Below are 47,866 nucleotides of genomic sequence, written 5' to 3'. Positions count from 1 at the left end.
TATTATTTCAATTTTGTTTTAGGACTCGAACTTTTGTCCGCCTCAGGCGGATATGAGCCCGACGAGCTACCAACTGCTCCATCCCGCGATATGTTTTTAGTACTATTATTTCAAATTTGTTTTAGGACTCGAACCTTTGTCCGCCTCAGGCGGATATGAGCCCGACGCGCTAGAAACTGATTCATCCCGCGGTATGTTTTCGGTACAGATCCAAAACTGATTTTTGTTTGGGGTGCGTGTCACTCCCTTATTGTGATACAAAAGTAGAGGTTATTATTTAAAAAACCAATTGTTCAAGGAAAAAACTTTAAAGATTGAGGTCTTCACGGCTGATTTTCTCTTTAAAACGATCGATTTTTCTTGACAAAGTACTTTAAAATGAATGTCTTAGCAAGAAAACCATGTTGGCTACTTTTTTTTCCGGTTTTGACTTTTCATCTGGTTGCGGTTACGCTTGGCCTTGGAGTTCTTATTCCCCCGCTTTGGTTTAGGGGCTGTATAATTTGAGGAAGGTCGGGCTTTTTTCTCATGAAAGCCCCCCTTGAAATCAGGGTCCTCCTTACGCTTCTGGCTGTCAATTTCACGTGCATACTGCTGCTTTTCTTCGAAAGGTGTCTCAGGAACCGAGACCTCCGTTGGAAGGTGCACAAGTGGGACTGGCCGACGTATAATCTCCTCGATTTTTTCCATATGGTACACCTCCGCAGGGTTTACCATCGTTAGCGCGTGACCACTTTGTTCTGCACGGCCTGTTCGGCCAATGCGATGGACATAGTCCTCATAAATCAGCGGCACATCGAAATTAACCACATGACTTACCATGCTGATATCGAGCCCCCGCGCAGCCACATCTGTAGCTACTAAAACACGCACCTCGCCCGCCTTAAAAGCTTCCATGGCATTAATACGTGTGTTTTGGCCCTTATTTGCATGGATGACACGTACTTCACCCTCGACCTTACGCTCCACAAAACTGTAGACTGCTTCAGCATTTTTTCGGGATTTCGTAAACACGATGACCCGCTGAAATTCACTTTGCATCAGCAAATACGCCAGAAGATTAATCTTCGTCTTAATGTTCGGTACCTCATATTTGACCTGCGTGATCGTTTCGGCTGTCGTCGCTTGAGGAGTTAGCTCTACCCGCTCTGGAAAAGCTAAAAATTCATGCGAGAGCTGCTCTACTTTCCCGCTAAAGGTAGCCGAAAATAAAAGGTTCTGCCGTTTTCGTGGGATGACCTCTAAAATCGAGCGAATCTGCGGCATGAAACCCATATCCAGCATTTTGTCGGCCTCATCGAGTACCATCGTTTTTAACTCCCTAGGGAAAAGCACCCCCTTGCGGTAGAGCTCCATAAAGCGGCCCGGAGTACTTATCAAGAGATCCACCCCCGCCTCTAAGGCCTCTATCTGGGTCTTTGGGCCGAGGCCCCCATAAAGCGCTAGCATCCGGATATCCGTGTAGGCCGCAAATTTCTTCGCCTCCGCCTCGATCTGCATCACCAGCTCCCGAGTAGGTGCCAGAATCAAAGCTCGAGGGTACATGCCCTGAGCATACTTTACTTTATATAATATGGGGAGCAAGTAAGCGGCCGTCTTTCCCGTCCCCGTCTGGGCGATGCCCAAAACATCATGGCCAGCTAGTGTCAGTGGAATGGTTTTTTCCTGCACCGGAGTGGGCTTCTGATAACCTGCTTCGCGCACAGCCTCTTGGAGCTGCTTGTTCAATTTAAAATCATCGAAAGATAATGGAGTTGCTGACATGATGTTGTATTTTTGGATGCAAAGCCCCGGTTTTTCGCTTGGCTGTGCCTACTGTACGGGCTGCGATCGGGTCGTATTTATAAACCAAAACCCTATTCAAAAATGAAAAGTATCTTAATTTCAGGTGCAAATATAGTAAATGAGGGGGAGATATCGCGAAAAGATGTGCTCGTGAAGGAGGGAAGGATTTTTAGCGTGGCACCAGACCTCTCCGAATGGCGCGCTCAGGTAGATACAGTTATCGAGGCGGAGGGCTTACACCTCCTTCCCGGCATCATCGATGATCAAGTGCATTTTCGGGAGCCCGGCCTGACGCATAAAGCGGAAATTTATACCGAGGCGAAGGCTGCAGTAGCAGGAGGAATCACTTCCTACATGGAGATGCCGAATACCGTGCCGCAGGCGACCACATTAGCGCTTTTAGAAGAGAAATATGCTACCGCGGCGGCGCGTTCGCTGGCCAACTACTCCTTTTATATAGGGGCCACAAATGATAATGTCGAGGAGCTACTGCGTGTGGATCCCGCGCGCGTTTGTGGAATTAAAGTATTTCAGGGCTCTTCCACCGGAAATATGCTTGTGGATAATGCAGAGACTTTGGAAAAGATTTTTGCGCAGTGCCGCATCCTCATCGCCACGCACAGTGAAAACGACCACATCATAAAGGACAATTTCGAACGCTACCACCAGGAATATGGGGATGCGATTCCCATGCACCTTCATCCGAAAATCAGATCGGAGGAGGCCTGCTACGATGCTTCCAAGCGGGTGGTGGATCTGGCTCGAAAGTATGGTGCCAAGCTGCACGTGCTGCATATCAGTACTGGTAAGGAGGTGGACCTTTTCGATGCGGGCATCCCTCTAGAAGAAAAGCGTATCACAGCAGAGGCCTGCGTGCATCATCTGTGGTTTAGCGATGCCGATTATGCAGAAAAAGGGAGCTTGATCAAGTGGAACCCAGCGGTAAAGACAGCTGCAGACCGAGAGCGTATTCTGGAGGGCGTTTTAAAGGGGCACATCGATGTCATCGCCACCGATCATGCGCCGCACACCCGCGAGGAAAAAGCTCAGCCTTACACGAAGGCGCCTTCGGGCGGACCGCTCGTGCAGCACAGCCTGGTCGCGATGCTGGACCTCTACCATGCAGGAAAAATTACACTAGAGCAGATTGTAGAGAAAATGTGTCATCACGTGGCTATTCTTTTTGAAATCAAGGAGCGTGGCTACATTCGTCCGGGCTACTGGGCTGACCTGGTGCTGGTAGACCTGAATCGTCCCTGGACGGTGACCGCCGAAAATGTGCTTTCTAAGTGTGGTTGGTCGCCTTTTGAGGGGCATACCTTTAAAAGCCAAGTGACACATACACTTGTTTCGGGACATTTGGCGTACGCCAATGGACACTTCGATGAAAGTCAAAAAGGACAGCGACTGGCCTTCGAGCGTAAACCTTTCTAAAGAGGGGAGAGCAGGCGAGGAAAACGTAAAAGCTCCCTTGCCCGCTTTCATTTTGCTGGCGCAAAAAAAAATAGCTGATTATCAATTGCTTTCCGAAAGGGTCAGTATTTTTCTAGTATTTTCGATTAGAAGTTTTTGGAAAATGAAAAATGCGTATTACTTTTGCATTCCAATCGGAGACGATTGAAAATGGTGATTGTAGCTCAGTTGGTTAGAGCGCTGGTTTGTGGCACCAGAGGTCGCCGGTTCGAGTCCGGTCTTTCACCCGAGAAAACCCCGCTGCTGCGGGGTTTTCTGTTTTATGAGGGGATGGTTTTTTGGTTTCTTGATTTTTAAACCAAATGAACTTATTACGTGGAGTTGGCATTTAAATTGATGAGGCTAAAGCATAAACAGTGAACACATGGCATTTCTATTATTACAAACCCAGTCTTTCGCGCCAAAAGTACGCCCAGTGAATCTAAAATGTGTACAAGCTTATCAGGCGAAGTTCGAAGAGTCTTTACGGAATTTGGAGAAACTCCAACAAGAATCGTAAAATATTATGAGAAGTGGTATAAGATGTTAAAGGTTGCCCAGTGGCAGCCTTTATTTTTTAGATAAAAGTTTGCGGTTCGGATTCAAAAAACTATTTTTATACGAATCTCCAAACGTTAAACTTATGAGCTACATTCATTTTGATAAAACTCAATTGATAAACCTAAATTACTCCTTATCAAGAGAGACTATCAGAACAAATCGAGGTGGCTGTTACACGAGTACAACTATAATCGGGTGCAATACTCGAAAGTATCATGGACTTTTAGTGGCACCACAACCTCAAATCGACGAGCAGCTACATGTACTGCTCGCCACCGTACATGAAACGGTTATTCAGCGTGGGGCGAGTTTTAATTTAGGGATCGCGAAATTTCCCGGAAATTACTCTCCGCGAGGGCATAAATACCTCGAAGATTTTACGACCGAGCCGATTCCCAAGCTTACCTACCGCGTGGGGGGTGTCCTCCTCCAGAAAGAGCTGATCTTAGACACGAAGCGAGACCGTGTCATGATTCGCTATACCTTGTTAGAGGCTCATTCTCCCACTAAGATTCAGATCAAGCCTTTTTTAGCTTTCCGGGGGTACCATACGCTCGTCCGCGAAAATGAGCAAGCAGACTTTAGCTTTAAGGAGGTCAAGCAGGGCATCTCCATGTGTCCCTATCCTGTATATCAGCCGCTATTTATGCAGGTGAATAAGGATATGCAGTATGTGCATGCTCCGAACTGGTACCATAATGTGGAATATATTCAAGAAAGAGAGCGGGGCTATGATTATCAGGAAGACCTAATTCAGCCAGGGTATTTTGAATTTGAGATCGCAAAAGGGGAGTCTGTCATTTTTTCTGCCGGTCTACAGGAGGCAGACCCCGACACCAGGCAGCAGTCCTTCGAAAAAGAGCTTTCCCGAAGAGTGCCGAGAAATAATTTTGAAAATTGTTTAAAAAACTCTGCCGTACAATTCATACAGCGGCGGAATCATAAGACACATATTATCGCCGGTTATCCGTGGTTTGGTTGGTGGGGGAGGGATTCATTTATTGCCGCGCCCGGCTTGACGCTCGCCTTGGACGATGAGCGCACCTTTTTAGAGGTGGTGGACACCTTAGTAGCAGACATGCAGGGCCCTTTTTTTCCGAATGTCGGAAGTGGTGTGATGCGTAATATGCGCTCTATCGATGCGCCGCTTTGGTTTTTCTGGTCCTTACAGCAGTATATCCGCTACACAGGGGATAAAGAAACTGTGCGTGAGCGCTACGCTGAGGCCATGCTGACGATTATCGAAGGATTTATTTCGGGTACTGAATTCTCGATTAAGGTGCAGGTTAATGGACTGCTCTACGGTGGAGAAGAAGGCGTGGCACTCACCTGGATGGATGCAGTCAACTCCGATGGGCCCGTTACGCCGCGAATCGGCTGTCCAGTGGAAGTGAATGCTCTCTGGTATAATGCGCTTTGCTTTTATGACGAGGTCATGGGTGAGGAGCGTTTCAAGGAGCGCGCCGCACTGACGAAGGAAAGTTTTCTCCAGTTTTTTTGGGACGAAAAGCGTGGTTTCTTAGCAGACCTAGTGACGGAATCAGGCGCCGACTGGGTGATTCGTCCGAACATGATCTTTGCAGCTTCGCTGCCCCATAGTATGCTGACAGAGGAGCAAATGAATCGTGTCGTGGAAACTATACGCTCTAAGTTGCTCACTCCTAGGGGACTGCGTACGCTTTCTCCAGATGATCCCGGCTACAGAGGCTACTACCAAGGCAATCAGTACACGCGCGACCTCGCCTACCACTGCGGAACGGTATGGCCCTGGCTGCTGGGAGCTTTTGTGGATGCTTATCTGCGTTTGCATGGTAAAGCAGGAAAGCATTTCGTGGAGAAAATCATCGCATCTTTCGATGAGGTGATGAGTCAGTATGGTGTGGGCACTGTGGCAGAGATTTATGATGGAGATCCGCCACACCGTCCGAAAGGCGCTATTAGTCAGGCCTGGTCTGTGGCAGAATTGTTACGCATAATGCGAGAAATTAAGAACCTATAAATCGAGGATTGCATGAAAGTTTTAATGTTTGGGTGGGAGTTTCCTCCACACATATCTGGAGGCCTAGGTACGGCCTGTTATGGTTTAGTAAAAGGCCTCGTGCACCATAAGCAAGATATTATTTTTGTTGTACCGAAATTATGGGGGGATGAAGAGCCCCTAGCGGATTTCGTGAATGCCAGTGGGATTACCATCGATTATAGGGAACGTCGTTTTAAAGAAATCTGGAAAAGTCTCACCTACCTAGAAGTGAGCAGTTTTTTAGTGCCTTATTTAGGTCCTGAAGAGTTTAGCCGCTACACGGAACATGCGATGTCAGAAGGCGCTGAGGTGGATGAAAGTGTTTTTTCCTCGAAGTTTGAGTTTAGTGGTAAGTACGGGAAGGACCTGATGAAGGAGGTGTCGCGTTATGCCCTAGTCGCTGCACAAATCGCGAAAGACAAGGAGCATGATGTGATTCATGCACATGACTGGCTGGCTTATCCTGCAGGCGTGGCGGCGAAGCGAATCAGTGGGAAGCCACTGGTGGCGCATATTCATGCTACCGAATACGATCGCTCGGGGGAGTCCGTAAACCGTGCGGTTTTCGATATCGAGCGTGAGGGCATGATGGCAGCAGACCATGTGGTGGCCGTCAGTCACTTGACACGAAAAGTAGTTATCGAAAAGTACGGAATTCCTGCAGACAAAGTCAGCGTGCTGCATAATGCCGTACTGGATGCCAGCATTATCGAATCTAGCGTAAAAAAGAAGGTGCCCGAAAAAATCGTCACCTTCCTCGGAAGAATTACTTTCCAGAAAGGTCCCGAATACTTCGTGGAAGCAGCGAAAAAAGTGCTGGACCGCGATCCGAATGTCCGCTTTGTGATGGCGGGCAGCGGGGATCTTCTTAACAGGATGATAGAACGCGTAGCAGAACTCGGCATGGGCACGCGCTTCCACTTCACAGGCTTCTTAAAAGGCCAGGACGTGGACGATATGTACGCCATGTCCGATGTTTATGTGATGCCCTCCGTTTCAGAGCCTTTCGGCATCGCTCCCCTTGAGGCCGTGCGGCATAATACGCCTGTAATCATTTCGAAGCAGTCCGGTGTGGCCGAGGTGCTTCAGAATGCGATAAAAGTTGATTTTTGGGATGTGGACGCCATGGCCGATGCCATGTTCGGGCTGCTGCACTATGAAAGCATCTCGAAAATGTTTAAAGAACTCGGCAGCGAAGAGTTAAAGAAGCTCAAATGGGAGCATGTGGCCGAGAAATTAGTTAAAGTTTACGATACCCTACACCAGAACCATACTGCATCATGAGAACCATTTGTTTTTACTTTCAAGTACACCAGCCGTATCGGATAAAGCCGTATCGGTTTTTTGATATAGGAGAAGATCATTATTACTGGGACGATTACAGTAATCGCTCTATTATGCGCAAGGTAGCCCAAAAATGTTATCTGCCCATGAATAAACTGCTTCTTGAACTGATTCGGGAGCATGAAGGACGCTTTAAGGTGGCCTTCAGCATCTCTGGGGTCTGCCTCGATCAGTTCGAAGCGTATGCCCCCGATGTCTTGGATTCATTTCGCGAGCTGGTAGCTACCGGCCATGTAGAACTACTAGCAGAAACTGACGGCCACGCCCTTTCTGCCTTAAAAAGCAAGGTGGAATTTTCTCGTATGGTGGAGCGACATAGTGCGAAAATCGCCAAGCACTTCCATGGATATACCCCGAAAACTTTCCGAAATACAGAGCTAATCTACTCAGATAAAATCGGAGAAATGGTTTACGACATGGGCTATTCCACCATTCTAACAGAAGGTGCCAAGCATATCCTCGGTTGGAAATCCCCGAATTTCGTCTACACAGCAGCTTCACAGCCGAAGCTAAAAGTCCTACTGAAAAATTTTCAGTTGAGTGATGACATCGCCTTCCGTTTTAGCAATAAAACTTGGCCAGATTACCCGCTTACGGTGGATAAATTCGTCAACTGGATCCGTGAAATTCCCGCTGAACAGGAGACCCTTAACCTATTCATGGACTATGAAACCTTCGGAGAGCATCAGTGGGCAGACTCGGGAATTTTCGAATTTATGCGCGCACTGCCTGCCGCGATTATGCGGGATACCTCCTTTACCTTCTCCACTCCAGCAGAGGTAGCTGAACATGGGAAGCCAATCGCGCCGATTCAGGTCCCTGTACCGATTTCCTGGGCTGACGAAGAGCGCGACCTCACCGCTTGGCTCGGTAATGACCTCCAAAATGAGGCCTTCACCAAGTTATACGAGCTGGAAGAAGATGTGAAACTGCTGGCTGATGATTACGATATACAGCGCGACTGGACCTACCTGCAGACCTCGGATCACTTTTACTATATGTGTACCAAGTTCTTTTCGGATGGGGACATCCATGCTTACTTCAGCCCTTATGACACACCCTATGATGCGTTTATCAACTATATGAATGCGCTGAGTGATTTTATTTTGCGCGTGAAGCGGGCGAAAAAAGCTTTAGCGAAGGCCAAAGCCGAAACCGATCTTTAAGACCTGTGTCCGTTTATCCAGAATTAAGAGGGAGTCTTCGGACTCCTTTTTATCTTTATCACCTGTAGCCGTTCCTTTTCATACCCGAACCCCATTCGTCATGATCCTAAACCGAATTGTGTACCGCTCCCTTGCCCTTGTCTGCTTCGCACTTTTGGGCTATGCCTGCCAGCCTGCTACTTCCATAGAAGAAGCCGGTGAAATCACGCGCTTAGACCGTCCAGATGCCAGTATTCTCCGTGGGGTACATGTGCCTGCCGGCAAAAGCTATTTCTATACCTCCGGCTTAGTGGCTCCAGTGTTAAATGCAGAAGCTGAGCCGGGTTCTCCCGAGCGCTATGGCGATACCTATACCCAAAGCATCGGCATCCTGAAGCGTATTCAGGAGACTCTCGCCGAGGAAGACTATAGCCTAGAAGATGTAATTTTCCTGCGCGTGTACATGGCTCCTGACGCGGATGGAGAAATCGACTGGCAAGCCTGGTTTAAGGCGTACGGAGAGTTTTTTAACAACACAGAAAATCCCAATAAGGTCGCTCGCTCCACGGTAGGCGTGTATGCGCTAGCCAACCCTGACCTGCGCATCGAAATCGAAGCGGTGGCAGCCAAATAAGCTGTTCCGCCGCCCTTGAGCCTGCGCCTTTTCAATGCTCTTTACATCTTTATTCCTTACCATGCGACGAATTCGCGCCATCTGTACCGATATCGACGGGACACTCCTAAATGCTGATCGCCAGCTTTCTGATCGCCTTTTGCGCATCATGCGCAAAATTCCAAAAGAGGTTCCCTTCATCCTCGCTTCTTCCCGCATGCCAGATGCCATGCGCCATCTATTACGTACCTTAGAGCGTCCGCACGAAGCACTGATCTGTTATAATGGTGCCTATGTCTTGCTGCCCGATGCGCGGCAGCAGGCCGCTTCCTCTCCGCAGCAAAAGGTGCTGGCAGATGTGCCGATTCCGGTGGAGGTCTGTGCCCAGCTGCTCGCACTCCCAGAAAGTAGGCACATTCACCTCTCCCTCTACCAAGGGGAGCACTGGTACGAGCCGACGAAGGATCAGTGGACGCTGCGGGAAATCCGAAATACCCAGGTGGAGCCCGACTTCCGCGCGGCAGAAGAGGTTCTGCAGTACTGGCAGCAGCGGGGTTTAGGGGCGCATAAGGTCATGTGTATGGGGGAAGCTGCTGCCGTAGAGGCATTTACCGAGGCGGCACGTGCTCTGGTAAACCAGCAGATTCACCTCTACCGCTCGAAAGATACCTACCTGGAAATGGCACCGAAGGCCATCTCTAAGGCCCATGGTTTACGTCAGCTTTTAGGAGCAGCTTATACTTTCGGACTGGAGGATGTCGTCGCTTTTGGGGATAATTATAACGACACGGAGCTCCTGCGCGCCGTAGGCCTAGGGGTGGCTGTGGCCAATGCCCAAGAAGAGGTGCTACAAGTGGCCGATGCGCATACCGCCACTAACAAAGAAGATGGGGTGGCACTCTTTTTAGAAAAATTATATGCCGACGGAGCTTTTTAGTACGTTCCGTCCAGGCCTGCCCGCGCCTCTTCTTCATGACACTTTAAAGAATAGGAAGCAGACCGTCTCCGCCTTCGCTCTCTTCGCTGGCGCGCAAAATAAAATCATGAAAAGGCTTGCCGACCTCCCAAGCAGCCAATGCCTCCGCCACGAAGCGCCCACTCTGCACGCTGGCATCTGAAATGGGCCGGCTGATGATAAAACTTTTATAGCGTAAAAGTGCGATATGGGGATGATCTGCCGCATAGCCCTTGGGACTGGTTTTCAACTGCTCCCCGCTCATTTCCCTAAAGGTGCTGCGGACATTCGGGCTGTCTAGGATACCCTGTAGTTCCTCCCCATTGTAATCGATCTCCTGACGAATCTGCTTGAGGATAGGCGCAGGCGGCATCCAGACGCCCACCGCTAAAAAAGAGGCCCCTGGCTCGAGATGGATGTAGTAGCCCGGACCCTCCGATTTTTTGCCCCCGAGGGCCAAGTAAGCGGCTAAATTTGTCTTGTATGGGTTTTTATTAGCCGAAAAACGGATATCTCGGTTTTGGCGGAACACGCAGTCTTTCGGTTGCAAGTGCGCCAGTCCCGGCTCGAACTGCATGGCTCCCGCCAAAAGCTGGCCGACATCCGCCAAAAATGCTTTGCGCACCGCCTGATAATCATCGCGGTGGGCATCCATCCATTCCTTTGTATTATGTTCGCGCAGTACGCTGAGAAATTCCAAGTAAGCTGTAGCCATGATCGTTTTGTTTCGTGCATCTATGCCCCCGAAGAGAGAACTTTCTGAATCAAATAAAGTCTACCAATCCCTCTAATTTCATGCCTCGGCTGCCTTTGATCAGGATCAAATGCTCCTCCAGCGCGGAATCTGCGAGCCAGTTGCGGAAGGAAAAAGGATCAGGAAAATAAAGCGCGCGCATAGGGGCACGGCTCAGCGCTGCCTGCACATGGCGACCCGTGAAACAGATCACTTCGAATGGAAAGCGGCTCACCAGCTCCCCAAGGCGTGCATGTTCCTCTTCCGTTTCCTCTCCCAGCTCGTACATATCTCCGAGGATGAGCATTTTTTTCTTCGGACTTTCCATTTGGCCGAAGGCCAAAATAGCCGCTTCCATGCTCGAGGGATTCGCATTATAGGCATCTAAGAGAATAGTGTTGGTTCGCTTTTCAAGCACCTGGCTGCGCATATTTTCGGGAGTGTAGGCAGCGATGGCGGCGATGGCTTCCTGTTCCGGCACCTCGAAAAATGCAGCTACAGCCAAGGCGGCGGCGATATTTCCGAAATTATAGGCTCCCAGCAGGCGGGAAGGATGAATCGTTTCCGAACCTTCCACCGTGAAGCGCACGAAAGGAGCGGCGTCCACCAGCTGCGCGGAAAAGTGATTTCCCGGAAGCGGATAGGTGAACACCTGCTGAAAGCGCTTTTCCATGTGCACCAATTTCGGGTCCAGGGTATTTAAAAACACCATGCCCCCTGTGCTGCGCAGGTGCTGAAAAAGCTCAGTTTTCGTCTTGAGGACCCCCTCAGCGCCCCCCATGCCCTCGAGGTGGGCCTTTCCGATGTTCGTAATAAGGCCATGTGTCGGCAGGGCGATGGCACAAAGCTCCTGAATGTCGCCCTGTTTATTCGCCCCCATCTCGATGATCGCCAGCTCGGTATCCTTAGGCAGACGCAGCAGGGTGAGCGGCACCCCGATATGGTTATTGAGATTCCCATACGTCGCCCCCACGCGGAATTTGCGCGCCAGCGCGGCATGCAGGAGCTCCTTGGTGGTTGTTTTGCCATTACTTCCCGTCAGGGCGAGCACCGGAATCTGCAGCTGCTCCCGATGATGGCGCGCGAGGGCTTGCAGGCTGCTCAGCACATCCTCCACCCACAGGTACCGGGCATCATTTCCGAGGGCCGGCAGCTTCGGGTCATCGACCACCACGGCGAGGGCGCCCTTTTCGAGGGCCTCCGCGGCATGGGTATTGCCATCGAAGTTCGGCCCTTTCAGGGCAAAAAACAGTTCTCCGGCCTTCAGGCTCCGCGTGTCCGTGCTGACACCCTCGGCACTCAGATAGTGGGCATAAAGATGCGCGATTTCCATCCTAGTTTCGTATTTTTAGGTGCCCAAAGATAACAAAATATAGCGTTATCCGCATTCCTCACGTTATAGTAGCCGTATGAGCGATTCTTTACTCCGCCTGAGCAGCCTTCTCCTGATGGCCTGCTGGGTGCTTTCCTTTGGGGCTGCCGCCCAAAACCCCCTGCTTCGTGCTGAAAGAGGCCCGGACTGGGTGCGGGGTGGGCAGGTTTTTCCCGCTGCCTTTAGCGGTGGATTTAATGCCGCACAGTTTCAGTTTATGGACGTCGATGCCGATGGGCAAGAGGAAGTGGTGCTTTGGGACATCAACAGCCGGCAGGTGCAGGTGTATAAAGAAACACCGGAGGGCTTTCGCTTCATGCCTGAATATGCCTACTATTTCCCCGCCTCCATTAATGGTTTTTTAGTCCTGGCGGATTATGACGGGGATGGCCGCCCAGACGTCTTTACGAGCTCTCCTTTCGGGATACGCGCCTACCGAAATGTAACACCCGAGGGGCAAGCTTTTCCGGTTTTTGAGCTGGCAGAGAATTTTTTACGCCTCGAAAATGGCTCGAACGTGCAGGCGAATAACCTCGATATTCCTTTGCTAGCGGATATCGATGGGGATGGGGACCTCGACGTCATTACCTTTAATTTTGCGGCAGGAGATTTCTTAGAATTGTACTTAAACACCAGCGTGGAGCGAACGGGTAGCCCAGGGATCGACGGCTTTGCTTTTCCTGTACGCCGCTGGGGTCGCTTTGAATTTTGTGATTGCAGCAGACTAGCTTTCGGGGAAACCTGTAATGGGTTGCCCATCGCCCGCATGCAGCTGCCCGAGGCGCTGGAACAGGCACGCCGAGAAGGGGAAGCGGAAAGGGCTCAGTCGGGGGCGGTAGATGCTGCAGGCGCTCGCATCGAGCATGCGGGAGGGCATTCCCTCTTGTATGCGGATTTTAACGGTGATGGGCAGGCAGACCTTTTGATCGGGCAGGATGAGTGTAGCCGATTATATTTTTTACCCAATTCAGGTACACAAGCCGATCCTGATTTCCGCTCCTTTAGTCACGAGCTGCCAGGCTTTGGGCCTTTGCCCGAATTTCCGATCTTTCATGCCGCACAGCTTTTTCGGGGTGATCTGCTCATTAGCTCGAACGCGAATGATCTTGCCGGTATCTTTCGGGCGGACTATCGTCAAAACACCTTTCGTCTCCTTGCCGACGGGGGAGGCTTGACAGTGCCTTTCTTGCAGTCCGAGCAAATGGATTTTGGGGAGAATCTACGTCCTGCTTGGCTGCCCATGCTGCCCGGGGAGGAGGGACTGCTCACAGCCAATACCCTGCTGGGGAACCGCGTAGTCGGTCAGGCGATCCGGGTCCGGCAGCGAGAGGAAGGGAGCTGGGAATTACTGGAAGAGGATGCTTTCGGGCTGGCAGCACTACAGTTTACGGATCTGCAGCTGCAGCGCTTAATACTTCCAGATGGAGGGGAGCGCTTCTTTTTGGCTGGGACGGATACGGTGGGTTTTGCGCTGGAAAAGCGCCTATTTATGGCCTCGGACGCCCGTTTTTCAGCGCTCGAAGAGCTAATCGTTCCAGCGCCTGGAGGCTTTTCTCAGCCGCTAGATCATTATGAGTTTTTCGTATTTGAGGGGGAAATTCACTTGCTTTTAGCCCGCCAAAACGGGGAGCTCATCCTCATGCGTTTACGAGAAGCGGACGGGGGCGCGCAGCTGGAAGTCCTCGAACGTGAGTTCCTGGGCATTCGCGATAATCCAGCAGCTCGGAACCTGAATGTCCATGTCCTACCGGGCGAAAGGCCTCATTTACTGACCTCTGATCAGCGAGGGGGCATCTTTTTTTATCCTAGTTTTATGGACAAGACAGGACTACGAGAGCTGCTGCCTCTGGAGCTGACTTCGGCGGGCAGGGTGGAGGAGCGTACGCGGCTGGCGCGCAATTCCTTCTTGCAGGCTTATGCTTTAGCGGAAGATAGGTGGCGGTTATTTGTGGGGACGACAGGTGGCGGGATGCTGGCGTTTACGCTAAGTGGGGTGCCGAATGTGCCGCTGCGCCCAGAGCGCCCTCAGCTGCGGCTGTTTCCGAACCCCCTTGCTTTGCGGCAGGGACAGGAGCTGAAGCTCCAAAGCAGCCACAGTGGAGAGCTTCAACTGCTGGCTCTTCAGGGAGCCGTGCTGGTGGAGGGTGTCTCCATTCAAGCAGGGGAGACCTTCTCTTGGCCCTTGCCCCCTTTGGCCGCAGGCATGTACCTCGTGGTTCTCCGGCACGAAAGGGGTAAAACAGTTAAAAAGCTGATCGTGCAGTGAATTTACTGAAAATTAAAGATCAGTCGGATGTTTCTTCTTCGGACGCTCTGTAGGGCATCTCCGTAATTCGTGTCGTTCAGGTCTGCCCCTGCTTTGTACACGTCAAGGAGGCCATGTGAGAAACGAATTTCGGGGGACCACTTGAAAAAGCGAAAGTAGATGTCGAAACCCATTCCCAGCTCTAGGGAGAGATCCTGGCCTGTTAGGACGAGGTCTTCGAGGTTGGCTTCATCTTGGGACTTGGTGCGAAACATATAATTTAGTCCGCCGATAAAATACATGCGTGTATTGTTAAAACGCTGTGACTTATACTTCAGTAGTAGCGGGAGCTCTACCAGCGTCGCATCGAAACTGACGGGTGTTTGAGTCAGCGGAAGCTTGGTAGCTCCGTCCACAGGATCAGTAGAAAATGTGTAGCGCATCAGTTCATGCTCATAAAAGCCCACTGCGGGCGTAAAGAGCAGGTTGACCTGGTCATCTAAGCGTAGGATTCCCAAGAAACCGAGGGAGAAACCGAGTGTTTGTAAGGGGACGACGCTATGCAGGCGTGTTCTGCTCTCCTGAACGGGTAGGGGAACAGTCGAAGCTGGGTCTGGGGCAGAGAGGAAGGCGTCCGAATACCGAATACGGAAGCTGGAGCGGTGTGCAGAAAGAAAAAACCATAGCTAATGGTTTTATCGTCTTGACCGGAAGCATTAATAGGGTTGTAGCGGGCCTGGGAAAAAACAGGAAAGCTCAGTGCCAAAAGTAAGGCACTGAGTGTTATTTTACGCCGACATAAATCGAACTGATGCCGAAGGTGAGTGGCTTGCATACTGTTTGTTTAAAACCTACCTTTTCGAGAACAGAAAGGAAATCTTTTCCATCCGGAAATACCTGCACGGACTCGGGTAAGTACGTGTAAGCAGAAGTGTCCTTAGATACGACTTTTCCAATCTGAGGTAAGATATAGGTAAAGTAAAAGTTATACAACTGTTTCATCGGGAAAGCGCGAGGCTTGGAAAACTCTACGATAACGGTTTTGCCGCCAGGCTTCAGCACCCGATACATATCAGAGAGGCCTTTTTCCAAGTTCTCAAAATTCCTTACTCCGAAGGAAACGATCACAGCGTCGAATTTATTATCTTCGAACAGCAGCTTCTCGGAGTCTCCAAGCTGCAGGTCGATAATATGCTCGAGCTTTTTCTTTTTCATTTTCTTTTTGCCCTCGGCGAGCATTCCTTCCGAAATGTCCACACCGATGATCTTTTCAGGCTTCAGGGCGAGCGCCTCAATGGCGAAATCTCCTGTCCCTGTGGCGATATCCAAGATCAATTTAGGCTGATCTTTTTTCAGTAGCTTGACCGCTTTTTTTCTCCACTGAATATCTATTCCTAAGCTAAGCAGGTGATTTAAGAAATCGTATTTGGGACTGATGTTATTAAACATCTCCGCTACCTGCTGCTTTTTCCCCTCGTTTTTATCCTTGTACGGTACTACTGACATGATCGGTAATGAATTAAAGTGCAATAATACTACAATAACCCGAGCCCAAGAAAAATGTTGGCCATTATTCTCCGTCATCCTGTGGAAAAAGCCCTACCTTTGTGTTTTAACATCCATTCCTTATGATTAAGCAAGCACGTTTTTTAGTCAGCAATACCGATTACACGAAATGCCCTGAGCCGAATAAGCCGGAGTTTGCCTTCATCGGTCGTTCGAATGTAGGCAAAAGCTCGCTCATTAACATGCTGACGGGGCATAAGGCTTAGCAAAAACTTCTGGTCGTCCGGGGAAGACACAGCTCATTAATCATTTTGAGGTGGATAATAGCTGGTTTATGGTGGATTTACCGGGTTATGGCTTCGCCAAAGTCAGTAAGTCGCTGAAAGAAAACTGGGACAAGATGATCAAGGGGTACCTAACGAATCGGGGGAATATGGAAGCTGTTTTCGTGTTGATCGACAGTCGCCTGGACCCTCAGCCGATAGATTTACAGTTTATCACCTGGTGCGGTGAGCATGAGGTGCCGATCGTGCTTATATTCACGAAAGCGGACAAGCAGTCACACAGTAAAACGATGGGCCAGGTAAATGCGTTTTTGAAGGCTGTAACGGAAATCTTTGAAGAAGCGCCCTTGTATTTTATTTCGTCCGCTGAAAGCGGCAAAGGAAGGGAAGAGATCATCGGCTTTATTCAGTCTATCGTACGAGGAGAGTTCGAGGAGCCAGAAGACCTACCAGCAGATGATGCGGCCGAAGAAGGCAAGTAAAAACTTGTGGAAATGCGGCGAACATGTACCTTTGCACTCCCTATCATGTTCCATTCGAAAATAACTTGAGAAGATGAAATTTAATGAAATAGCCACTGTATCAGGCAAGCCTGGTTTATACAAAGTCCTGAAGCCTACGCGTAGCGGGGTGATTTTAGAAGCCTTCGATGCGAAGAAAAGTAAATTGGTCGTAGGAGCTAATCAGCGTGTCTCCATACTGAGTGAAATCTCGATTTATACCTTGACGGAGGAGGGCTCCGCCCCCTTAGAGGAAGTATTACAGACGATAGAAGCGGAATTTTCCGGCGATTTAGGTCTGGATAGTGCTGCGGATCAGGATGAATATCGTGCTTTTTTGAAGCATGTACTTCCGGATTTCGACGAGGAAAAAGTATATGTTTCCGATATCAAAAAGCTTATTTCTTGGTATAAGATTCTGCGTGAATTTGCGCCTGAACTGTTAACCAAGTCTGAGGAGTCTGCAGAAAGTGCTACAGATGCCGCTGCTTCTGATCCAGAACAGGCTGCTGAGTAAGTTTTTAGGCCTCGGGACCAAAAGCTTTGAACGACCTCCTTCTCAGGAGGTTTTTTTTATGTGTGTGGTGATTCCGATTTATCTTTACTAAGGACATTTACTTTCTGGACTCCTAAGGCAAAGGCAATAAAGGTTAGCGAATAGCCGGGGCTCCAAAGCAATAGCTTGACGGAAAGATTTGATGTTCGTCTAAATACATTCGTATTATTATTTTTTTTATCCATTAAATTACCTATTTTTAACAAAGGCCTCTTACTATGAAACTGAAAATGCCCCCCAACCCTCCTTCAATCCCAAATTTCATGGATGTAGCTTAATCCTTTTAGGGCTCATCTTTTTTTGGACCTGTACACATCATGAAACCGAGATTCCCTCTGAAGTAGTGTCGGAGGCGCATCTGCCAACCATTGCTAACCATATGAATTATGAAGGAGGCTATCCAGGGGGAATTCCCAGAGAATTTTATGAAGCACTTGCCTGGGTAGGATTAAAGATAGGGGTTAGAGGCTGGGCAAAATAAAAGTCAGGAAGAGAAAAAGAACAATTAATCGCCACAATCAGTTTTGCAATGGAAGGGAGGAAAGCATGCGAATAAGTATTCTATGTATTATTTTATTGACAGGGCTTAATTATATATCAAGTGCTCAAAGTATCCAGAAAATATCTGATAACAGGAAAATACAGTTTGATTCAAACTATTTTCAGAAAGATGAATTTGGGGATACGGTAATAATAGTTTTTGGGACTAGCAGAAAATATACTAAAGAGTTTTATGAGATACATTTTCCAGGTGAATTTGATTTTAAGTTTATAGAGTTTGTACGCAAATATCCAGATAAGAATGATTGCACTAAGTTGGTTTTCTACCATATGGCTGCTCCTCATCAAGGACACGAAGAATACCTCATTCATAAAGCTCGTCTAGACAGGACGCAGGTTATCTTTGATCAAGAGGTTGATTTTCTATATTGGTTTAACAATTCCGGGAAGTTGATGGAGAAGACCTTGATCCTAGTGAGAGAAGAAGAATGGATAGGTAAGAAAAAAAGAGTGAATGGGATTGGTGTTCAAATCAATACATTTGGCTCATGCCGAGACCTGATAGAGAATTAACTGCAGGGCAATTAATTCAATAAATTCTGCTGCAAACGATATTGTGGTGGCTCCTTGTTAATCGGAAGTAAAAATTTTTTCAAGCTACTGCCTTTTTAATTGACCAAGTATTGTGGTGAATTCTAAATCCAATAGGTAGTTCATGGAAAGGATGCAAATATTATAATAATATGAAAAAAAATAAGTTTTTCTGTATTAGCTTAAAAATCCCCTAATCTATGAAGAATAATAAAATCAAAAAACTTCTCTGTTTTTTCTTAATTATTTTTTGTGTAAATTCCTGTAAAGTTGATAATAAAACCTCTCCCGTTAGCGTTGTTTTGAAGAAGGTTGGTCAACTAAATTTACCCTTAGATGATGAGAGTACAGGTAGAAATATTTACAATGACTTTGTTTTGATAGACAGTGTGCCTCATTTGTCTTTCCTGAATAAAAAAAATAATTCCATTTACTTTTACGATTTGGTTTCAGAAGCCTTAACGGAGAAGATCCACTTTCCGAAAAAGGGACCTGAAAATTTTGGGGATCTAGTAGGTTATAATTTTATAAATTATGATTCAATCTTCGTTTACGCTTATAATTTGGGTAAATTGACATTTACGGATCGTACACATGAACATAAAAAAGTCTTATCGTGTCCAACACGACCATCTGCAAGTAAAGCCCAGCCCTGGGAACTTAAGAAAAATCTCTATTTTAGATAATACATTGATTTTTAATGGATGGGGATCCGAAAAAGAATATTATAAGAACACTGCATTTCACAAAGACTCGTTTCTGTTCTTGAATGTGTTGAGTGATTCAGTTTACACTGCTATTAAGTATCCGGATATTTATTTAAATGCGATCTGGGGAATTCAATATTTTGAAATCTATCATGATGTAAATCCAGCCAAAAAAGAGTTGGTTATATGTTATCCTATAGATAACAAATTCTATATCTATGACATGCGAACTGGCAAGATAAGATCAGAAATAATGAATGGCGCTCCTGAGCTAACAGTAAATCCACTTTCAAAAAATAAATCGAAAATATCGATCGAATTATTTGAAGAGATCACGCATGTTAAATCACAAAGTAGTTATTCTGGCATTAAATATTTTAGTGACGAGGAAGTATATTTAAGATTTGTTGATTTACCCATTCAAGAAGATATTTTGGTTTCTCGTGATCTATTTAAAATTAGCTTCGGGCCATCTAAAATTCAGGTTATTTCTAAAGATTTTAACTTCCTTGATGAGGTACGAATTGGTGAAAATTATAATTTAAGTTCTTTGTTTTTTAACGATGGAAAAATTTACATTGAGAAAATTCAATTTGAAAATGAAGATCTACTTGTTTATGATATTTTTGAGCTTGTTTTCATGTAATAAAAATGAGTCTGAAATAGATAAATGGATTGATTATGTGCAAAAATTAGATCTCAATTACGATTATAATTCAATTTATGTTTTTATCCCAAATGCTGGATGCCCTGGGTGTTATTAGTGTGCTGAGTCCTTTTTATTAGATAATGTAAATTCAGACGGTATTAAGTTTGTTTTATTTCAAGTTTATTCTATAAAAGATCTACATATTAAATTGGGGGAAGATATTTTTTCTTCTGATAATGTTATTATTGACAATAAATTTTTGTCGGACTACTATCAACTAAATTCCTTTTATCCAATAATTTTATTCCAAGATCTTAAGATATTAGAAGAAATAAGCCCAGAAAATCAACATTCGTTAGATAAATTGAATACCTTACTTGCGAACTAAGTTTAATTCTTTAATAGGTTAAAATCAGTTTTGCCTGAACTGTTAACCAAGTCTGAGGTGTCTGCTGAAAGTACTACAGATGCTGCTGCTTCTGATTTAGAACAGGCTGCTGATTAAGTTTTTTTTCAGGCCTCACGGCCAAAAGCTTTGAACGACCTCCTTCTCAGGAGTTTTTTTTATGTGTGTGGTGATTCCGATTTATCTTTACTAAGGACATTTACTTTCTTGGCTCCTAAGGCAAAGGCAATAAAGGTTAGCGAATAGCCGGGGCTCCAAAGCAATAGCTTGACGGAAAGATTTGATGTTCGTATAAATATATTCGTATTATTATTTTTTTTATCCATTAAATTACCTATTTTTAATAAAAGCCTCTTACTATGAAACTGAAGATGCCCCCCAACCCTCCTTCAATCCCCAATTTCATGGATGTAGCTTAATCCTTTTAGGGCTCATCTTTTTTTGGACCTGTACACATCATGAAACCGAGATTCCCTCTGAAGTAGTGTCGGAGCGCATCTGCCAACCATTGCTAACCATATGAATTATGAAGGAGGCTATCCAGGGGAATTCCCAGAGAATTTTATGAAGCACTTGCCTGGGTAGGATTAAAGGCAAGGGTTAGAGGCTGGGCAAATAAAAGTCAGGAAGAGAAAGATGAGGTGAATACACATATCAATTTTGCTAAAGTTGGGAGGAAAGTATGCGACTGATTCTTATTCTACTATTTTGTTTTTGCACCATGGAAAATTATGGTCAAATTATACAGGTTACAAACAATTGGCAAGGTGAAGAATGGCGGAGATTTTCGACCCAGAAAAATTATCAGGATACTGTCTTGGTTATTTTTGATCCCAAGCAAGATCTGGCGGCCGTCAGAGAAGTGAATTTACGAACAAACTCTATTACAATTGACCATAGGGAATACAGTAAAAAATACCCAAAAACAGCGGATGACTGTATTGAATTAAGGTTTGTCCATGACCGAAAGGCACCTATCGGTAATGAGGAGTATATAGTAGACAAGCGAAAATTATCTGACAGGATAGTCATTTTGAATGAAGAAGGAACAAACTTTCTGTATTGGTTTGAAAGCGATTCTGAATTGTTCGAGAAGACGATTATTCTTATAGAGGCAAGTGACTGGCTGAATAAAAAAGAAAAAAGTGAAAGGATATGGTGTCTTAATCCATACGACTGGCTCATGCCGAGACCTGATAGAGAATTAACTGCAGAGCAATCAATTCAATAAATCCGTATCCGTTTGACGCACTATGTATTGGAGGCAAAATTGGCGGCTTTACTGGGCCCAGTTAGAACACAGTACTGCAGCGACTACACGTAAACCTTCATCTTCTCTTCTTTAGACAAGGTCCTCTTTTCCATAAACCTAAGTTTACAGCACTTCAACTCATTTACGTCCGATTAATTTGGGGGCCAAAACAGGAAGCACAGATCGTGTTTTTCAAAAAAAGGAAGGTGAGCACCTACGGCACTCACCTTCTCTATGGAAATTAACGTCGAACTGTTTTCTGTGTAAATTTAGCGCCCTCATCCCAAGGAGCCCTTTCTAAAGCCTATTCTACCTTTACTGTAACCTCTTGTAAAAAAGATTCTGCCTCTGCGACCATCGTTTCTGAACCGATGAAAAGAGGGGTTCGCTCATGCAGGCTACTCGGCATAATATCCATGATACGCATCATTCCATTAGTGGCTTTGGCGCCAGCCTGCTCAGCGATGAAGGCTAAGGCATTCGCTTCGTAAAGAAGACGCAATTTTCCCTTTGGATTTTTCGCTGTACTCGGATAAATGTAAATCCCGCCTTTCAATAGATTTCTATGAAAGTCGGCCACCAAACTACCGATATAGCGTCCGCTGTAGCGACGCTCCTTACAGGTATCTATATAGCGACGTACGCCCTCCTCCCAGTCGAGATAAGTGCCCTCGTTAATGCTGTAAACATTCCCGTCCTTCGGTGCACACATGTTAGGGTGGCTGAGAAAAAACTCGCCTAGGGATGCCTCATACGTGAATCCATTTACGCCATGACCTGTCGTGTAGACCAGCATGGTGGAGGAGCCATACAACACATATCCAGCTGCTACCTGCTGGCTGCCCGGCTGCATGACATCTTCGATCTGAATGGGGCTGCCTGTCGGCGTGATACGTCTGTAAATCGAAAAAATCGTTCCGATAGAGATGTTTACATCGATGTTCGAAGAGCCATCTAATGGATCTATCGCCACCACATACTTGCCCGAACTGTTTTGTAAGTCGATGATTTCGTCATCTTCTTCCGATACGATGGCACAGACTTCGCCCCCTTTCGTCAGTGCACGCGTGAAACGTACATTCGCGATCACATCTAACTTCTGCTGCTCCTCGCCCTGCACATTGGTATTGCCGATCGCTCCCGCTATATTACTCAGTCCAGCACGATTCGTCTCCCTGTTCACAATCTTGGCCGCTAAAGCGATGTCGCGAAGTAGCTGGGAAAGCTCACCTGATGCGTACGGAAAATCGTCCTGCTTACTCTTAATAAATCGGTCTAAAGTAACTCCCACAGAATAGGCAAGATGGGAGGTGTCTGGCGTGTAGGCTTTGATCTTCATAATAGAAAAATACAATTTTAAAGTTGCGGATACTTGAAATTACAGGAAAAAAAGACGACGGAAAAACTTTTCTGAACATTTTTCTCTCAACAGGTGTTTTTCGCTGCTTTCCCCTGAAATCAAGTCTATTTTTTCATTCAATCGATTGCGAAAAGTTTGTTTTGTGCTAAATTCTGCGCTCTTTCGTGCAACTTTTGTGATTTTTTTTATGAACTCAGACTTTTCATTTTGGAAAGAAAAAAGCACGGGTTATTAGAAAAATACAAATTCATTCTTCGCCCAATTGCTACTCTTGTGACCCAGCTCAGACATAGCGCTTAAGCGTCCGCTCGATGCCGCTTAGGTAACTGCTGCCAAATAAATGCAGGTGCACGAGCAGTGGATAGAGGTTGTATAGCGGCGCCGCTCTTCGAAACCGGGCTCCAGTGGAAAAACGGCGGTGTAGGCAGCATAAAATCTGGGATCAAAGCCGCCAAACAATTGGCTGAAAGCCAAATCCATCTCCCGATGTCCGTAGTAGGCGGCAGGATCGATCAAGACCGGTCTTCCCGTCGCACTTTTCATCACATTTCCAGACCAGAGGTCTCCATGCAGCAGGGCCGGCCGCTCCTTCGGTAAGAGCTCTTCGAGCAAAGGGTACAGCCTGCGGAAGCGGTCTAAGAACGAGGCATTGATGTGACCATCGAAAAAAGCTTTGCCCGCCAAGGGCTCCAGACGCTGCTCGATAAAAAACGTGCTCCAGTTCTTCGTCGCGCTGTTAGGCTGCGCTATGGTCGCGATGTAGTTATCCCGCTCCAGCCCGAATGTCGGTCGGGTAGCCATATGCAAAGCCGCTAAGCCCTCGCCAAGCTCTGCCCAGTAATCGGCCTGTGGATGACCTTCGCGGATAAAATCCATTAGTAAGTAATGCTGGTCCTCGATCTGCCCTACCTGATGGACGGCAGGCACCTCCAGGGGGCAGTGTGCAGAGAGTAATTTTAGGCTGGCGGCTTCTTCCACCAGCAGACGGGCATTATCGCTGTGGTTCAGCTTGAGAAAATAGGCCCCCGATTCCGTTTCCAGGAAAATCCCTTGGTTTAAGGTGCCTGCTGCCACGAGGCGCTGCTGGAGAATTTTTTCGTTTTTACCAAAACTCTCCAGCAGTACCCGCTGAAAAAATGCTTCTTGATCAAATGAATCCCACATAGCTTACTTCCTTAAATGGCGCAGTAGCCCCTCCGTCGCCCGATCTACGATTTGATAGACAGCCTCGAAATCTTCGGCACTGCCGTAGTAGGGATCTGGAACAGCGGCCTGTGTCGGCGGCTCCTCGAAGGCCCGCAGGAGACCGAGATGCTTGGGCTTCTTCCCGTGCTGCCGGAACAGGGCTTCGCTATTCGCGAGGTTTTTTTCATCCATCGCTAAGATATAGTCGAAGGTGTCCGCGTCAGAAGGCTCCAGCTGCCGCGCCCGATGTGTTAAGATAACCCCATGGCTGGCGGCATTGTTACGGGTACGTGGATCGGGCAGGTCTCCGATATGGTAGTTCGAGGTGCCACAGCTGTCCACTTCGATGCTGTCCTGTAAACCGGCGGCGACTAGCTTATGCCGGAGTACGCCTTCGGCAAGGGGGGAGCGACAGATATTTCCGAGACAAACAAAGAGAATTTTCGTCATGCTTTCTGCTGGTTGTTGATGAAACGAATGTAGGGAATTTTTTTAAAACAAGGCGTGTTCCTTATGCGATGCAACTAAAGGAAAACCAAATATTCCTTTTTTGCGTTATGTGATAGTTAGGGTTTTAAAAAGAATCTTTTGCCGATAGGCGAAATCTATGCCTCATGATTAATTTCTATGAGTATTGAGATTTGATTTATAAACCTTAACTTTGCAGCAGTATCTGAAAACAGTATCACCAATAAAACACATTAATATTATGTCATTAGTAGGAAAAAAAGCCCCTTTATTTAAGGCTCCTGCCGTACTAAACGGAGAAGAGATCGTAGAGCAGTTTTCATTAGAGCAGTACATCGGTAAGCAAGAAGTTGTTTTCTTCTTCTACCCGAAGGATTTCACTTTCGTGTGCCCTACTGAGATCATCGCTTTCCAAGATAAGTTAGCAGAATTCGAGAAGCGTAATGTCGCTGTAGTAGGTATTTCTACTGACACTGAAGAGACGCACCTTGCTTGGTTAAGCACGCCACGTGATCAGGGGGGTATCGCCGGCGTTACCTATCCATTAGTAGCAGACGTGGCCAAGACGATCGCTTCTAACTTTGGCGTTTTAGCCGGAGAGTATGTAGCGGACGAAGAAGGCAATTTAGCTTTCGAAGGCACGCCGATCGCGTACAGAGGGACTTTCTTGATCGACAAAGAAGGTATCGTAAGACATGAGACCATTAATTTCTTCCCACTAGGCCGTAACATCGATGAGATGATTCGTCTGGTAGATGCTTGGCATCACGTAGAGAAGTTCGGTGAGGTATGCCCTGCCGGATGGGAAGAAGGAAAAGAGGCGATGAAAGCGACTAAAGAAGGCGTTTCTTCTTACTTAGCCAACAAGAGTTAAGCGCTTATTCCGCGATAACACATAAAAAAAGCTGTCCATTGGGCAGCTTTTTCTATTTTTGTACGATGAAGCGCTTGTACGATTTTCTGATGTACCTGGCAGACGCCCTTTTGGCCCGCTGGGCCAAAACTGGTTCGAAGCTCCATGAGCGTCAGGCAGGTGCACAGCGAGCCTTTTCAGAGGTGGCAGCCTTTCGAGCGCAGGCGCCAGAAGCTGCAGTCGCCTGGTTCCACGTCGCCTCCCTGGGGGAATACGAGCAGGCCAAGCCCCTGCTGGCAGCCCTGAAAGCCGAGCAACCCGCTCTCCGCATCGTAGTATCCTTTTTTTCTCCCTCGGGCTATCGTCCAGCAGCAGCCAAGCCCCAAGCGCATGTGGATACGCTGTTTTACTTGCCGCTGGATCGTCCGGCACATGCCCAGAAGCTGCTACATACGCTCCGTCCGCAGTTGTTTTTCTGTGTGAAATATGATATTTGGCCTAATTTCCTTTTGGCCGCTAAGGCCAGTGGCGCCAGCTGCTACCTAATCGCAGCTGTTTTTCGTCCCGGTCAAGTCTACTTTCGCCCCTGGGGAGGGTTTTTCAGGAGGATACTCCCCCTTTTCGATCATGTGTTCACCCAAGACGAGAAAACTGCCCAGCTTCTGCAGCGGCATTATCCCAGCCTGGCAGTGACCTGTACAGGAGATACCCGCTACGACCGCGTCCTGGAGACCGCCGCAGCGCCGAAACGCTTTCCGGAGATCGAGGCCTGTATCGCTGGGCGACCCGTTTTGGTGGCAGGCTCGGTCTGGGAGCAGGACATGCGACTGCTACTGCCTTTTATACGCGAAGCCAGAGACTTTTTTATCCTTATCGCCCCGCATGCCTTTCAGGAGGAGCAGATGGAGCGCTGGTTGCGCGAAACCGGCCGACCATCCCGGCGGTATTCTAAACTGAAAGGCCCCTGCGACGTTTTATTGATTGATAATGTGGGCATGCTGGCGCAGCTCTACCAGTACGCCACAGTGGCCTATGTGGGGGGAGCCTCCGGCGATGGCCTCCATAACATTTTAGAGCCCATCGGCTTTCAGGTGCCCGTGGTACATGCCCGGCTGAAACGGAGGGCTAAATTTCCCGAGTCTGCCAGTGCGCGCGAGGCGGGGCTGGTGCAGGAAGTCCAGGATGCCGAAGTGTGCAGGCGAGCGCTCGGGCGCTACCGCGATGCGCATACATTGGCGCAAGCCAAAACCCGTGCAGCGGCCTTTTTACACCGACAGAAGGGGAGTAGTCAGGCCATCATGCACGTCTTAAAGCAGGAAATATGAAGACAGGAAGAGTGATAAAATCTACGGGCAGCTGGTATGAGGTGCTCACCGAAACTGGCCCTGTGCGGGCGCGTCTGCGGGGCAAGTTTAAGCAGCAGGGCTTGAAGTTGACGAATCCCGTGGCAGTGGGCGATCAGGTGACCTTGCAGGCGGAGTCCCAGCAGGAGACCTATACCATACAGGAGATCGCCCCGCGGGAAAATTACGTGATTCGGAAGAGCACCCGGAAGGCACATCATGCCCATATCATCGCCTCGAATATCGACCAGGCCTTTTTAATGGTGACCATTCAGCAGCCGCGAACCTCGCTCGGATTCATCGACCGTTTTTTAGTGAGCACGGAGAGCTTTCGGATTCCCACCACGATTCTAGTGAATAAAGCCGACCTTCCGCTGAACGAGGCGGGGGAGGAGCTGCTGCAGGATCTGCATGAAATTTACGAGCCGCTGGGCTATCCCGTGCTGGAGCTTTCGGCCCTGCATGAGCAGGACCTGCTGGAAGGTTTTGGGCCCCTGCTGCGGGGGAAGACCACCCTGCTTTCCGGCCACTCGGGCGTGGGTAAGTCCACCCTGCTGAACCAGCTCGTCCCTGGTGCGCGGCAGACGACGAAGGACATTTCGGCCTACTCGGCCAAAGGCGTGCATACGACCACCTTCGCGGAGATGTTTGCGGTGGAGGGCTTGGATGCTTTCCTGATCGATACCCCCGGGATTAAGGAATTCGGGGTGCTGGACATCGAGGAGCAGGAGCTCTCCCACTATTTCGTGGAGATGCGCCAGTATTTAGGGGAGTGTAAGTACCACAACTGCCGGCATGTGTCGGAGCCCGGCTGCCGCATCATCGAGCGCGTGGAGGAGGGCTACATCCATCCCTATCGCTATGAAAATTATGTGAATTTACTCCACGAGGAGGATACGCATCGGTAGTCCGTTTTGGCCCAGGGCCAAAGGAACCTGAAGAAGGGCAGGAAGCGGCGGCTTTTCTGCCTTTTTGCTTTGATTAGCGCCTTTCATGATGTAATTTTCACATCTAAATACGAAAACATGCAAGTGCACCAAACCCTAGTGCTCACGCACAGGCAAATCGAACAGAAAATTCGCCGCATGGCCTATGAAATCTACGAGCGCAATATCGAAGAGCGGCAGCTGCTGCTGGCAGGTATCAGCGGCATGGGTTTTCGGCTCGCGAACCTGCTGGCGGAGGAGTTGCGGCAGCATTTTAGCTTAGAGGTGGAGGTCTCGGAGCTGCGCCTAGATAAGGCAGCGCGCACCCAAGGGGACATCAGCATTTCCTCCTTTTCGGTCGCCGCGGATTCGGTGTGCATTTTAGTGGACGATGTGCTGAATACGGGCAGGACGCTAGCCTTCGCGATGAAGCCATTTTTAGGTGTTCCACTAAAAAAGTTAGAGCTGGCGGTGCTGGTTAATCGGCGGCATCGCTGTTACCCGGTGAGTCCAGACTATACGGGGCTGGCCCTCGCCACCACGCTAAACGAACATATTCATGTGGACCTATCAGGTCCCGACTACGCTGTATATTTACACTAAACCATGTCTGTTCATCCATCTAGCGCCATCAAGCGCATTACCACCCACACCCTTCAGGAAATGAAAAACCGTGGGGAGAAGATTTCCATGCTCACCTCGTACGATTATTCCATGGCGAAGATCGTGGATGCGGCGGGCATCGATATCATTTTAGTGGGAGACTCCGCCTCGAATGTGATGGCGGGTCATGAAACTACTTTGCCGATCACGCTCGATCAGATGATCTACCATGCCTCTTCGGTGGTTCGCGCAGTGAAGCGGGCTTTTATCGTGGTGGACATTCCGTTCGGTTCCTATCAGGGCAATAGCTCCGAGGCGCTCCGTTCGGCCATCCGCATCATGAAAGAGTCTGGCGCCCATGCCGTAAAGGTCGAAGGCGGTGCGGAGATTAAGGAGTCCGTACTGCGGATTTTAAGTGCGGGGGTTCCGGTCATGGGGCACCTGGGGCTTACACCACAGTCGATATACAAGTTTGGCACCTATACCGTGCGGGCGCGGGAAGAGGAGGAAGCGGAAAAGCTTTTAGCCGATGCACGCATGCTGGAGGCCTGCGGCTGTTTCGCACTGGTGCTGGAAAAGATTCCGGCGGCGCTGGCGGCCAAAGTCGCTCAGCCGGTGCAGATCCCGGTTATCGGCATCGGTGCCGGTGGGGCGGTGGACGGTCAGGTGCTGGTGGCGCATGACATGTTCGGCATCACGCAGGAGTTTCGGCCGCGCTTTTTACGGCAGTACGCCGATCTGCAGCAGACGATGACGGATGCGGTGAAGGCCTACATCCACGATGTGAAATCAGAAGATTTCCCGAATGAACAAGAAAGTTATTAATTCTATACATGGTTTTTGGCCGCGGGCCAAAGCCTCCTCACTTCTACGCTATGATAACGCAACCCATCGCCCTGGTTACGGGCGCAAGTTCTGGAATAGGTGCCGCCACTGCTAAGGTGCTGGCAGAAATGGGCTATGCCCTCATCGTCTGTGGGCGGCGAAAGGAGCGGCTGGAAGCGCTGTGTGCGGAGCTGCCGGCGGGGACTCCTTCTAGGCTGCTGACCTTCGATGTGCGCGAGCGGGCACAGGTGGAGGCAGCTTGGCAGGAACTCCCGGAAGACTGGCAGAAGGTGCAGCTGCTGGTGAATAATGCCGGTAATGCGCATGGGCTGGATCCGATTCATCGCGGGGCGGTCGAAGATTGGGATGCCATGCTGGATGGAAATGTGAAGGGGCTGCTCTATGTTAGTAAGGTCGTACTTCCCGGCATGGTGGCCCGCGAGCAAGGGATGGTGATTAATATCGGCTCTATCGCTGGAAAAGAAGTGTACCCGAATGGAAATGTGTACTGTGCCTCCAAGCATGCTGTAGATGCCCTGACGCAGGGGATGCGCATGGACTTAAATCCTTATAACATCCGCGTGGTGGGCATTCACCCCGGCCTGGTCGAGACGGAGTTTTCGCAAGTACGCTTTAAAGGGGATGCCGCGCGAAGTGAGGCGGTTTATAAAGGCTATGCGCCGCTTCGGGCAGAGGATGTGGCGGATACCATCGCCTTCGTCGTCAGTCGTCCACCGCATGTGGTGCTGGCAGACATTACGATTTTGCCGACAGCCCAGGCGAGTGCCGGCATCGTGAAAAAAAATGCACAGACGTAAAAAATGAACTTATGGAGCTACTTAACTGGAGGCTAGCAGCGTTTACACGGGTTTTTTCTCCCCGGCGAAGGGCTTGTTTGATTGGGCTGGGCGTCCTGAGCCTTTGCCTTTCCTGTGGCCCTGAACCCCGGCAGGGGGCAGTGGAGGAAGAGGTTTTGGCCGAAGGCCAAAGGGTGGAGGCAGTGCTCCGTCCCGCACCACGTGCGGCTATCGAGCTGGAGCTAGAAGCTGCGGGGCTGCTAGCAGTGGAAGATGTTCTGCCGGATGTGCTCGTGGACTTAAAATATGCCTCTACAGATAATTTTTTCGGTCAAAACGTCTATGGAGAGCTGCAGCATTGTTACCTGCAGCCAGAGGTAATGGCCAAACTGGAAAGAAGTTATGCCGCCCTGCAGGAGCGGCGGCCGGATTTAACCTTTTTGGTTTTCGATGGCGTGCGGCCGCAGTCGGTGCAGCAGGTGCTGTGGGATGCGTTAGACAAGCCGGATAGTATCAAGCCGCTGTATGTGGCGGACCCGAAGAAGGGGGGCTTACATAATTACGGCGCGGCTGTAGACCTTACGCTAGCGGATCGGGAGACGGGTGTGGGCTTAGACATGGGGACGCCCTTCGATTTTTTCGGTTATGAGGCGTATCCCGACCGGGAGGAGGAGATGCTGGCAGCGGGCAAGCTTCGAGAGGAGCAGGTGGCGAATCGTCGCCTACTTCGGGAGGTGATGCGGGCTGGCGGTTTTAGCGCGATCGGCTCAGAGTGGTGGCATTTTAATGCGTACAGTAGAGAGGAAGCGGCGAAGCGTTATGCGTTAATTCCGTGAGATAAAAATACAGATAAAATGAAAAAAGGCGAAGCGATAGTGGTCGGGGTACTCTTAGGGGTGCTGGTCCTCGTGCTGGGGCTGCGGCAGTTCCAGTCGGAGGGACCTCGGCGGATGCGGCTACCTATATGACCTTGCGGGGCGAGGCTTTGGGGACCTATTATGAGTTTGTTTTAGACCGTGAAGTGGATGTGGAGGCAGAAATAGCGGCTTTTTTTAAGGGGTATAATGCTGCTGCCAATACCTACATTCCGGATTCAGAGATTTCTTATTTCAATCAAAAGGGCTATGCGCTGCTTGAGGAGCCCTACCTACCGGAGATGCTTGCCATTTCGCGCAAGTACCGGGAGCAGTATGCCGGGCTCTATGAGCCTACGCTGATGCCCTTGATAAACGGTTGGGGTTTTGGCTTCTCTGAGCGTGCGCGGATGAGTCCGGAGCGCGTGGACAGTCTTTTACAGTTTGTAGATCTGGACTTGGTTCAGGTTTCGGGGGATAGCCTTTTGGCCGCAAGGCCGGGTGTGCAGCTGGATTTTAGCGCCATGGGGGAAGGCTATGCGATCGAAAAGCTAGCAGCCATCGTGGAGGCGAAGGGTGTGGAGTCCTATAAAATCGAGATTGGTGGGGAGATGCGCTGTCGAGGGCTGAATCCCGATGGAAAGGTTTGGCGGATTGGCATCGAGGGCCCTAAGGATGGGGTGTCACGAGAGGAGAGTGAGCTGGTGGAAATCGTGCTTTTAGCCGATAAGGCCATCAGTACGAGCGGGAATTACCGCAAGTTTTACATCGATGAGCAGGGAAATCGGCGTGTGCATGTGATCGATCCACAGACGGGCTATCCGGTGGAGCATGCCCTGTTAAGTGCGACGATCATCTGTTCGGATGCGCTGAAGGCCGATATTTTAGCGACCATCTGCATGGTGGCTGGCCCCGAGCGGGCGCTGGCACTGATCGAGGCGGACCCGGATGTGGAGGGTTTCCTGATCATTGCCGAAGGCGAAAGGTTTCGTACACAGGCCTCTTCCGGGCTTCCGGTGCTGGAGGGGAATTGATGAGATGCGGACATGCTGCTTGGCTTCGGAAGTGTTAATAAGTGAGCAAAAGATACAAGTGATATGATTCAGGTAGGTCCAGAGACCGTGGTGGCGGTTAGTTATACCCTTCACGTAGATGATGGGGAGACGGGGATGCAGTTTCGCGAGGCGATCTCGGAGGCGGAACCCTTTTACTTTTTATTCGGTGTGGGGCAGGTGCTGCCCAAGTTGGAAGCAGCACTGGCAGGTTTAGTGGCGGGGGATCCTTTCGAGGTGTTTCTGAGCTACGAGGAGGCCTACGGAGATTATGATCCTGCGAAGCGGGTGATCTTGCCCAAGCATGCATTTAAGGAGGATGGGGTGAAGCAGCGGCAGCTGCTACGTGTGGGAAAGGTGATTCCGATGCAGGATGAAGAGGGGAATCGGCTCCGTGGAGAAATCCTTAAGGTAGACTATAAGGGTGTCCACATGGATTTCAACTCCCCTTTAGCGGGTTTAGACTTGCAGTTTTCTGGGCGTGTGGTGGCTGTGCGCAAGGCTGAAGCCGAGGAAATCGCGCATGGTCATGTGCATGGTCCGGGGGGTGTGCAGCATTAAACGAGTAGCAAAACAAAAATTAAGATAGATGGCAGGAAAGATTCGTACGGCCCTCGTCGGGTTCGGTTCGGTGGCGAAAACCCAGCATGCTCCTTTGATACAGGTGAGCCTGAGCTCACGCTGACGGCGGTGGTACAGCGGCATGGGGATGAGGCCAAAACCTTATATCCGGATGTGGAAATTTACCGTTCCTTAGAAGATTTATTGGCTGCGGATGCAGCGGATTTGGTGGTGATTTTAACGCCAAATGCCCTGCATTTTCCTCAGGCGAAGTTGGCTTTAGAGGCGGGTAAGCATGTGGTGGTGGATAAGCCAGTCACGGTGCATGCTGCTGAGGCGGAGGAGTTGCAGCGTTTGGCTGTCGCCAAAGGGCTTGTGCTTACGGTGTTTCAAAACCGCCGTTGGGATGGTGATTTTCAGACGGTGCGGGCACTGGTTCGGGAAGAGCGTTTGGGTCGTTTGTGTCATTTTGAGAGTCATTTTGATCGTTTTCGTCCTGAGGTTGGGGGTAATTGGCGGGAGCAAGCTGTTCCGGGTAATGGGATCACCTACGATTTGGGGACGCATTTAATCGATCAGGCGTATGTGTTGTTCGGTGCCCCGGAGGCTTTGGAGGCGAGTATTTTAGTTCAGCGGGAGGGCACGGATGCGGACGATTTTTTTGATATACGTCTATTTTATCCGGGCTTGTATGTGCGTTTGACGGCTTCGGTGCTGATGGCCGCTCCATGGCCTCGGTTTTTGCTTGGGGGCACGGCAGGTACGTATCAGAAGTTTGGTCTTGATGTGCAGGAGAAGGCTTTTAAAGCGGGGATTTTACCGGAGGGCCCTGACTGGGGCCAAGAGGATCCTGAGCGCTACGGACAGCTTTTTACGGGAGAGCAGGTACATGCAGTGCCTACTGTAGCAGGGGATTACCGCAAGTTTTATGCGAATGTGGCTGCGGCTATTCGTGGGGAGGCGGCCCTGGAGGTACGGATGGAGGAAGCAATCGCGGTTTTGCGCTTAGTGGAGGCAGCGCGTCGCAGTCAGGAAATGGGGCGGCGGCTTTCAGCTTCGGAGATTTTCGGGTAGATGCTACGCCTTCTGACTAAATTAGAGCAATTCAAATGGAAGCGTAAGCTGCTGTAGCTACCAATAAATGGAAAAAATTGGCCAGTCGCCAACTGGCCAAACACCTCTCTTTATTCTCGCCCGATAGGGAGCATAAAGAGAGGTCAGTGGATTTTTAGGGACGTTCAGGAGCGCGGTTAGGATAGTCGGTGATGATACCGTCTACGCCGAGCTGCAGTAAGGCCTCCATTTCTTCTGTCGTATTTACAGTCCAGGGAATTACCTGCATGCCTTTGGCCTGTAAGGCCTCCACGGTCTCCTGTTTTAGCCCCCTGTAAAAGGGAGAGTAGATGGCGGGTGCGAAACCCAGCTGCTGCAAGTACTGCTCGTGATTATTCGGTAGCGTGATCAGCATGGCTAAGGTAACATCGGGATGCGCTTGGTGCAGGTACTGCAGGACGCGGAAATCAAAAGACTGGATGTTAAAGCGGCTTTTCGGAAGCACCCCTTCCAAGGCGGCGATCACCAGTTCCGAAAATTCAGCGGGGGCAGGATGGTAGACGCCATCGCCCTCGGGCATACTCTTTATTTCGATATTATAGTTCGGAGCGGGCAGGCCCATCGCTTCCACATAGGCCTCGGCGGCAGCGATCAGATCGAGCATGCGGGGCTTGCTGACATGAAAGTTTACCTGCTGCTCAAAACCCGGCGCGGGCAGGCTGCCGCAGTCGTAACTTTTCACCTCTTCATAGGTCATTTTATAAATATTATGACTGCGGTCTTCGCTCGGGATGCGGGCACCGCTGGGATCCAGGCAGATGGCTGGGTTCATCCAGGGCTCGTGGCTGACGATCAACTCTCCATCTTGGGTTACTGCCAAATCGATTTCCAGTGTGCTTGCCCCTAAGTCGAGGGCTTTAATCATGGCAGGAATGGTGTTTTCAGGCATCAGCCGCGGGCACCTCGGTGACCTTGCAGGTCAAAGGGGCGCTGCCCAAAGCTGGACGCGTGTAGCAACAGGGTGCCGAGAAATAGAAATAGGTACTTGCTCATAGGGATTTTCGTTTGGGCAAAAATAAACCTTCGGAAAATGAAATGGCTTTTCCGAAGGTTACTAAATTATGAAGCTATGCGGCAGTGGGCTTAGGAGCGCGCTTCGTCTCCTACTACATCGCCATACAGGTCGAAAGCATCCGCGTCATGAACACGCACCTGTACGAAATCTCCGATGCGGCAGTAGTGCTTGGAGGCATCGATCAAGACCTCATTATCTACTTCCACCGAATCGTAGGCGGTACGACCTACGAAGTAGCCATTCTCCTTTTTATCGATGAGCACCTTAAAGGTTTTGCCCACTTTTTCTGCATTTAGCTCTTGGCTGATGCCCTCCTGCACCTCCATGAGGAGATTCGCACGCTCCTGCTTTACTTCTGCCGGGATACTGTCTTCCATCGTGTAGGCATGGGTGTTTTCCTCATGGCTGTAGGTAAAGACTCCGAGGCGCTCGAAGCGCATTTTTTCCACGAAGCCGAGCATTTCTTCGAAGGCAGCTTCGTCTTCCCCTGGGTGCCCGGTGATGAGCGTGGTGCGAATGGCGATCTCGGGTAAAATATCCCGAATGGAGTGGATCAGCTCTTCTTGTTTTTCTCTGCTTGTGCCGCGGCGCATCGCTTTGAGCACGGAAGTGCTCCCATGCTGCAGCGGAATGTCGAGGTAGTTACAAATGTTTTCACGCTCTTTCATCACCTGAATGACCTCCATCGGGAAGCCTGTCGGGAAGGCATAGTGCAGGCGGATCCAGTCGATCCCTTCCACATCAGAAAGGGCGCGCATGAGGTCGGCCAGCTTACGCTCCTTATAGAGGTCTAAGCCATAGTACGTGGAGTCCTGCGCGATGAGAAGCAGTTCCTTCGTGCCATTCGCGGCCTTATGCTGCGCTTCTTTTACGAGCTCATCGATGCTACGGGAGACGTGTCCACCCCGCATGAGTGGAATGGCGCAGAAGGAGCAGGGGCGGTCACAGCCCTCCGAAATCTTCATGTACGCATAGTGGGAGGCATGGCTGAGCAGACGTTCGCCGACCAGCTCTTGCTTGTAATCTGCCTTAAAGGTTTTTAGCAGCGCGGGCAGGTCGCGGGTGCCAAAATAGGCATCCACCTGTGGGATTTCTACTTCCAGTTCTTCTCTGTAGCGCTGGGAGAGACAGCCGGTCACGTAGACCTTATCCACGAGGCCCTGCTCCTTCGCATCCACATACTGCAGAATCGTGTCGATCGACTCCTGCTTGGCGTTATCGATAAACCCGCAGGTATTGATGATGACGATGTTATTATCCTGCTGCTGTGATTCGTGGTGGGCGTCGATCCCATTTCCGCGCAGCTGGGTGAGCATCACCTCGGAGTCCACTAGATTTTTCGAGCAGCCCATGGTGATGATATTGACTTTATTTTTCTTTAGTGTTCTTGCCTTCACGCTTAGATCCTTCTTTAAGGTGCAAAGATACGATTTTTTCACCTGATAGAAAGCGGATTACTGGGAAGCTTTTTCAGGCTTATGAGGAGAATGTTATCAAATGGCGCATGTGATGAAAGTATTCATAATCTAAGCTTAATCCGAAATTAACCAAGAATAGGAGGGGCCGGCGTACATTTGTAGCACGTACAGCAAACGATTTTTTTCATTTCCTTGCATTCATTTTTCAGCGTCGATGGGATATCGACGCTTTTGCTTTTTTTAGGCCTCCCGCCATCCTTTGCCGCCAGGCAAAAGCCCTTTTTTATAGGCGGAAGGGGTCATGCCGGTCACTTTTTTAAACTGCGCAGAGAGGTGCTGGACGGAGCTGTAGTCCAGGAGGTAGGCCAGCTCCGACAGGGTGCGCTCCTCGTAAAAAAGGAGTTCTTTTACGCGTTCGATTTTTAAGCCGATGAAATATTTCTCCAGTGTCATGCCCTCCAGACTGCTGAAAAGTTGGCTCAGGGCACTATAATCCTCTCCCATGTAGCTGCTGAGTTTTTCGGTCAGGTGGAAGCCTGAGGGGATTTCTTCCTGCTGTACGATGTTCCGGAGGAAGGTCTTGATACGCTCGATTTTGATTGCCTCCTTGTCTTTAAGGCGCTCGAAGCCAGGCGCTGCAGGGCGGATTCGAGCTGAGCCTCCTCTTCCGGGCGCAGGGGGCGCTGCAGGAGGACCTCCCCCAGCACGACTTTCTCCGCCGGCAGCTGCAGCTGGGCTAAGGTGTTTTCTACCGCCAAGATGCAGCGAGGGCAAACCATATGTTTGATGCGGATTTTTTCCATTTTTTACGTGTATCAGTCTCTCTTAACAGTAAAACCAAAGAAAAGATTCTTTCCTAAGGATTCCTTTGAACTGCAAAATCTTGTGCCTAATTTGGTAGCAAAACCCAAAACGATCGATCATGTCTACTACGCTTCCCCATGTGCCGGCTACTGTTTTTAACCGAGATGGCTTTACTGATGCTGAACTGCTCCACCTGTACGAACAGCTGCTGCTTCCCCGCCGGATAGAGGAGAAGATGCTGATTCTGCTGCGGCAGGGGAAAATTTCCAAATGGTTCAGTGGCTGGGGCCAAGAGGCGATTTCGGTGGGGGCGGTGACTGCGCTTCATCCGGAGGAGTTCATTCTTCCCATGCACCGGAATCTCGGCATTTTTACGGGGCGCGGCATGCCTCTAGCGCGGCTTTTCGCGCAGTTTCAGGGGAAAGCCCTCGGCTACACGAAGGGGCGGGACCGCTCCTTTCATTTTGGGGCACCCGAACACCATATCGTCGGAATGATTTCTCACCTCGGGCCGCAGCTGGCAGTGGCGGACGGCATCGCGCTGGCGGACACGCTAAGCGGGCAGCAGGCGGTCACGCTGGTATTTTCCGGGGATGGTGCCAGCTCTGAGGGGGACTTTCATGAGGGCTTGAATGTGGCGGCGGTTTGGCGTCTGCCGGTGATTTTCGTGATCGAGCATAATGGCTACGGCCTGTCCACCCCGAGCGAGCAGCAGTTCGCATTCCAGCATTTCACCGAGAAGGGGCCGGGATATGGCATGGAAGCCGTACGGGTCGATGGCAATGATGTGCTGGCGGTGCACCGCTGTATTCGGGAGCTCGCGGCTTCTATGCGCACGGATCCGCGGCCTGTTTTAGTGGAGGCCATGACCTTTCGGATGCGGGGCCATGAGGAAGCTTCAGGGACGAAATATGTGCCGAAGGAGCTGATGGAGGCCTGGTCGGCCAAAGATCCCGTCCTCCGTTACACGGCATTTTTAGAAGCTATACAGGTGCTGGATGAGGCGAAGCGTGCCGAGATTGACCAGCGCATCAAACAGGCCATCGAGGAAGGGTTGGAAGAGGCCTTTGCGGCTCCTGCCGTTCTGCCTGATCCCGCTCGGGAGCTGGCGGACTGCTATGCTCCTGCACCTGCTCCGCCTGCGGCGATTCCCGCTCCTCAGGGGCCTGAGCGCCGGTTCGTGGATGCCATTCGTGAAGGGCTTTGGCAGGGCATGGAGCGTTTCCCGAATTTGGTGGCCATGGGCCAAGATATCGGTGCTTATGGAGGGGTTTTTAAGGTTACGGAAGGATTTGTGGAGCGTTTTGGCGCTGCGCGCGTCCGAAATACACCGCTCTGCGAGTCGGCCATCGTGGGGACTGCCCTAGGGCTCTCCATAAAGGGGTTTAAGGCGATGGTGGAAATGCAGTTTGCGGATTTTGTGAGCTGCGGGTTTAATCAAATCGTCAACAACCTGGCCAAGGTCCATTACCGCTGGGGGCAGCAGGCGGACGTACTTATTCGCATGCCCACCGGTGCTGGAGTGGGGGCGGGCCCCTTTCACTCGCAGTCGAATGAGGCTTGGTTTTTCCATACGCCTGGGCTGAAAATCGTGTACCCTTCGACGCCTTATGATGCGAAAGGGCTTCTGCTTGCTGCCCTAGAGGACCCGAATCCTTATTTGTTTTTCGAGCATAAGGCGCTGTACAGAAGCCTCTCGGGGCCTGTTCCTGAGGAAGCCTACCGACTGCCCATCGGCCAAGCTGCCGTCGTGGCGGAAGGGGAGCAGGCACTGATCATCACCTATGGCATGGGGGTGCACTGGGCGCTGGCCTGTCGAGAGGCGGAGGGATTGGATGTGGCGATCGTGGATCTGCGCACCCTGCTCCCATGGGATAAAGAGACGGTGCGCGCCCAAGTGAAGCGTTGTAATCGGGTGCTGGTCCTGCATGAAGACTGCTTGACTGGGGGAATCGGCGGGGAAATCGCTGCCTGGATCGCGGAGGAGTGTTTCCAAGATTTGGATGCTCCTGTTATGCGGCTGGGTGCTCTCGATACACCAGTTCCGTTCGCTGCGTCGCTGGAGAAAAGCTTTTTACCTGAGCAGCGTCTGGCGGGCAAGTTGCGGGAATTATTGGCCTACTAGGGCAGGTGTTTGGCTATAGGGGCAACAGGTAATCAGCTGGGCAGCCTTACTGAGACTGCCAAGAAGACAGAACATGTGTGTTTTGGCATAAATATTGTTTAAGGTTTAGAAATTACTAAACCAACTATTCTTGGGAAGCTGTGTCATGCGGCTTCCTTTTTTTTTATCCTTTTCTTTTAAAAAGTGAAGGAGAAAACTAAATTTGTTAGTGGGAAATCCTCATTCTCCATCTTTTCCAAACCCTTTTAACTGCCGGTTCAATCATGCCTTTCGTCACTCGTTTTATGCTGAAAAAAGTTATTCTAAGCGGAAGCAGCTCGCTACTACCACGTCGGGTATTCGGTTTTACGTCCTTGCTTTTAGTAGGTCTCTTCATCGGTGGACTTCGCCCGCTTTTGGCGCAGGATTTTTTGGTGCAGGTGGAGTCGCGTGTTGGGTTCGCGACGGGAGAGCTGCAGCGGGAGGCTCCTGGCTTGGTGATGCCTGAGCTTAGCGTGGGGTTCTTGTACCAGCTGCCTGAGTTGCCCTTAGAGCTGGGTGTGCGCATCGGCTACAGCCTGTATGGCAGCAAATTAGAAGAGCGAAATGATTTGTTTTTGAATCAGCTGGAGGATTTGCGGCTCCGCCGCTTAAACTATACCTGGAATTACATGGGCGTGTTTCGCTTCTTTCCGCAGGTGTATGGCAAGGTATTTCCTTTCGTGGAGGTGCAGGCGGGCTTTATTCGGATCGCTTCTTCCTATGCGATTCGGGAGACGGCTTTCGACGAGCCTTTCGAGCGACAGCGGGATTTCGGCACCTGGACGCAGGCTTTCCAAGGGGGCGGCGGGCTGATGATTCCGTTTAAGGATCCGAGCATCGGCAATATCGAGGTGAAGCTGCTCTACCAGAACACGGCGCGGACGGATTTTTTACGGCGCGGCGATGTGCTTTTTTTGCCTGATCCGGATGGAGAGCGGAATGGTATTTTCGATTTTAATACACGAAGAAGCGCGCTACAGCTCTTCGTGCCGACGGTGGCGCTTAGTTTTTATTTATAAGCGAGGGGCGCTGAATGCTGATCGCCTGTTCATAGACGCGAATGCGCAGTTCCTCGGGGCGGTCTTCGCCGAAGAGGGCTTCTAAAAATTGCATTTCTCGGTTACCGGGGACGCGGATTTCTACGGAAATTACCCCATCACGTACCATGTCGAGTGCCTCGGCTGCCGCGCGCGAGAGGTCGATGCTATGGGCGCTTTTTCGGGGTAGGCGGTCATTAATGGTGACCCGAACCTGCTGTCCATTCGCGGGATTAAGCACGAGCACTTCCGTGCCAAAGGGCAGAAACTTGTGTGCGGCCGTAAAGCCATGCATATCATACACTTCTCCGCTGGCAGTTTTTTTCAGATGGAATTTTTTCGCATAGAAACTGGCAGTGCCTTCCTGAATTTTAAAGGCATGTGCAGGCAGGGGGGTGCCTGGATCGTTTAGCGCCGCGGCAGGCCGCAAAAAAGGGCTAAAACAAAGCAGAAAAAGAAATAAAGCGATTTTTTTCATCTTCATGGCGATAGCAAGTTAAATGCCAAAATCCATAAATCAAAATAGAAGAAAGTCGGGATGAATGGCTGATGGAATCTTTTCTTTCTGACTGGTTATGAGTCGTTTTTCAGCAGGGTATTTGTTTTTTAGGATATTGGGCGTATATTGTGTGGAGTAAGTGAAAAATAACCCACCTTTTATGTGGGTTTTAAGCCCAATTTTTCGCTTGCTGACGCCCTAAAATACGCCTAGATAAACCCGGTTTCTGTTGCGAAATTAACAGAATTTAACCCATTGTGTATGCTTACCCCTGGAGTGGCCTCACATCTGTGGCATGTGCTTCGTCCTCTGGGTGTTTACTGTAATGATATGACAAATGAGATGAGTTCCAAGCAGCAGTCCGCCCGCCCCTTACTGGCGCCTTGCAGCTCGCTGCGCAACAAAGTGCGCTTGTATTTGATTTGCCAATTTTGGTCGGTGAAGAGGCTGTTCCGGAAACCGCGCCCAATGGAGCGGGAGCGGACAAAAGAGCTTGGCTAAGGCTAAAGCGATAGGTCATTTCCAAATATCTGCTTACTTTAGTCCAAAAATTAAGGCATGATACTTCAGGAGGTGCAGACGGAGGCCGATAAAAAGGCCTTTTTACAGGTGGCAGTGGATTTATACCAGGAGGAAAAGAACTGGATTCGTCCGCTGGATAAAGATATCGATGGGATTTTTAATCCCGAAGTAAATAAGCTTTTTAAGCAGGGTGGCAAGGCGCGGCGCTGGTTGCTGCGCGAAGGAGATCGGTACATCGGACGTATCGCGGCCTTTGTACATCCCAAGTGGAAGGAAAAGCAGCCCACAGGAGGTGTCGGATTTTTTGAGTGCATCCAAGACCAAAAAGCGGCCTTCCTGCTGCTGGATACGGCGAAGGACTGGCTCGAAGCGGAGGGGATGGAGGCCATGGATGGCCCTGTGAACTTCGGGGAGCGCGATAAGTGGTGGGGCTTGCTGGTAAAGGCTTTTCCCCGCCTAATTATAACATGCCTTGGAATTTCCCTTACTATCAAGAGTTCTTTGAAGCCTATGGCTTCCAAATCTATTTCAAGCAATTCACCTACATGCGTCCCGTTCAGGGTGTGGGCTTCGACCCTAAGATGGTGGAGCGCGCTAATAAAATTCGTGGAAATACCGCCTTTCAGTTTCGCTATTTAAAAGGGAGGGAGCTGAAAGAAAAGGCCCCTACCTACTTTATGGAGGTCTATAATAAGGCCTGGGCACGGCACATGGGCAAGTCGCTTACGCTAAAAGAGACCAGCTTGATGTTTAAGAAGATGCAACCGATTTTAGATGAACGCCTTATCTTTTTCGGTTTTCATCAGGGGGAGCCGGTGAGTTTTTTTATTAATATTCCCGAAATCAATCAAATTTTCAAGTATGTCGATGGGAAGATGGACCTGATCGGGAAGTTGAAATTCCTATGGAACAAGTGGATGAATCCACCCAACAAGATGCTGGGCTTGGTCTTCGGTGTGGTGCCCGAATTTCAAGGGCAGGGGGTGGAAAGTGCCATGATTATGGCCTATGATGAGATGTCAGGGAAGGCTTCTTTCCCGTATAAGACGATCGAAATGAACTGGATCGGTGACTTTAACCCCAAGATGATGCGCGTATGTGAGCAGTTGAATGCGGAAATTTACAAGACGCACCATACCTATCGGTACCTCTTCGATCGGACGAAGCCTTTCGAGCGCCACCCGATTTTCGATTAAGAAGGATTTTCGGGGGGGATGTTGTAACTTGCGCCCTGAAACGAAATAAGCGAAATATGGCAAAGAAATATGATGTAGCAGGGATCGGAAATGCGCTCGTGGACATCGAGTTTACGGTTCAGGAGCAGTTTTTTCTCGATAATCAGGTGGAGAAAGGGATGATGACACTGGTAGATGAGGAGCGCCAAAACGCACTGATGCAGGTGATTAACACGGAGGAGGCAAAAAAACAGTGTGGGGGCTCGGCCGCTAACTCGGTCATCGCGGTGAGTCAGTTCGGTGGCCGCTCTTTTTACTCCTGTAAGGTGGCTGATGATGCGCTGGGTCGCTTTTTCGTGGAGGACATGAAAGAAAGTGGGGTGGATCATAATTTAAATGTGCAGCAGCTGGAAAAGGGTATCACAGGCAAGTGTCTGGTGATGGTAACGCCGGATGCGGAGCGTACGATGAACACTTTTTTAGGTATCACCCAGGATTATAGCGTATCAGATGTGAGTGAGGCGGCGATAAAAGATGCGAAATACTTGTACATGGAGGGCTATCTGGTTACCTCTCCTAACGGTAAAGAAGCCATGCTGCATGCCAAGCGTGTGGCTGAGGCTGCAGGCACGAAGGTGCGCTAACCTTTTCGGATCCTGCGATGGTGAAGTATTTCAAGCCGGTTTTCGAAGAGGTAATCGGCGCTTCGGTGGATTTACTTTTCGCTAATGAGGAGGAGGCGCTGCTGTTTACAGGGGCAGCTACCTTAAAGGAAGCCCGCGAAGAGCTTAAAAAGGTCGCCAAGCACTTTGTGATCACACAGGGAAAAAATGGCGCTACCATTTTCGACGGCGATACCTTTATCGATATCGAACCTTATGCCACCACCGCCATCGACAGTAATGGTGCAGGGGATATGTTTGCCGGCGCCTTTTTATATGGTATCACGAATGGGCATAGCTATGCTTCCAGCGGCAAGCTGGCTTCGATGGCCAGCAGCAAAATCGTCAGTCAGTTCGGTCCCCGCTTGAAATGGCATGAGGCCAAAGAAATTTTAGGACGCTTACATCCTTAACTGTACGTAACACATAAAGCCGGCTCATTCCAGAGTCGGTTTTTTTGATTCCTTTTTGAGGTTTCTACTCTTCTTCTCTGTTTTTACCCCTGTTCTCTCTACTTATGCAACGGTTTTTCACACGCGTTTTTCTCTTTCTGCGCTTTTCGTTTTACTCAGGTACCTGGCGGTTTCTGGGCTACTGCGCTTGTTTATGGGTATGGGTCAGTTGTGCCGTTACTCGGCCAGTAGCTGATGGAGCGGGGCGGCAGGCTCCCCCTGTGGCGGTCAGTAGTGTTTCCCCGGCTGAGGAGCTGGAGACGCTTTTTGTTCCCTTAGACCGTCCCTTTTTGCCAGAGTTTTATGCCACCTTTGCACCGGAGGTGCGTCCGGACCGCTTTTTACTGACCTACGACTGTTTCCTGATCGCTTTCGATTCTCTTAGTCGGAATGCCAAGTGGGTGCAGTATCTGCTCAGTCGGGAGCGGCTCGGGGATGGCGTGGAGCGCAAAGGTAATTTTCGGATGGAGCCCCGCATTCGGGATCTGAGTCCACGTGATGCCGACTATCGGGGGACGGGTTTTGATCGCGGGCATTTAGCACCTGCGGCAGATATGAGCTATGCGGAGCAGTGCATGTACGAAAGTTTTTTCCTGACGAATGTCTCCCCTCAGGTGCCTGCCTTCAACCGGGGGATATGGAAGCGTCTGGAAGACTGGGTACGCACGATTACGGTCGAAAAAGATTCCATTTGGGTGCTGACAGGCCCTGTTTTGGGAAGTGATCGCCCACGCTTGGGGGCGAGTGAGCTAGCTGTTCCGGAGGCTTTTTACAAGGTGCTCTACCGGCCCGATGTGACGGGAGGGCAGGGGCTGGCATTTATTCTCCCGAATGCGGCGGGCACTGGCGATATACGTCAGTTCGCTCGCCCCATTCGGGAGGTGGAGGCCCTTACAGGCTTGAATTTTTTTCCTGTTTTCAGTCCGGCGCTCTCCGCTCGGGTGGAGGAAGAGGTGGACTGGGTGTACTGGTTCGGGACGCCTTAGCGGATATGAATGGCCAGTCCGCCGCCGGGTGCTAAGTAGTGTTCCAGCCGGTCTCCGCGACGCACCGTGCGGGTTTCGATGACGTAGGCTTGCGGGTTTTTATCCCAAGAGGCATCTGCTGCGTCTCCGTAGAGGGTGGCCTCGAAGGTTTTGCCCTCGGGCAAAAAATCTAAATCCAGCACGGTCGTGCGGCTATTTTCATTCGTGATGGCACCTATGAACCAGGCGGCTTGCCCTTTGGCCTTCCGGCCAATGCTCACGTACTCCCCTGGCTCCGCCTCTAAAATGTAGGTGTCCTCCCAGTCCACAGCCACGTCCCGGATAAACTGGAAAGCATCGGGGAAGCGCAAGTAGTTTTCAGGCAGGTCGGCGGCCATCTGCAGGGGGCTGTAAAGGGTGACGTAATAGGCCAACTGTTTCGCCAGGGTGGTTTGTACCAGTTGTTGGCTACCCGTTCCATAATAGGAAAGATCCGTCTGAAAAATTCCCGGAGTGTAGTCCATCGGTCCCCCCATCAGGCGCGTGAAGGGCAGGATGGTCGTATGGTTCGGAGCTAGTCCGCCGAAGGCTTCGAACTCTGTTCCGCGGGCCGATTCCTGAGCGAGCCAGTTGGGGTAGGTGCGGTGCAGACCGGTGGGGCGAGTGGCTTCATGGCTGTTGATCATAATTTTATAGTCTGCAGCGCGCCGGGCTACGTGAATAAAATGATTAACGGCGAGCTGTCCGTCATGATGCTCTCCGCGGGGGATTAATTTCCCCACGTAGCCGGTTTTTACGGAGTTATAGCCATGTTTTTCCATGAAGGCAAAGGCCCTATCCAGGCGGCGCTCATAGTTGGTGATCGCGCCGGAGGTTTCATGGTGCATCATGAGTTTCACCCCTTTAGAGGCGGCATAGGCATTTAGTGCTTCCACATCAAAATCCGGGTAGGGGGTGACGAAATCGAAGACTTCTTCTTTCCACTTGCCGAACCAGTCTTCCCAGCCGATGTTCCAGCCCTCTACGAGCACGGCATCGAAACCGTACTCCGCCGCAAAATCCACGTGTCGGCGTACATTTTCGGCTGTGGCGCCGTGGCGTCCATTCGGGCGGAAGGTGCTAAAGTCATCGCTTAATTTCACATTGGTGGTGTCGCTGTAGGCCCAGGTGCTTTTTCCGGCCACGAAATACTCCCACCAGATGCCGATGTATTTCATTGGCTTGATCCAGGAGACATCTTCCAGTACATGCGGTTCGTTTAAGTTGAGGATCATGCGGTTAGCGGCCAAAATCTGGCGTGCGTCATCTGCCACGATGAGGGTGCGCCAGGGGCTTTGGGCTGGGGTCTGCAGGTAGCCCTTATTGCCGATCGCATCTGGTACCAAGTGGCTCTCCAGGCGGAAGTTTTCAGCGTCCAAGTTGAGCTGCATGGCCGGGTAGTCGATGAGAGCGGCCTCATGCAGATTGATGTAAAGGCCATTCGTGGTCCCTTTTAGCATAAGTGGGGTTTGGACGGCGAGCTGGCTGCGGATGGGGCTTTGGGCATGGATCGGGATGGTAGCGGCCTCCATGGCTTGCGGGATTTCCGAAAGCAGGGAGCTGCTGATGGGATATTCATTGGTGTCATAATCTCCTGGCAGCCAAAACGCCTTATAGTCTTCGGCTAGGTGGAACTGACTATGCTCTTCCTGCAGGATAAAGTAAGTTAGTTGCTCCTGTTTTGGGAATTCATAGCGAAAAGCAAGCCCTTCATCGAAGAGGCGGAAGCGGATGTTCAGTTTTCGACCGGTGTTTGGCTGCGCGAGCTCCACGAGTAGTTCTTGGTAGCGGTTCCGAATGCGGGCATATTCTCCCCAGACGGGCTCCCAGTAGCTATCTTCTGTGGTATGTGTATGGTTTAGGAGTTGAAAACCCGCTAAGAGGTCTTCATCATCTACCAGTGCGAGTCCGAGGCTGCTGGGCTGCAGGACGGGGATTTCTTTATATTGTAGGGAGTAGCTGGGTTTTCCCTGCGTATCGAGGTAGAAGCTGGCCTGTAGGTTTTCTGAGGGTGCGCTAAGGCGCAAAGTGTCCTGTGCCCAGAGGGAAAGGGGCAGGAGAAGCAGTATAAGGCTTCCGAGACTTAGGTTTCGCATGGTATATGTTCGGTTTGATGGATGTATAGGGCTAAAATACGTGCTTTTTTGCGGACTAGGAAGAGAGTTTGTGCTTGGAGCGGAAAGCAAACGTGTGCATAAGAAAAAAAAATTTGTTTTGAATCAGTTGCGAAATTTTGGGTGTGAACAGCATTTCTTTTCCTCCTGACAGCTGGTTCGCTTGTGGTATTTGCGTGTTAATCATTCTTAAAATATAAATCAGGGGTTCAGGAGGTGTGAATGGGCTATCGAATATTGGAAAAGTCATAAAAGTGTAAAATTTGGCTTAAGGACAAAAAACAGAATTTTAATAAAATAGGGGTTTGTATGGGAAGCTGCTCGGGGCGATTCCGGTAGAATTATGTAGTACTGTGGATTTTATTGGTTTACGGATTTTTTTGAAGCTATTTTTCTTAAAAATCAACTTTTTTCGTTAAAATAGGTGTCTGAAAAAGGGGTTTATCTAGAAATTTTTGTATATGAGGTTAAAATTGGTTTCTCCTATTCTTTACGGCTACTAAGTCCTATACAAGTCTTTAAGACACTGCGCGTTTCAGTCTTTGAGGTTAATGGAAAGTGTTTTTAAAGGATTTCGATGTGCGCGTCTTGTACTTTAAATATTTTAAGAATATACACTAAAATATAATTTTTATCAAGCTTTTCAATAGGATATTTTTTAAAATAGCTGCTATTACCGATGAAATTTTATGTTTTAGCATGCTGTATTGTGCTTAGGGAGCCTTGAATTGCTTGATTTCGTGAGTTAAACCTATAGTTAGGGTCATTTTTCGTGTAGCTACATCGAATTTCACCTATTATTCAGACCGCTGGAAATAAGATATTGCCATTAAAATCAAAAGCATAATTTTCTATGGATACGAAAATCGAAAAGTGTATGTTTGAACTATCTAAATAATCAAACTATGCGAAAATTTCTACTCCTAGGGCTTATGCTCCTATTGACCAGCGTGGTGGCGTTTGGTCAAGAACGCATAATTTCGGGTACGGTGGTTTCGGACGATGACGGGTTTCCCGTTCCCGGAGCCACGATCCTATTAAAAGGATCTACGCGCGGTACTGTAACCGATGCAGATGGTAGGTTCTCCATTCGCGTGAACGCTAACTCCGATGTGTTAGAGTTCTCCTTCGTGGGCTACAAGAAGCAAGAGGTAACGGTAGGAAATCAGTCGATTATCGACGTGATTCTATTATCAGAAATTACGGGTCTTAATGAGGTAATCGTGACAGGTTATCTTCCACAGACTAAGCGTGAGATTACGGGCTCTATTTCTTCGGTTCGTGGAGAGGTGATTGAAAACTTGCCTTTACAGTCTTTTGATCGCGCGCTACAAGGTCGTGCTGCGGGTGTACTTGTACAGAATGCAAGTGGTATCCCAGGTTCAGGCGTTCGTGTGCGTATTCGTGGTCAGGGCTCTATTAATGCAGGTAATAATCCACTTTACATTGTGGACGGTGTACAGTTTAATGATGAGAACAGAGCTTCTAACGTAAGTACGAACCCACTTGCTTCCATTAACCCAAATGATATCGAGTCTATCGAGGTATTAAAGGATGCAGCGGCGTCTATTTACGGTGCGCAGGCCGCTAATGGTGTGGTGATCATCACGACCAAGCGTGGTAAGGCTGGTAAGACGAAGATCAACTTCAACACGTACATCGGATCTGTGGAGCCTATTCGTCAGTTAGATATGATGAATTCTCAGGAGTTTATCAATTATAGACTACAAGCGAATAGAAATTTTTATTCACGATTTGCTGCCACAAACCCTGCGAATACGCTTGAGGGGCTTGCTCGTAGAAATGCCTTAGCTGGGATAACTTCTGCAAGTTGGGCACCGCTGGKCTCAGCAACCCTGCACTAGGTGAGCTTCCTATCGAAGATTCAACGAATTTGTAGA

General features: G+C 49.7%; 39 protein-coding genes, 1 tRNA gene and 4 pseudogenes. 31 read left to right on the top strand and 13 right to left on the bottom strand.

The features are described from left to right. Positions 1-408 precede the first annotated feature (408 nt). The gene (locus A3SI_RS12145; protein WP_009056266.1) at positions 409-1,764 is read right to left on the bottom strand and encodes a DEAD/DEAH box helicase; all 1,356 of its coding nucleotides are present in this window, start codon (positions 1,762-1,764) and stop codon (positions 409-411) included. Between the two features lie 102 nt (positions 1,765-1,866). On the opposite strand from A3SI_RS12145, the gene A3SI_RS12140 reads away from it, so the two are divergent. From A3SI_RS12140 to A3SI_RS12105, 7 genes are all read left to right on the top strand, one after another. Beyond that, the gene (locus tag A3SI_RS12140; RefSeq protein ID WP_009056264.1) at positions 1,867-3,219 is read left to right on the top strand and encodes a dihydroorotase; all 1,353 of its coding nucleotides are present in this window, start codon (positions 1,867-1,869) and stop codon (positions 3,217-3,219) included. Positions 3,220-3,410: 191 nt separating this feature from the next. After that, positions 3,411-3,486, top strand: a tRNA-His gene (locus A3SI_RS12130). A 394-nt stretch (positions 3,487-3,880) separates the two neighbouring features. Beyond that, positions 3,881-5,797, top strand: coding sequence for an amylo-alpha-1,6-glucosidase (locus A3SI_RS12125; protein ID WP_040670835.1), 1,917 nt, complete (start codon positions 3,881-3,883; stop codon positions 5,795-5,797). 12 nt (positions 5,798-5,809) lie between these two features. After that, positions 5,810-7,102: a glycosyltransferase family 4 protein gene (locus A3SI_RS12120; RefSeq protein WP_009056260.1), complete on the top strand. Its 1,293-nt coding sequence runs from the start codon at positions 5,810-5,812 to the stop codon at positions 7,100-7,102. Continuing rightward, positions 7,099-8,328, top strand: coding sequence for a glycoside hydrolase family 57 protein (locus tag A3SI_RS12115; RefSeq protein WP_009056256.1), 1,230 nt, complete (start codon positions 7,099-7,101; stop codon positions 8,326-8,328). The genes A3SI_RS12120 and A3SI_RS12115 overlap by 4 nt, the downstream gene beginning before the upstream one ends. Before the next feature lie 100 nt (positions 8,329-8,428). Then, entirely contained in the window at positions 8,429-8,941 is a 513-nt protein-coding gene (locus A3SI_RS12110; protein ID WP_040670833.1) for a RidA family protein, read from the top strand. Between the two features lie 61 nt (positions 8,942-9,002). Continuing rightward, a complete protein-coding gene (locus tag A3SI_RS12105) occupies positions 9,003-9,857 on the top strand; it encodes a Cof-type HAD-IIB family hydrolase (protein WP_040670850.1) in 855 nt (284 codons plus the stop codon). Between the two features lie 43 nt (positions 9,858-9,900). Here A3SI_RS12105 and A3SI_RS12100 read toward each other — a convergent pair whose 3' ends face one another. Both A3SI_RS12100 and A3SI_RS12095 read right to left on the bottom strand, forming a co-directional pair. Next, on the bottom strand, positions 9,901-10,590 hold the full coding sequence (locus A3SI_RS12100) for a DUF2461 domain-containing protein (RefSeq protein ID WP_009056250.1): 690 nt from the start codon (positions 10,588-10,590) through the stop codon (positions 9,901-9,903). 49 nt (positions 10,591-10,639) lie between these two features. Next, the gene (locus tag A3SI_RS12095) at positions 10,640-11,941 is read right to left on the bottom strand and encodes a UDP-N-acetylmuramoyl-tripeptide--D-alanyl-D-alanine ligase (RefSeq protein WP_009056248.1); all 1,302 of its coding nucleotides are present in this window, start codon (positions 11,939-11,941) and stop codon (positions 10,640-10,642) included. Between the two features lie 76 nt (positions 11,942-12,017). On the opposite strand from A3SI_RS12095, the gene A3SI_RS12090 reads away from it, so the two are divergent. Continuing rightward, positions 12,018-14,246 carry a T9SS type A sorting domain-containing protein gene (locus A3SI_RS12090; RefSeq protein WP_009056247.1) on the top strand — a complete coding sequence of 743 codons (2,229 nt, stop codon included), beginning with the start codon at positions 12,018-12,020 and terminating at the stop codon, positions 14,244-14,246. A 2-nt stretch (positions 14,247-14,248) separates the two neighbouring features. Here A3SI_RS12090 and porT read toward each other — a convergent pair whose 3' ends face one another. Together porT and ubiE are read right to left on the bottom strand one after the other, a co-directional pair. After that, entirely contained in the window at positions 14,249-14,872 is a 624-nt protein-coding gene (gene porT, locus A3SI_RS20920) for a type IX secretion/gliding motility protein PorT/SprT (RefSeq protein WP_449406411.1), read from the bottom strand. A gap of 136 nt (positions 14,873-15,008) precedes the next feature. Beyond that, positions 15,009-15,731 carry a bifunctional demethylmenaquinone methyltransferase/2-methoxy-6-polyprenyl-1,4-benzoquinol methylase UbiE gene (gene ubiE, locus A3SI_RS12080; protein ID WP_040670848.1) on the bottom strand — a complete coding sequence of 241 codons (723 nt, stop codon included), beginning with the start codon at positions 15,729-15,731 and terminating at the stop codon, positions 15,009-15,011. A 122-nt stretch (positions 15,732-15,853) separates the two neighbouring features. Here ubiE and yihA point away from each other — a divergent pair. From yihA to A3SI_RS12050, 6 genes and pseudogenes are all read left to right on the top strand, one after another. Beyond that, positions 15,854-16,497: pseudogene (yihA, locus tag A3SI_RS12075) on the top strand (ribosome biogenesis GTP-binding protein YihA/YsxC). A 73-nt stretch (positions 16,498-16,570) separates the two neighbouring features. After that, positions 16,571-17,032, top strand: a complete 462-nt coding sequence (locus tag A3SI_RS12070) for a DUF5606 family protein (protein ID WP_009056242.1) — start codon at positions 16,571-16,573, stop codon at positions 17,030-17,032. A 585-nt stretch (positions 17,033-17,617) separates the two neighbouring features. After that, on the top strand, positions 17,618-18,145 hold the full coding sequence (locus A3SI_RS12065; protein ID WP_009056239.1) for a hypothetical protein: 528 nt from the start codon (positions 17,618-17,620) through the stop codon (positions 18,143-18,145). Between the two features lie 218 nt (positions 18,146-18,363). Next, complete coding sequence (locus tag A3SI_RS23305) at positions 18,364-18,849, top strand: DUF4221 family protein (protein ID WP_009056237.1); 486 nt, start codon at positions 18,364-18,366, stop codon at positions 18,847-18,849. Next, positions 18,758-19,516 (top strand): DUF4221 family protein, encoded by a 759-nt coding sequence (locus A3SI_RS12055; protein WP_156810290.1) that lies wholly within the window; start codon positions 18,758-18,760, stop codon positions 19,514-19,516. The genes A3SI_RS23305 and A3SI_RS12055 overlap by 92 nt, the downstream gene beginning before the upstream one ends. Before the next feature lie 1,130 nt (positions 19,517-20,646). Continuing rightward, a complete protein-coding gene (locus tag A3SI_RS12050; RefSeq protein ID WP_040670831.1) occupies positions 20,647-21,156 on the top strand; it encodes a hypothetical protein in 510 nt (169 codons plus the stop codon). A gap of 325 nt (positions 21,157-21,481) precedes the next feature. Here the strand turns inward: A3SI_RS12050 and fbp are convergent, their stop codons facing one another. The 3 genes and pseudogenes from fbp to A3SI_RS12030 form a co-directional block, all read right to left on the bottom strand. Then, on the bottom strand, positions 21,482-22,516 hold the full coding sequence (gene fbp, locus A3SI_RS12045) for a class 1 fructose-bisphosphatase (RefSeq protein WP_009056234.1): 1,035 nt from the start codon (positions 22,514-22,516) through the stop codon (positions 21,482-21,484). Positions 22,517-22,820: 304 nt separating this feature from the next. Continuing rightward, a pseudogene (locus tag A3SI_RS12035) lies at positions 22,821-23,701 on the bottom strand (fructosamine kinase family protein). A gap of 3 nt (positions 23,702-23,704) precedes the next feature. Then, a complete protein-coding gene (locus A3SI_RS12030; RefSeq protein WP_009056231.1) occupies positions 23,705-24,172 on the bottom strand; it encodes a low molecular weight protein-tyrosine-phosphatase in 468 nt (155 codons plus the stop codon). A 259-nt stretch (positions 24,173-24,431) separates the two neighbouring features. Here A3SI_RS12030 and A3SI_RS12025 point away from each other — a divergent pair, with 259 nt between their 5' ends. From A3SI_RS12025 to A3SI_RS11980, 10 genes are all read left to right on the top strand, one after another. Then, positions 24,432-25,064, top strand: coding sequence for a peroxiredoxin (locus A3SI_RS12025; protein ID WP_009056230.1), 633 nt, complete (start codon positions 24,432-24,434; stop codon positions 25,062-25,064). A 74-nt stretch (positions 25,065-25,138) separates the two neighbouring features. Next, positions 25,139-26,368 (top strand): 3-deoxy-D-manno-octulosonic acid transferase, encoded by a 1,230-nt coding sequence (locus tag A3SI_RS12020; protein ID WP_238531741.1) that lies wholly within the window; start codon positions 25,139-25,141, stop codon positions 26,366-26,368. Next, positions 26,365-27,294, top strand: a complete 930-nt coding sequence (gene rsgA, locus A3SI_RS12015) for a ribosome small subunit-dependent GTPase A (protein WP_009056227.1) — start codon at positions 26,365-26,367, stop codon at positions 27,292-27,294. Before A3SI_RS12020 ends, rsgA begins: the two co-directional genes overlap by 4 nt. A 117-nt stretch (positions 27,295-27,411) precedes the next feature. Next, positions 27,412-27,915, top strand: coding sequence for a phosphoribosyltransferase family protein (locus A3SI_RS12010; protein WP_040670846.1), 504 nt, complete (start codon positions 27,412-27,414; stop codon positions 27,913-27,915). A gap of 3 nt (positions 27,916-27,918) precedes the next feature. Further along, entirely contained in the window at positions 27,919-28,740 is an 822-nt protein-coding gene (gene panB, locus A3SI_RS12005; RefSeq protein ID WP_009056223.1) for a 3-methyl-2-oxobutanoate hydroxymethyltransferase, read from the top strand. A gap of 53 nt (positions 28,741-28,793) precedes the next feature. Continuing rightward, positions 28,794-29,558, top strand: coding sequence for an SDR family NAD(P)-dependent oxidoreductase (locus A3SI_RS12000; RefSeq protein WP_156810292.1), 765 nt, complete (start codon positions 28,794-28,796; stop codon positions 29,556-29,558). An 11-nt stretch (positions 29,559-29,569) separates the two neighbouring features. Next, positions 29,570-30,373, top strand: a complete 804-nt coding sequence (locus A3SI_RS11995) for a M15 family metallopeptidase (RefSeq protein ID WP_009056219.1) — start codon at positions 29,570-29,572, stop codon at positions 30,371-30,373. 128 nt (positions 30,374-30,501) lie between these two features. Next, positions 30,502-31,425 (top strand): FAD:protein FMN transferase, encoded by a 924-nt coding sequence (locus A3SI_RS11990; RefSeq protein WP_009056217.1) that lies wholly within the window; start codon positions 30,502-30,504, stop codon positions 31,423-31,425. A gap of 63 nt (positions 31,426-31,488) precedes the next feature. Then, entirely contained in the window at positions 31,489-32,004 is a 516-nt protein-coding gene (locus A3SI_RS11985) for an FKBP-type peptidyl-prolyl cis-trans isomerase (RefSeq protein ID WP_009056216.1), read from the top strand. Between the two features lie 129 nt (positions 32,005-32,133). Continuing rightward, complete coding sequence (locus A3SI_RS11980; RefSeq protein WP_009056212.1) at positions 32,134-33,078, top strand: Gfo/Idh/MocA family oxidoreductase; 945 nt, start codon at positions 32,134-32,136, stop codon at positions 33,076-33,078. A 154-nt stretch (positions 33,079-33,232) separates the two neighbouring features. Here the strand turns inward: A3SI_RS11980 and A3SI_RS11975 are convergent, their stop codons facing one another. The 3 genes from A3SI_RS11975 to A3SI_RS11965 form a co-directional block, all read right to left on the bottom strand. Next, positions 33,233-33,982 (bottom strand): glycerophosphodiester phosphodiesterase family protein, encoded by a 750-nt coding sequence (locus tag A3SI_RS11975; protein ID WP_238531740.1) that lies wholly within the window; start codon positions 33,980-33,982, stop codon positions 33,233-33,235. Positions 33,983-34,200: 218 nt separating this feature from the next. Then, a complete protein-coding gene (gene rimO / locus A3SI_RS11970) occupies positions 34,201-35,529 on the bottom strand; it encodes a 30S ribosomal protein S12 methylthiotransferase RimO (protein ID WP_009056208.1) in 1,329 nt (442 codons plus the stop codon). 261 nt (positions 35,530-35,790) lie between these two features. Further along, positions 35,791-36,324, bottom strand: coding sequence for a helix-turn-helix domain-containing protein (locus tag A3SI_RS11965; RefSeq protein ID WP_009056206.1), 534 nt, complete (start codon positions 36,322-36,324; stop codon positions 35,791-35,793). A gap of 148 nt (positions 36,325-36,472) precedes the next feature. Here A3SI_RS11965 and A3SI_RS11960 point away from each other — a divergent pair, with 148 nt between their 5' ends. Beyond that, the gene (locus tag A3SI_RS11960; protein WP_009056204.1) at positions 36,473-38,479 is read left to right on the top strand and encodes an alpha-ketoacid dehydrogenase subunit alpha/beta; all 2,007 of its coding nucleotides are present in this window, start codon (positions 36,473-36,475) and stop codon (positions 38,477-38,479) included. A 263-nt stretch (positions 38,480-38,742) separates the two neighbouring features. Further along, the gene (locus A3SI_RS11955) at positions 38,743-39,519 is read left to right on the top strand and encodes a hypothetical protein (protein ID WP_009056202.1); all 777 of its coding nucleotides are present in this window, start codon (positions 38,743-38,745) and stop codon (positions 39,517-39,519) included. Here the strand turns inward: A3SI_RS11955 and A3SI_RS11950 are convergent. Then, positions 39,503-40,021 (bottom strand): septal ring lytic transglycosylase RlpA family protein, encoded by a 519-nt coding sequence (locus tag A3SI_RS11950; protein ID WP_009056200.1) that lies wholly within the window; start codon positions 40,019-40,021, stop codon positions 39,503-39,505. The genes A3SI_RS11955 and A3SI_RS11950 overlap by 17 nt on opposite strands. A 276-nt stretch (positions 40,022-40,297) precedes the next feature. On the opposite strand from A3SI_RS11950, the gene A3SI_RS18975 reads away from it, so the two are divergent. From A3SI_RS18975 to A3SI_RS11935, 4 genes and pseudogenes are all read left to right on the top strand, one after another. Next, on the top strand, positions 40,298-40,537 hold the full coding sequence (locus A3SI_RS18975; RefSeq protein WP_156810289.1) for a hypothetical protein: 240 nt from the start codon (positions 40,298-40,300) through the stop codon (positions 40,535-40,537). A gap of 57 nt (positions 40,538-40,594) precedes the next feature. Continuing rightward, a pseudogene (locus A3SI_RS11945) lies at positions 40,595-41,754 on the top strand (hypothetical protein). Positions 41,755-41,810: 56 nt separating this feature from the next. Next, positions 41,811-42,808 (top strand): annotated as a pseudogene (locus A3SI_RS11940) (adenosine kinase). Between the two features lie 104 nt (positions 42,809-42,912). Then, complete coding sequence (locus A3SI_RS11935) at positions 42,913-43,833, top strand: DNA/RNA non-specific endonuclease (protein ID WP_050977519.1); 921 nt, start codon at positions 42,913-42,915, stop codon at positions 43,831-43,833. Here A3SI_RS11935 and A3SI_RS11930 read toward each other — a convergent pair. After that, the gene (locus A3SI_RS11930) at positions 43,830-45,947 is read right to left on the bottom strand and encodes a glycoside hydrolase family 97 protein (RefSeq protein ID WP_009056196.1); all 2,118 of its coding nucleotides are present in this window, start codon (positions 45,945-45,947) and stop codon (positions 43,830-43,832) included. The two genes, A3SI_RS11935 and A3SI_RS11930, sit on opposite strands and share 4 nt — an antisense overlap. 923 nt (positions 45,948-46,870) lie before the next feature. On the opposite strand from A3SI_RS11930, the gene A3SI_RS11920 reads away from it, so the two are divergent. Beyond that, a complete protein-coding gene (locus A3SI_RS11920; RefSeq protein ID WP_009056194.1) occupies positions 46,871-47,830 on the top strand; it encodes a TonB-dependent receptor plug domain-containing protein in 960 nt (319 codons plus the stop codon). The last annotated feature ends 36 nt before the right edge of the window (positions 47,831-47,866 follow it).

The sequence above is a fragment of the Nitritalea halalkaliphila LW7 genome (assembly GCF_000265075.1).
GTDB classification, from domain to species: Bacteria; Bacteroidota; Bacteroidia; order Cytophagales; family Cyclobacteriaceae; genus Nitritalea; species Nitritalea halalkaliphila.
This window is presented reverse-complemented; position numbering and strand designations above follow the sequence as displayed.

Excerpts from the sequence above, each read along its gene's own strand:
- A3SI_RS12145 (WP_009056266.1), bottom strand. The coding sequence starts at position 1,764 with ATGTCAGCAACTCCATTATCTTTCGATGATTTTAAATTGAACAAGCAG.
- A3SI_RS12140 (WP_009056264.1), top strand. The coding sequence starts at position 1,867 with ATGAAAAGTATCTTAATTTCAGGTGCAAATATAGTAAATGAGGGGGAG.
- A3SI_RS12125 (WP_040670835.1), top strand. The coding sequence starts at position 3,881 with ATGAGCTACATTCATTTTGATAAAACTCAATTGATAAACCTAAATTAC.
- A3SI_RS12120 (WP_009056260.1), top strand. The coding sequence starts at position 5,810 with ATGAAAGTTTTAATGTTTGGGTGGGAGTTTCCTCCACACATATCTGGA.
- A3SI_RS12115 (WP_009056256.1), top strand. The coding sequence starts at position 7,099 with ATGAGAACCATTTGTTTTTACTTTCAAGTACACCAGCCGTATCGGATA.
- A3SI_RS12110 (WP_040670833.1), top strand. The coding sequence starts at position 8,429 with ATGATCCTAAACCGAATTGTGTACCGCTCCCTTGCCCTTGTCTGCTTC.
- A3SI_RS12105 (WP_040670850.1), top strand. The coding sequence starts at position 9,003 with ATGCGACGAATTCGCGCCATCTGTACCGATATCGACGGGACACTCCTA.
- A3SI_RS12100 (WP_009056250.1), bottom strand. The coding sequence starts at position 10,590 with ATGGCTACAGCTTACTTGGAATTTCTCAGCGTACTGCGCGAACATAAT.
- A3SI_RS12095 (WP_009056248.1), bottom strand. The coding sequence starts at position 11,941 with ATGGAAATCGCGCATCTTTATGCCCACTATCTGAGTGCCGAGGGTGTC.
- A3SI_RS12090 (WP_009056247.1), top strand. The coding sequence starts at position 12,018 with ATGAGCGATTCTTTACTCCGCCTGAGCAGCCTTCTCCTGATGGCCTGC.
- ubiE (WP_040670848.1), bottom strand. The coding sequence starts at position 15,731 with ATGTCAGTAGTACCGTACAAGGATAAAAACGAGGGGAAAAAGCAGCAG.
- A3SI_RS12070 (WP_009056242.1), top strand. The coding sequence starts at position 16,571 with ATGAAATTTAATGAAATAGCCACTGTATCAGGCAAGCCTGGTTTATAC.
- A3SI_RS12065 (WP_009056239.1), top strand. The coding sequence starts at position 17,618 with ATGCGAATAAGTATTCTATGTATTATTTTATTGACAGGGCTTAATTAT.
- A3SI_RS23305 (WP_009056237.1), top strand. The coding sequence starts at position 18,364 with ATGAAGAATAATAAAATCAAAAAACTTCTCTGTTTTTTCTTAATTATT.
- A3SI_RS12055 (WP_156810290.1), top strand. The coding sequence starts at position 18,758 with ATGAACATAAAAAAGTCTTATCGTGTCCAACACGACCATCTGCAAGTA.
- A3SI_RS12050 (WP_040670831.1), top strand. The coding sequence starts at position 20,647 with ATGGAAAATTATGGTCAAATTATACAGGTTACAAACAATTGGCAAGGT.
- fbp (WP_009056234.1), bottom strand. The coding sequence starts at position 22,516 with ATGAAGATCAAAGCCTACACGCCAGACACCTCCCATCTTGCCTATTCT.
- A3SI_RS12030 (WP_009056231.1), bottom strand. The coding sequence starts at position 24,172 with ATGACGAAAATTCTCTTTGTTTGTCTCGGAAATATCTGTCGCTCCCCC.
- A3SI_RS12025 (WP_009056230.1), top strand. The coding sequence starts at position 24,432 with ATGTCATTAGTAGGAAAAAAAGCCCCTTTATTTAAGGCTCCTGCCGTA.
- rsgA (WP_009056227.1), top strand. The coding sequence starts at position 26,365 with ATGAAGACAGGAAGAGTGATAAAATCTACGGGCAGCTGGTATGAGGTG.
- A3SI_RS12010 (WP_040670846.1), top strand. The coding sequence starts at position 27,412 with ATGCAAGTGCACCAAACCCTAGTGCTCACGCACAGGCAAATCGAACAG.
- panB (WP_009056223.1), top strand. The coding sequence starts at position 27,919 with ATGTCTGTTCATCCATCTAGCGCCATCAAGCGCATTACCACCCACACC.
- A3SI_RS11995 (WP_009056219.1), top strand. The coding sequence starts at position 29,570 with ATGGAGCTACTTAACTGGAGGCTAGCAGCGTTTACACGGGTTTTTTCT.
- A3SI_RS11990 (WP_009056217.1), top strand. The coding sequence starts at position 30,502 with ATGACCTTGCGGGGCGAGGCTTTGGGGACCTATTATGAGTTTGTTTTA.
- A3SI_RS11985 (WP_009056216.1), top strand. The coding sequence starts at position 31,489 with ATGATTCAGGTAGGTCCAGAGACCGTGGTGGCGGTTAGTTATACCCTT.
- A3SI_RS11975 (WP_238531740.1), bottom strand. The coding sequence starts at position 33,982 with ATGATTAAAGCCCTCGACTTAGGGGCAAGCACACTGGAAATCGATTTG.
- A3SI_RS11960 (WP_009056204.1), top strand. The coding sequence starts at position 36,473 with ATGTCTACTACGCTTCCCCATGTGCCGGCTACTGTTTTTAACCGAGAT.
- A3SI_RS11955 (WP_009056202.1), top strand. The coding sequence starts at position 38,743 with ATGCCTTTCGTCACTCGTTTTATGCTGAAAAAAGTTATTCTAAGCGGA.
- A3SI_RS11950 (WP_009056200.1), bottom strand. The coding sequence starts at position 40,021 with ATGAAGATGAAAAAAATCGCTTTATTTCTTTTTCTGCTTTGTTTTAGC.
- A3SI_RS18975 (WP_156810289.1), top strand. The coding sequence starts at position 40,298 with ATGCTTACCCCTGGAGTGGCCTCACATCTGTGGCATGTGCTTCGTCCT.
- A3SI_RS11935 (WP_050977519.1), top strand. The coding sequence starts at position 42,913 with ATGCAACGGTTTTTCACACGCGTTTTTCTCTTTCTGCGCTTTTCGTTT.
- A3SI_RS11930 (WP_009056196.1), bottom strand. The coding sequence starts at position 45,947 with ATGCGAAACCTAAGTCTCGGAAGCCTTATACTGCTTCTCCTGCCCCTT.